The sequence below is a fragment of the Cellulomonas sp. P4_D11 genome (genome assembly GCF_056401915.1).
On record NZ_JBFUIK010000015.1, the window covers coordinates 54,496 to 106,392 of the forward strand.

General features: G+C 73.0%; 54 protein-coding genes (1 of these 54 only partly in view). 32 read left to right on the top strand and 22 right to left on the bottom strand.

Annotated features, from left to right (window positions below):
- The 6 genes from cydB to AC1DT4_RS11380 form a co-directional block, all read left to right on the top strand.
- Window positions 1–911, top strand: partial view of a cytochrome d ubiquinol oxidase subunit II gene (cydB, locus tag AC1DT4_RS11355; RefSeq protein WP_477089893.1) — the 3' portion only. It extends 154 nt beyond the left edge of the window; the window shows 911 of its 1,065 coding nt (coding positions 155–1,065); its start codon lies beyond the left edge, outside the window; the stop codon is at window positions 909–911.
- Window positions 908–1,675 (top strand): glucose 1-dehydrogenase, encoded by a 768-nt coding sequence (locus tag AC1DT4_RS11360; RefSeq protein ID WP_477089894.1) that lies wholly within the window; start codon window positions 908–910, stop codon window positions 1,673–1,675. Before cydB ends, AC1DT4_RS11360 begins: the two co-directional genes overlap by 4 nt.
- A 10-nt stretch (window positions 1,676–1,685) precedes the next feature.
- On the top strand, window positions 1,686–3,236 hold the full coding sequence (locus tag AC1DT4_RS11365) for a GMC oxidoreductase (protein WP_477089895.1): 1,551 nt from the start codon (window positions 1,686–1,688) through the stop codon (window positions 3,234–3,236).
- Window positions 3,237–3,263: 27 nt separating this feature from the next.
- Window positions 3,264–5,132, top strand: a complete 1,869-nt coding sequence (locus tag AC1DT4_RS11370; protein ID WP_477089896.1) for a glycoside hydrolase family 15 protein — start codon at window positions 3,264–3,266, stop codon at window positions 5,130–5,132.
- Window positions 5,129–6,439, top strand: coding sequence for an NAD(P)/FAD-dependent oxidoreductase (locus AC1DT4_RS11375; protein ID WP_477089897.1), 1,311 nt, complete (start codon window positions 5,129–5,131; stop codon window positions 6,437–6,439). The genes AC1DT4_RS11370 and AC1DT4_RS11375 overlap by 4 nt, the downstream gene beginning before the upstream one ends.
- A 106-nt stretch (window positions 6,440–6,545) precedes the next feature.
- Window positions 6,546–7,037 (top strand): VOC family protein, encoded by a 492-nt coding sequence (locus AC1DT4_RS11380; protein WP_477089898.1) that lies wholly within the window; start codon window positions 6,546–6,548, stop codon window positions 7,035–7,037.
- Between the two features lie 24 nt (window positions 7,038–7,061).
- Here the strand turns inward: AC1DT4_RS11380 and AC1DT4_RS11385 are convergent, their stop codons facing one another.
- Both AC1DT4_RS11385 and AC1DT4_RS11390 read right to left on the bottom strand, forming a co-directional pair.
- Window positions 7,062–7,937 (bottom strand): LLM class F420-dependent oxidoreductase, encoded by an 876-nt coding sequence (locus tag AC1DT4_RS11385; RefSeq protein WP_477089899.1) that lies wholly within the window; start codon window positions 7,935–7,937, stop codon window positions 7,062–7,064.
- Window positions 7,938–8,011: 74 nt separating this feature from the next.
- A complete protein-coding gene (locus AC1DT4_RS11390; RefSeq protein ID WP_477089900.1) occupies window positions 8,012–8,866 on the bottom strand; it encodes a UbiA family prenyltransferase in 855 nt (284 codons plus the stop codon).
- Between the two features lie 104 nt (window positions 8,867–8,970).
- On the opposite strand from AC1DT4_RS11390, the gene AC1DT4_RS11395 reads away from it, so the two are divergent.
- The 3 genes from AC1DT4_RS11395 to AC1DT4_RS11405 are packed head-to-tail and all read left to right on the top strand — an operon-like array spanning window position 8,971 to window position 11,603.
- Window positions 8,971–10,044 carry a type III polyketide synthase gene (locus tag AC1DT4_RS11395; protein ID WP_477089901.1) on the top strand — a complete coding sequence of 358 codons (1,074 nt, stop codon included), beginning with the start codon at window positions 8,971–8,973 and terminating at the stop codon, window positions 10,042–10,044.
- Window positions 10,045–10,569, top strand: a complete 525-nt coding sequence (locus AC1DT4_RS11400) for an isoprenylcysteine carboxyl methyltransferase family protein (RefSeq protein ID WP_477089902.1) — start codon at window positions 10,045–10,047, stop codon at window positions 10,567–10,569.
- Window positions 10,566–11,603, top strand: a complete 1,038-nt coding sequence (locus AC1DT4_RS11405) for an NAD(P)/FAD-dependent oxidoreductase (protein WP_477089903.1) — start codon at window positions 10,566–10,568, stop codon at window positions 11,601–11,603. Before AC1DT4_RS11400 ends, AC1DT4_RS11405 begins: the two co-directional genes overlap by 4 nt.
- A 3-nt stretch (window positions 11,604–11,606) precedes the next feature.
- Here AC1DT4_RS11405 and AC1DT4_RS11410 read toward each other — a convergent pair whose 3' ends face one another.
- Window positions 11,607–12,314 carry an SDR family NAD(P)-dependent oxidoreductase gene (locus AC1DT4_RS11410; protein WP_477089904.1) on the bottom strand — a complete coding sequence of 236 codons (708 nt, stop codon included), beginning with the start codon at window positions 12,312–12,314 and terminating at the stop codon, window positions 11,607–11,609.
- A 122-nt stretch (window positions 12,315–12,436) separates the two neighbouring features.
- Between AC1DT4_RS11410 and AC1DT4_RS11415 the strand changes: the two genes are divergently transcribed.
- Complete coding sequence (locus AC1DT4_RS11415; RefSeq protein WP_477089905.1) at window positions 12,437–13,297, top strand: helix-turn-helix transcriptional regulator; 861 nt, start codon at window positions 12,437–12,439, stop codon at window positions 13,295–13,297.
- 18 nt (window positions 13,298–13,315) lie between these two features.
- On the opposite strand, the gene AC1DT4_RS11420 is transcribed toward AC1DT4_RS11415, so the two are convergent.
- Entirely contained in the window at window positions 13,316–13,783 is a 468-nt protein-coding gene (locus AC1DT4_RS11420; RefSeq protein WP_477089906.1) for an NUDIX hydrolase, read from the bottom strand.
- Between the two features lie 182 nt (window positions 13,784–13,965).
- On the opposite strand from AC1DT4_RS11420, the gene AC1DT4_RS11425 reads away from it, so the two are divergent.
- From AC1DT4_RS11425 to AC1DT4_RS11445, 5 genes are read left to right on the top strand one after another with little or no spacing between them, the layout of a single operon-like run.
- Complete coding sequence (locus tag AC1DT4_RS11425; protein WP_477089947.1) at window positions 13,966–14,418, top strand: S-ribosylhomocysteine lyase; 453 nt, start codon at window positions 13,966–13,968, stop codon at window positions 14,416–14,418.
- A complete protein-coding gene (mtnN, locus tag AC1DT4_RS11430) occupies window positions 14,415–15,134 on the top strand; it encodes a 5'-methylthioadenosine/S-adenosylhomocysteine nucleosidase (protein WP_477089907.1) in 720 nt (239 codons plus the stop codon). The genes AC1DT4_RS11425 and mtnN overlap by 4 nt, the downstream gene beginning before the upstream one ends.
- Before the next feature lie 28 nt (window positions 15,135–15,162).
- Complete coding sequence (locus AC1DT4_RS11435; protein WP_477089908.1) at window positions 15,163–16,689, top strand: MmgE/PrpD family protein; 1,527 nt, start codon at window positions 15,163–15,165, stop codon at window positions 16,687–16,689.
- Entirely contained in the window at window positions 16,689–17,582 is an 894-nt protein-coding gene (gene prpB / locus AC1DT4_RS11440; protein WP_477089909.1) for a methylisocitrate lyase, read from the top strand. The genes AC1DT4_RS11435 and prpB overlap by 1 nt, the downstream gene beginning before the upstream one ends.
- A gap of 41 nt (window positions 17,583–17,623) precedes the next feature.
- On the top strand, window positions 17,624–18,748 hold the full coding sequence (locus AC1DT4_RS11445; protein ID WP_477089910.1) for a bifunctional 2-methylcitrate synthase/citrate synthase: 1,125 nt from the start codon (window positions 17,624–17,626) through the stop codon (window positions 18,746–18,748).
- 52 nt (window positions 18,749–18,800) lie between these two features.
- On the opposite strand, the gene AC1DT4_RS11450 is transcribed toward AC1DT4_RS11445, so the two are convergent.
- The gene (locus AC1DT4_RS11450) at window positions 18,801–19,391 is read right to left on the bottom strand and encodes a carboxymuconolactone decarboxylase family protein (protein ID WP_477089911.1); all 591 of its coding nucleotides are present in this window, start codon (window positions 19,389–19,391) and stop codon (window positions 18,801–18,803) included.
- 126 nt (window positions 19,392–19,517) lie between these two features.
- Here AC1DT4_RS11450 and AC1DT4_RS11455 point away from each other — a divergent pair, with 126 nt between their 5' ends.
- Window positions 19,518–20,195, top strand: a complete 678-nt coding sequence (locus tag AC1DT4_RS11455) for a hypothetical protein (RefSeq protein ID WP_477089912.1) — start codon at window positions 19,518–19,520, stop codon at window positions 20,193–20,195.
- Here AC1DT4_RS11455 and AC1DT4_RS11460 read toward each other — a convergent pair.
- On the bottom strand, window positions 20,114–20,815 hold the full coding sequence (locus AC1DT4_RS11460) for a TetR/AcrR family transcriptional regulator (RefSeq protein WP_477089913.1): 702 nt from the start codon (window positions 20,813–20,815) through the stop codon (window positions 20,114–20,116). The genes AC1DT4_RS11455 and AC1DT4_RS11460 overlap by 82 nt on opposite strands.
- A 102-nt stretch (window positions 20,816–20,917) precedes the next feature.
- On the opposite strand from AC1DT4_RS11460, the gene AC1DT4_RS11465 reads away from it, so the two are divergent.
- Window positions 20,918–22,372 (top strand): FAD-dependent monooxygenase, encoded by a 1,455-nt coding sequence (locus AC1DT4_RS11465; RefSeq protein ID WP_477089914.1) that lies wholly within the window; start codon window positions 20,918–20,920, stop codon window positions 22,370–22,372.
- Between the two features lie 4 nt (window positions 22,373–22,376).
- Here the strand turns inward: AC1DT4_RS11465 and AC1DT4_RS11470 are convergent, their stop codons facing one another.
- Both AC1DT4_RS11470 and AC1DT4_RS11475 read right to left on the bottom strand, forming a co-directional pair.
- Entirely contained in the window at window positions 22,377–22,646 is a 270-nt protein-coding gene (locus AC1DT4_RS11470) for an acylphosphatase (protein ID WP_477089915.1), read from the bottom strand.
- Entirely contained in the window at window positions 22,643–22,996 is a 354-nt protein-coding gene (locus tag AC1DT4_RS11475; protein ID WP_477089916.1) for a cupin domain-containing protein, read from the bottom strand. Before AC1DT4_RS11475 ends, AC1DT4_RS11470 begins: the two co-directional genes overlap by 4 nt.
- 73 nt (window positions 22,997–23,069) lie before the next feature.
- Here AC1DT4_RS11475 and AC1DT4_RS11480 point away from each other — a divergent pair, with 73 nt between their 5' ends.
- Both AC1DT4_RS11480 and AC1DT4_RS11485 read left to right on the top strand, forming a co-directional pair.
- Window positions 23,070–23,798 (top strand): Clp protease N-terminal domain-containing protein, encoded by a 729-nt coding sequence (locus AC1DT4_RS11480; RefSeq protein WP_477089917.1) that lies wholly within the window; start codon window positions 23,070–23,072, stop codon window positions 23,796–23,798.
- A gap of 102 nt (window positions 23,799–23,900) precedes the next feature.
- A complete protein-coding gene (locus tag AC1DT4_RS11485; protein ID WP_477089918.1) occupies window positions 23,901–25,223 on the top strand; it encodes an NYN domain-containing protein in 1,323 nt (440 codons plus the stop codon).
- Window positions 25,224–25,268: 45 nt separating this feature from the next.
- Here the strand turns inward: AC1DT4_RS11485 and AC1DT4_RS11490 are convergent, their stop codons facing one another.
- Window positions 25,269–26,003: a GntR family transcriptional regulator gene (locus AC1DT4_RS11490; RefSeq protein ID WP_477089919.1), complete on the bottom strand. Its 735-nt coding sequence runs from the start codon at window positions 26,001–26,003 to the stop codon at window positions 25,269–25,271.
- Window positions 26,004–26,167: 164 nt separating this feature from the next.
- Here AC1DT4_RS11490 and AC1DT4_RS11495 point away from each other — a divergent pair, with 164 nt between their 5' ends.
- The 5 genes from AC1DT4_RS11495 to AC1DT4_RS11515 all read left to right on the top strand — a co-directional run bounded on the left by AC1DT4_RS11495 (window position 26,168) and on the right by AC1DT4_RS11515 (window position 31,035).
- Entirely contained in the window at window positions 26,168–27,028 is an 861-nt protein-coding gene (locus tag AC1DT4_RS11495; RefSeq protein ID WP_477089920.1) for a class II fructose-bisphosphate aldolase, read from the top strand.
- The gene (locus tag AC1DT4_RS11500; protein WP_477089921.1) at window positions 27,025–27,801 is read left to right on the top strand and encodes an HAD-IA family hydrolase; all 777 of its coding nucleotides are present in this window, start codon (window positions 27,025–27,027) and stop codon (window positions 27,799–27,801) included. Before AC1DT4_RS11495 ends, AC1DT4_RS11500 begins: the two co-directional genes overlap by 4 nt.
- Before the next feature lie 30 nt (window positions 27,802–27,831).
- Entirely contained in the window at window positions 27,832–28,452 is a 621-nt protein-coding gene (dhaL, locus tag AC1DT4_RS11505; RefSeq protein ID WP_477089922.1) for a dihydroxyacetone kinase subunit DhaL, read from the top strand.
- A gap of 73 nt (window positions 28,453–28,525) precedes the next feature.
- Window positions 28,526–29,521, top strand: coding sequence for a dihydroxyacetone kinase subunit DhaK (gene dhaK / locus AC1DT4_RS11510; RefSeq protein WP_477089923.1), 996 nt, complete (start codon window positions 28,526–28,528; stop codon window positions 29,519–29,521).
- A gap of 224 nt (window positions 29,522–29,745) precedes the next feature.
- On the top strand, window positions 29,746–31,035 hold the full coding sequence (locus tag AC1DT4_RS11515; RefSeq protein WP_477089924.1) for a glycoside hydrolase family 6 protein: 1,290 nt from the start codon (window positions 29,746–29,748) through the stop codon (window positions 31,033–31,035).
- A 205-nt stretch (window positions 31,036–31,240) separates the two neighbouring features.
- Here AC1DT4_RS11515 and AC1DT4_RS11520 read toward each other — a convergent pair whose 3' ends face one another.
- The 6 genes from AC1DT4_RS11520 to AC1DT4_RS11545 all read right to left on the bottom strand — a co-directional run bounded on the left by AC1DT4_RS11520 (window position 31,241) and on the right by AC1DT4_RS11545 (window position 37,959).
- Window positions 31,241–32,383 (bottom strand): PP2C family protein-serine/threonine phosphatase, encoded by a 1,143-nt coding sequence (locus AC1DT4_RS11520; protein WP_477089925.1) that lies wholly within the window; start codon window positions 32,381–32,383, stop codon window positions 31,241–31,243.
- Window positions 32,364–33,176, bottom strand: a complete 813-nt coding sequence (locus tag AC1DT4_RS11525) for an alpha/beta fold hydrolase (RefSeq protein ID WP_477089926.1) — start codon at window positions 33,174–33,176, stop codon at window positions 32,364–32,366. The genes AC1DT4_RS11520 and AC1DT4_RS11525 overlap by 20 nt, the downstream gene beginning before the upstream one ends.
- Window positions 33,177–33,282: 106 nt before the next feature.
- A complete protein-coding gene (locus tag AC1DT4_RS11530; RefSeq protein WP_477089927.1) occupies window positions 33,283–34,809 on the bottom strand; it encodes an HNH endonuclease signature motif containing protein in 1,527 nt (508 codons plus the stop codon).
- A gap of 289 nt (window positions 34,810–35,098) precedes the next feature.
- A complete protein-coding gene (locus AC1DT4_RS11535) occupies window positions 35,099–36,535 on the bottom strand; it encodes a flotillin family protein (protein WP_477089928.1) in 1,437 nt (478 codons plus the stop codon).
- An 8-nt stretch (window positions 36,536–36,543) separates the two neighbouring features.
- On the bottom strand, window positions 36,544–37,056 hold the full coding sequence (locus AC1DT4_RS11540) for a hypothetical protein (RefSeq protein ID WP_477089929.1): 513 nt from the start codon (window positions 37,054–37,056) through the stop codon (window positions 36,544–36,546).
- A 126-nt stretch (window positions 37,057–37,182) separates the two neighbouring features.
- Window positions 37,183–37,959, bottom strand: a complete 777-nt coding sequence (locus AC1DT4_RS11545; RefSeq protein ID WP_477089930.1) for a glycoside hydrolase family 16 protein — start codon at window positions 37,957–37,959, stop codon at window positions 37,183–37,185.
- A 42-nt stretch (window positions 37,960–38,001) separates the two neighbouring features.
- Here AC1DT4_RS11545 and AC1DT4_RS11550 point away from each other — a divergent pair, with 42 nt between their 5' ends.
- Window positions 38,002–38,568 carry a DUF998 domain-containing protein gene (locus tag AC1DT4_RS11550; RefSeq protein WP_477089931.1) on the top strand — a complete coding sequence of 189 codons (567 nt, stop codon included), beginning with the start codon at window positions 38,002–38,004 and terminating at the stop codon, window positions 38,566–38,568.
- A 96-nt stretch (window positions 38,569–38,664) separates the two neighbouring features.
- Here the strand turns inward: AC1DT4_RS11550 and AC1DT4_RS11555 are convergent, their stop codons facing one another.
- Window positions 38,665–39,117 carry an SRPBCC family protein gene (locus tag AC1DT4_RS11555; protein WP_477089932.1) on the bottom strand — a complete coding sequence of 151 codons (453 nt, stop codon included), beginning with the start codon at window positions 39,115–39,117 and terminating at the stop codon, window positions 38,665–38,667.
- Complete coding sequence (locus AC1DT4_RS11560) at window positions 39,110–39,460, bottom strand: ArsR/SmtB family transcription factor (protein WP_477089933.1); 351 nt, start codon at window positions 39,458–39,460, stop codon at window positions 39,110–39,112. Before AC1DT4_RS11560 ends, AC1DT4_RS11555 begins: the two co-directional genes overlap by 8 nt.
- A 157-nt stretch (window positions 39,461–39,617) precedes the next feature.
- On the opposite strand from AC1DT4_RS11560, the gene AC1DT4_RS11565 reads away from it, so the two are divergent.
- Complete coding sequence (locus AC1DT4_RS11565; RefSeq protein ID WP_477089934.1) at window positions 39,618–40,043, top strand: DoxX family protein; 426 nt, start codon at window positions 39,618–39,620, stop codon at window positions 40,041–40,043.
- Here AC1DT4_RS11565 and AC1DT4_RS11570 read toward each other — a convergent pair.
- Both AC1DT4_RS11570 and rlmC read right to left on the bottom strand, forming a co-directional pair.
- Window positions 40,040–41,173: a flavin-containing monooxygenase gene (locus AC1DT4_RS11570; protein WP_477089935.1), complete on the bottom strand. Its 1,134-nt coding sequence runs from the start codon at window positions 41,171–41,173 to the stop codon at window positions 40,040–40,042. The two genes, AC1DT4_RS11565 and AC1DT4_RS11570, sit on opposite strands and share 4 nt — an antisense overlap.
- Window positions 41,174–41,373: 200 nt before the next feature.
- Window positions 41,374–42,498 (bottom strand): 23S rRNA (uracil(747)-C(5))-methyltransferase RlmC, encoded by a 1,125-nt coding sequence (gene rlmC, locus AC1DT4_RS11575; protein WP_477089936.1) that lies wholly within the window; start codon window positions 42,496–42,498, stop codon window positions 41,374–41,376.
- Window positions 42,499–42,977: 479 nt separating this feature from the next.
- On the opposite strand from rlmC, the gene AC1DT4_RS11580 reads away from it, so the two are divergent.
- Genes AC1DT4_RS11580 through AC1DT4_RS11590 form a run of 3 tightly spaced genes read left to right on the top strand, consistent with a single transcriptional unit; the run spans window position 42,978 to window position 45,773 of the window.
- Window positions 42,978–44,093 carry an ABC transporter substrate-binding protein gene (locus AC1DT4_RS11580; protein WP_477089937.1) on the top strand — a complete coding sequence of 372 codons (1,116 nt, stop codon included), beginning with the start codon at window positions 42,978–42,980 and terminating at the stop codon, window positions 44,091–44,093.
- Window positions 44,094–44,152: 59 nt separating this feature from the next.
- The gene (locus tag AC1DT4_RS11585) at window positions 44,153–44,878 is read left to right on the top strand and encodes an ABC transporter ATP-binding protein (RefSeq protein WP_477065332.1); all 726 of its coding nucleotides are present in this window, start codon (window positions 44,153–44,155) and stop codon (window positions 44,876–44,878) included.
- Window positions 44,868–45,773, top strand: coding sequence for an ABC transporter permease (locus AC1DT4_RS11590; protein ID WP_477089938.1), 906 nt, complete (start codon window positions 44,868–44,870; stop codon window positions 45,771–45,773). The genes AC1DT4_RS11585 and AC1DT4_RS11590 overlap by 11 nt, the downstream gene beginning before the upstream one ends.
- Here the strand turns inward: AC1DT4_RS11590 and AC1DT4_RS11595 are convergent.
- Window positions 45,770–46,282, bottom strand: a complete 513-nt coding sequence (locus tag AC1DT4_RS11595; protein ID WP_477089939.1) for a mycothiol transferase — start codon at window positions 46,280–46,282, stop codon at window positions 45,770–45,772. The two genes, AC1DT4_RS11590 and AC1DT4_RS11595, sit on opposite strands and share 4 nt — an antisense overlap.
- Before the next feature lie 87 nt (window positions 46,283–46,369).
- On the opposite strand from AC1DT4_RS11595, the gene AC1DT4_RS11600 reads away from it, so the two are divergent.
- Entirely contained in the window at window positions 46,370–47,128 is a 759-nt protein-coding gene (locus tag AC1DT4_RS11600; protein WP_477089940.1) for an NAD-dependent epimerase/dehydratase family protein, read from the top strand.
- Window positions 47,125–47,424: a DUF1905 domain-containing protein gene (locus AC1DT4_RS11605; protein WP_477089941.1), complete on the top strand. Its 300-nt coding sequence runs from the start codon at window positions 47,125–47,127 to the stop codon at window positions 47,422–47,424. Before AC1DT4_RS11600 ends, AC1DT4_RS11605 begins: the two co-directional genes overlap by 4 nt.
- Here the strand turns inward: AC1DT4_RS11605 and AC1DT4_RS11610 are convergent.
- Window positions 47,421–49,559: an alpha/beta fold hydrolase gene (locus AC1DT4_RS11610; RefSeq protein WP_477089942.1), complete on the bottom strand. Its 2,139-nt coding sequence runs from the start codon at window positions 49,557–49,559 to the stop codon at window positions 47,421–47,423. The two genes, AC1DT4_RS11605 and AC1DT4_RS11610, sit on opposite strands and share 4 nt — an antisense overlap.
- A gap of 32 nt (window positions 49,560–49,591) precedes the next feature.
- Window positions 49,592–50,677, bottom strand: coding sequence for a class I SAM-dependent methyltransferase (locus tag AC1DT4_RS11615; protein ID WP_477089943.1), 1,086 nt, complete (start codon window positions 50,675–50,677; stop codon window positions 49,592–49,594).
- 110 nt (window positions 50,678–50,787) lie between these two features.
- Here AC1DT4_RS11615 and AC1DT4_RS11620 point away from each other — a divergent pair.
- Window positions 50,788–51,897, top strand: a 1,110-nt coding sequence (locus tag AC1DT4_RS11620) for an AAA family ATPase (RefSeq protein WP_477089944.1), incomplete at its 3' end; no start/stop codon positions are given.

Sequence of the window (51,897 nt, forward strand, 5' to 3'; positions counted from 1 at the left end):
TCTGGGACGGCAACGAGGTGTGGCTGATCGTCGGCGCGGCGGGGATCTTCGCCGCCTTCCCGGGCTGGTACGCCACCTGGTTCTCCGCGATGTACCTGCCCTTGGTGCTGCTCCTCGTCGCGCTCATCGCCCGCGGGGTCTCGTTCGAGTTCCGCGGGCGCATGGACGCGACGCGGTGGCGGCAGACGTGGTCGTGGAGCCTGACCCTCGGCAGCCTGCTGTGCCCGCTGCTCCTCGGCGTCGCGCTCGGCAACCTGCTGGCCGGCCTGCCGGTCGACTCCACCGAGGAGTTCACGGGCTCGGTCGCCGACACGGTGACGGGCTACGGCCTGCTCGTCGGGCTCACCCTCACCGCGCTCTGCATCCTGCACGGGGCCACGTTCCTCGCCATGCGGACCACCCAGGACGTGCGCGCCCGGGCGCAGCGCGCCGCGAGCGTCGCGCTCGTGCCGGCGGTCCTGCTCCTCCTCGCCTTCGCCGTCGCCACCCCCGCCGTGTCCGGTGCCCCCGCGGTCCGCGGCGTCGTGCCGCCGGTGCTCGCCGTCGTCGCGGTCCTGGCCGCCGCCCTGCTCGTGCGGGCGCACCGGGACGGCTGGGCCTTCACGGCCACGGCGGTCGCGATCGCCCTGACCGTGGTGACCCTGTTCGCCAACCTCTACCCGAACGTCCTGGTGTCCAGCACGTCCGCCACCGACAGCCTGACGGTGACCAGCGTGGCCTCCGGCGAGTACGCGCTCAAGGTCATGACGATCGTGGCCCTGGTGCTGGTGCCGCTGATCCTGCTCTACCAGGGCTGGTCGTACTTCGTCTTCCGCCGCCGGATCGTAGGCCCGCCGACGACGGAACCATCTGAACCACCGGACCCCACCACGGGTCCGTCCGCACCCCTCGACGAAGGAGCACTCAGATGAGCCTGCACGGGAAAGTAGCGGTGGTCACGGGCGGCAACAGCGGCATCGGCAAGGCCGTCGTGCTCGCCCTCGCCGAAGCCGGCGCGAACATCGTCATCGACTACGTCACGCACCCGGAGGCCACCGAGGAGCTGGAGAAGCAGGTGCACGCCCTGGGCGACCAGGCGATCGGGGTCGACGCCGACGTCAGCAAGGTGGCCGACCTCGAGATGCTGGTGGCGCGCACCGTCGAGGCGTTCGGGCACCTCGACATCATGGTGAACAACGCGGGCATCGAGACGCGCACGTCGGTGCTCGACACCACCGAGGAGCAGTACCAGCGCGTGATGGACATCAACCTCAAGAGCGCGTTCTTCGGCACGCAGATCGCCGCCAAGCAGATGATCAAGCAGGGCACCGGTGGCCGGATCATCAACATGACCTCGGTGCACGAGGACTGGCCGATGCCGGGCAACACGGCCTACTGCCTGTCCAAGGGCGGCATGCGGATGCTCACGCGGACCGCCGGCGTGGAGCTCGGACCGCAGGGCGTCCAGGTGGTCGGCGTGGGACCGGGCGCCGTCGCGACGCCGATCAACACCGCCACCATGAACGACCCGGAGAAGATGAAGACGCTCGACGCCGCGATCCCGCTGGGCCGGATGGCCGAGCCCTCGGAGATCGCCAGCCTCGTCGCGTTCCTCGCCGGCGACGGCGCGTCCTACCTCACCGCGACGACGGTCTTCGCCGACGGCGGCATCATGCACAGCAGCCCGGGTCTGTGAGGCGGACGAGATGACCGAGCACTACGACGTCGTCATCATCGGGTCGGGCGCGGGCGGCGGGACCCTCGCCCACCGGCTGGCCCCGTCGGGGAAGACGATCCTCCTCCTCGAGCGGGGCGACTGGCTCCCGCGCGAGCCCCAGAACTGGGACGCGACGGAGACCTTCGTCAAGAACCGGTACGTCTCCCAGGACACCTGGTACGACCATCAGGGGAAGGCCTTCCAGCCGCAGGTGCACTACAACGTGGGCGGCGCGACGAAGTTCTACGGAGCAGCGCTGTACCGGCTGCGCGAGAAGGACTTCGGCGAGCTCCAGCACCACGGCGGGATCTCGCCCGCCTGGCCCGTCGCCTACGACGAGTTCGAGCCGTACTACACCCAGGCCGAGGAGCTCTACCAGGTGCACGGTGCACGCGGTGAGGACCCCACCGAGCCGCCGTCGAGCGGCCCGTACCCGTTCCCGCCGGTGTCGCACGAACCTCGCATCCAGAAGCTCTTCGACGACATGACGGCGATCGGCCTGCACCCGTTCCACTCCCCCTCGGGCATCATGCTGAACGAGGCGAACCCGGCGTACAGCCCGTGCATCCGTTCCGCGACGTGCGACGGCTTCGCGTGCCTGCTGCACGCCAAGTCCGACGCCGAGGTCATCGCGGTGCGGCCCGCGGTGGAGCACTCGAACGTGACGCTGGTCCGCAACGCGGAGGTGCGCCGGCTCGAGACCGACGACTCCGGGCGGACGGTGACGTCGGTCGTCGCGGACGTCGAGGGCGTCGAGCAGAGGTTCTCCGGCGACGTCGTCGTGGTCTCGGCGGGCGCCGCCAACTCGGCGAAGCTGTTGCTGGCGAGCGCCAACGACCGACACCCGAGCGGTCTGGCCAACGGGTCCGACCACGTCGGCCGGCACTACATGTTCCACAACAGCAGGGCGTTCCTGGCGATCTCGATCGAGCGCAACGACACCCGGTTCCAGAAGACGCTCGGCGTCAACGACTACTACTTCGGCGACGAGAGCTTCGCGTTCCCGATGGGCAACGTGCAGATGGTGGGCAAGTCGTCCGCGCCGATGTACCGCGGCGAGAAGTCCATCGCCAAGCTCGCGCCGCTGTTCGCGCTCGAGGAGGTCGCGGAGCACGCGGTCGACTTCTGGCTGTCGGCCGAGGACCTGCCCGACCCCGACAACCGCGTGACCCTGGGCAACCACGGCGACATCGTGCTGTCGTACACCCCGAACAACCGGCAGCCGCTCGACGAGCTGTACAGCCGGGTCAAGCACCACCTGGGGCACCTCGGGATGCACCCGCACCACCTGGTTCCCCGCGACCTGTACATGAAGAACGACATCCCCGTCGCCGGCTGCGCGCACCAGGCGGGCACCGTCCGGTTCGGCGACGACCCGGCGACGTCGGTCCTCGACCGCAACTGCCGCACGCACGAGGTGGACAACCTGTACGTCGTCGACACGAGCTTCTTCCCCAGCATCGGCGCGGTGAACCCGGCTCTCACGGCCATGGCGAACGCGCTGCGGGTGGGTGACCACCTGCTGGCGCGCCTCGGCTGAACACACCCACCCGACCAGGAGGAACCCATGGACTCGAACAGCCCCGACTCGCCCTTCCCGCCGATCGCCCAGTACGCCTTCCTCTCCGACTGCCACACCGGGGCGCTCGTGGCGCCGGACGGGTCGATCGACTGGCTGTGCGCACCGCGGTTCGACAGCCAGAGCGTGTTCGGCAGCCTGCTCGACCGCGGCGCCGGGTACTTCCGGTTCGCGCCGTACGGGATCAACGTGCCGACGTCCCGCGCGTACGACCCCGGCACCAACGTGCTCGTCACCACGTGGCACACGCCGTCGGGGTGGGTCGAGATCCGCGACGCGCTCACCATGGGCCGGCGCGACGCGCCCGACGAGACGACGCCCCACACGCGTCCGCCCGCCGACGACGACGCCGAGCACGTGCTGGTGCGGACCGCCACCTGCCTCGAGGGCTCCGTGCGGATCGAGCTCGTGTGCGACCCGGCGTTCGACTACGGCCGGAACCGGGAATCGTGGTCGCTCGCCGCCCCGGGTGCCCACACGGCGGACATCACCGGGTCGGGGCTGTCGATGCGCCTGAACACCGACCTCGCGCTCGGCGTCGAGGGTGACTCGCTGCGCGGTCGGCACGAGCTCACGGCGGGCGAGACGGTGTTCTGCTCGCTGTCCTGGGCGGCCGACCTCGACGGTCCGACCGACGCGCAGGACGCCGTCGCGCGCATCGCGGCGACGCGGGACTTCTGGCGCCGCTGGCTGGGCCGGGCCCTGATGCCCGACCACCGCCTCCGGCCTTACGTCGAGCGCTCCGCCCTGGTGATCAAGGGCCTCACCTACATGCCGACCGGGGCCACGGTCGCCGCGCTCACCACGTCGCTGCCCGAGACTCCCGGGGGCGAGCGCAACTGGGACTACCGGTACACCTGGATGCGCGACTCGACGTTCACCCTGCAGGCGCTGCACTACCTGCGGCTGGACTGGGAGGCCGACGAGTTCATGCAGTTCGTCGCCGACGTCGAGCCCGACGAGGACGGCGCGCTGCAGATCATGTACGGCATCGACGGCCGGCGCGACCTCACCGAGACCACCCGCGACGAGCTCACCGGCTACCAGGGCGCGCGCCCCGTCCGCCTCGGCAACGGCGCCTTCGACCAGAAGCAGAACGACGTGTACGGGTCGGTGCTGGACTCGATCCTGCTGCACACGCGGCGCAGCGAACGCCTGCCCGCCCGGCTCTGGCCCATCGTCAAGGCGCAGGCCGAGTGTGCCGCCGCGATCTGGCAGCAGCCCGACCAGGGCATCTGGGAGGCCCGCGGCAAGCCGCAGCACTACGTCTCGTCGAAGATCATGTGCTGGGTCGCCATGGACCGCGCCGCCCAGCTGGCGGGCATCCGCGGGGAGCCGGAGCTCGAGGCCAGCTGGGCCGCCACCGCCGAGCAGATCAAGGCCGACATCCTCGAGCACGGCGTCAGCGAGCGCGGCGTCCTGCGGCAGCACTACGAGACCGACGCGCTCGACGCCTCGACGCTGCTCGCCGCGCACTTCGGGCTGCTGCCGGGCACCGACAAGCGGCTGCACGCGAGCGTCCTCGCCATCGCCGACGAGCTCTCCGAGAACGGGTTCGTCCTCCGCTACAAGACCGACGAGACCGACGACGGGATGTCCGGCAAGGAGGGCACCTTCGTCATCTGCTCGTTCTGGCTGGTCTCCGCCCTCATGGTCGTCGGGGAGAGGCAGCGCGCTCTCGACCTCATGGAGCGCCTGCTCCGGATCGCGTCCCCGTTCGGCCTGTACGCCGAGGAGTTCGAGGTGGACGCCGCGCGGCACCTGGGCAACATCCCGCAGGCGTTCTCGCACCTCGCCCTGATCGAGGCCGCCGCCCGGATCATCCTCGCCGAGCGCGTCCAGGAGATGTCGCTGTGACCGATGTGCTGGTGCTCGGCGGGGGCCTGGCGGGCGTCGCCGCCGCTCAGACCCTCGGCGAGGCCGGCGTGCACGTCACCCTGGTCGACCGCGCCGACTACCACCAGTTCCAGCCGCTGCTCTACCAGGTGGCCACGTCGCAGCTGCCGGCCGAGGACATCGCACGGCCCCTGCGGACCATCTTCGCCGACGCCCCGTCGGTCGACGTGGTCGTCCAGGGCGTCGCGGAAGCCTCGCTGGCGGACCGCACCCTCGTCCTCGACGACGGCCGCTCGCTGTCCGCGGACCACCTCGTGATCGCCGCCGGCGGGCGGCCGAACTTCTTCGGCATCCCCGGCGCCGGCGAGCACGCGTTCCCGCTCTACTCGGTGGCCGACGCCGAGCGCCTCCGCCGGCACCACCGCGCGCTCGTGGTCGAGGAGAGCGCCCACGCCAGCGGACTGCACGCGCGTGACGTCGTCGTGGTCGGCGGGGGGCCCACCGGGGTCGAGGTCTCGGGCGCGCTCGCCGAGCTGATCGCGGCCCTCAAGGCGCACGGCCGGCTGCCCGACGACGTCCGGGTGCACCTGGTCGACCGCGGGGACGCGGTGCTCGGCCAGTTCTCCTCGCGCGCGCAGGGCTACGCCCACCGCCACCTCACGGAGGCCGGGGTCGAGCTCCGGCTGGGGACGGGGGTCGCCGCCGTGCACGCCGACCGGGTCGAGCTGGACGACGGGACGACCCTGCCGACGGCGACGGTCATCTGGGCCGGCGGCGAGTCCGCCTCGCTCATCGCGCAGGCCGCGGGCGAGAGCACCGGCCGCGGGGGGCGGATCGACGTCCGGCCGGACCTCGGCGTCGAGGGGTTCCCCGGGGTGTGGGCCGTCGGCGACGTGGCGAACATCCCCTCGGGGCCCAAGGACGGGGCACCGACGCTCCCCCAGCTCGGCTCCGTCGCTCAGCAGTCCGGGCGCTGGGCCGCGCAGAACATCCTGCGCTCCGAGCAGGGTGACCCGCTCGCGCCGTTCCACTACAAGGACAAGGGCATCATGGCGATGATCGGGCGCAACGCCGCGGTCGCCGAGGTGGGCGCCCACCGCCACGAGGTCGACGGGCCCCTCGCCTTCGCCGCCTGGCTCGGCGTCCACGCGATGCTGCTCAGCGGCGTGCACAGCCGCACCGACGCCTTCCTCAGCTGGGCGTGGGACTACTTCGACCGCGACCACGCCGCCACGGTCGAGTCGCACGACACGCCCCGGCGGATCGCGTGGGGCGACGACTCCGACGACGTCCCGCACATCGACCTGACCAGACCCGCGACGGACTGAGCGGGACCTTCTCGCACCGCCTGTGTCGAGATCCACGACGCGGCTCCGACCACCTCGTGAAGGACGCGAGGCACCGGGCCCGCGTCACCGCACCGGAGGTACCGAGATGCAGACCATCAGCCCGTTCCTGTGGTTCGACGACCAGGCCGAGCAGGCCGCCGAGCGCTACGTGTCGATCTTCCCGAACTCCCGCATCACCGCGGTCGCCCGCTACGGCGAGGGCGCGCCGCAGCCGGCCGGCACGGCGATGACCGTGAGCTTCGTCCTCGACGGTCTCGAGCTCCAGGCGCTCAACGGCGGCCCGCTCTACTCCTTCACCGACGCCTTCTCGCTGCAGGTGTCGGTGCCCGACCAGGAGGAGACCGACCGGGTCTGGGAGGCGCTCGTCGCCGACGGCGGCGAGCCGGGCGCGTGCGGCTGGCTCAAGGACCGGTGGGGCCTGTCCTGGCAGGTGATCCCGACCGCCCTGCCGGAGCTGCTGAGCGATCCCGACCCCGCACGCGCGAACCGCGCCCTGAACGCGATGTTCACCATGAGCAAGATCGACGTCGCTGCGCTGCGGTCGGCGGCGGACGACGTCAGCGTCTCGCCGGCGTAGCCGCCCCCGGGTGCGGGACCCGCGTCAGCCGAGGTCGGCCACGGCCGGCACGGCGGGCGCGACGTGGTCCCGCACCCACGCGGAGAGGCTGGTGGCCGGCGGGCGCAGGATCACGGTCTCGACGCCCAGGCCCGCGTACGGCGTCATCTGGTCGACGAAGGTGGCGACGTCGCCGGTGAGCAGCGAGTCGCCGCCGTGCAGCAGGGTCACGCGGATCTCCGCCGGGTCCCGGCCGAGGTCCTCGCAGTGGCCCCGCAGGACGTCGAGCTTGTGGGCGACCTGGTCGGGCGTCGTCGCGAAGAGGTTGCACGCGTCGCCGTACTGGGCGACCAGCCGCAGCGTCTTGCGCTCGCCGCCGCCCCCGATCAGGATCTCGGGCCGCGTCAGCGGCAGGGGCGAGCAGAGGGTCCGCGCCAGCTGGTAGTGCGTGCCCTCGTACGGTCCGTCGTCCGCGGGGTCCCACATCTGGCGGACGATCTGCAGCGTCTCCTCGAGCCGCTCGAACCGCTCGCCCAGCGGCGGGTACGGCACGCCCATCGCGAGGTGCTCCTCCTCGTACCAGGCAGCGCCGAGGCCGAGGGTCGCGCGGCCGCCGCTGAGCACGTCGAGCGTCGCGCCGATCTTGGCCAGCAGGCCCGGGTGCCGGTACGTGACGCCGGTGACCAGCACGCCGAGCTGCACGGTCGAGGTGACGCCCGCCAGGTAGCCCAGCGTGGTGTAGGCCTCGAGCATCGGGTCGTCGGCCGGGAAGCCCGCCGCGACCATCTGGAAGTAGTGGTCCATGACCGACACCCAGGCGACCCCGGCCTCCTCGGCCGCCGACGCCGTGTCGGCCAGCTCCTGGCGCAGGGCGGAGGGCTCGACCGAGTCGAACCGCATGAGGTGGACGCCAACGCGCACGGGGGGCTCCTTCGACGGGTGCTGTTGCTCTGCACCCTGCCCCTTCGAGCGCGCTCGAAGTCAAGCCGGGCGGGCTAGTGGACCACCCAGTCCGACAGGATCAGGAGCACGACGTCCACGGCCGCGACCGCGATCGCGAAGGTGAACGGCAGCCGGCTGCGGCCCCCGCTCAGCGCCAGGACCGTGCCGACGATCGTCAGCCCGACGGCGAGCACGAGCACCCCGGCCGCGGCCGCCCGCGGGGGGCCTGCGGGGGCGAGGACGAGCACCACCGTGGCGGCGACCAGCGCGAACGCCGTCCCGATGCTCGTCGCCGGACCGCCCACCCGGTGCGGGAGGCCACTGACCCCGGTCGCGCGGTCGTCCTGCAGGTCGGGCACCACGTTGGCGCCGTGCGCGCCGATGCCGAGCAGCGCACCGGCCACCATCGCCCACCACGCCGCGACCGGCGCCCCGGGCAGGGCGAGGGCGATCGCCAGGGGCAGGAAGCCGAACGAGAACGCATAAGGGGCCCACGACCACACGGTGCTCTTGAGCCGCAGGTTGTAGGCCCAGGCGGAGGCGACGGTCGCCAGGTGCACCAGCCCGGCGCGCCAGCCCAGGGCGAAGGACAGGACGACGCAGGCCGCGGCGGCGACGAGTGCCGCGGTGCGGACCGTGGACACCTCCAGGCGACCTGTGCCGACGGGCTTGTCGACCCGGCCGACGGCCGCGTCGCGGGCGGCGTCGATCCAGTCGTTGGACCACCCGACGGACAGCTGGCCGGCCAGGATCGCGGCGCCGACGAGGACGGTCGTGCGCGCCGGCGCGCCCGCACCCGCGGCCATCGCGACGGAGAACGCGGTCACGGCGACGGTCGGGCCCGGGTGGCAGGCCAGGGCCAGGTCGACGGCGCGGGTGCGCCGCGGGTGCTCGGTCAGCTGGCTCACCTCCGCGGGGATCGCGTCATCGTCGCAGGTCCGGCGCCCGTCACCCGGGGTGAAGGAGGCCGCAAGCCGCGACGGACCGCGCAGCCGCATGGCACGATGCCCGAATGGTGCGCATCGCCTCGATCGCCCCGGTCCTGCCCGGGCACGTGCATGCCCAGAACGAGATCACGGCGGCGATCGCTCCCCTGCTCACGTCCGACCCGCGACGGCGCACGACGATCGACCGGATCCACGCCTCGACAGGGATCGCGACGCGGCACCTGGCCCTGCCCCTCGACGAGTACGCGGGCCTCACCACCTTCACGGCCGCCAACGACGCCTTCGTCCGCGAGGGCACCCCGCTGGCGGCCGAGGCGTGCCGCCGGGCCCTGGCCGCGGCCGGGCTCACGGCGTCCGACGTCGACTTCCTGCTCTTCACGTCGATCACGGGCATCGCGACCCCGTCGCTCGACGCGCTCCTGGTCGAGCGCCTCGGACTGCGCCCGGACGTCAAGCGCATCCCGGTGTTCGGCCTGGGCTGCGTCGGCGGCGCCGCGGGGATCGCCCGCGTGCGCGACTACCTGCAGGGCCATCCCGGCGACGTCGCCCTCCTGGTCTCGGTCGAGCTGTGCTCGCTCACCCTGCAGCACGGCGACGCCTCCATGGCCAACATCGTGTCGAGCGGGCTGTTCGGCGACGGCGCGGCGGCCGTCGTCATGGTGGGCGACGACCGCGCGGCACAGGTCCCGGGCGGGGTCGACGTCGTCGACACCGCGAGCGCCCTGTACCCCGACACGAGCGACGCCCTCGGCTGGGACATCGGCGGCAGCGGCTTCCGGATCGTTCTCGCGGCGAGCCTCGCGGACATCGTCGAACGGCACCTCGGGGCCGGCGTCGTCGACCTGCTCGCCGCGCACGGCCTCAAGGTCGCCGACGTCGAGACGTGGGTGGCGCACACGGGCGGCCCGAAGATCCTGCAGGCCGCGGCGCGCACGCTCGACCTGCCGGACGAGGCGTTCGCGGCGAGCTGGCGGTCGCTGGCCCGGGTCGGGAACCTCAGCTCGTCGGGCGTGCTGCACGTGCTGGCGGACGAGCTGGCGGCGGGCGGCCAGATCCCCGGCTCGGCCGGCGTGCTGTTCGCCATCGGCCCCGGCGTGTGCACCGAGACCGTCCTGCTGCGCTGGCCCGAGGAGCCGTAGGTGATCCCGTACGACTGGCTGATCGTCGTCGTCGCGCTCGAGCGCCTGGCCGAGCTCGTCGTGTCGCAACGGCACGTGACCTGGGCGTTCGCGCACGGCGGCATCGAGACCGGCCGACGGCACTATCCCCCGATGGTCGCTCTGCACACCGGCCTGCTGGTCGCGTGCGTGGTCGAGGTGCACGTGGCCGACCGGCCCTTCCTGCCGGCGCTCGGGTGGACCGCGCTGGCCTTCGTCGTCGCCGCGAACGCGCTGCGGTGGTGGTGCATCGCGACGCTCGGCAACCAGTGGAGCACCCGCGTGATCGTGGTCCCCGGCGCGGCCCTGGTCCGCCGCGGCCCGTACCGCTGGCTCAGCCACCCGAACTACGTCGCGGTCGCCGTCGAGGGCGCCGCGCTCCCCCTGGTGCACACGGCCTGGGTCACCGCGCTGGCGTTCACCGTGCTCAACGCCGTGCTGCTGCTGGGCTTCCGCATCCCCACCGAGGAGCGCGCTCTGCGGTCCGTGGACCCCGCAGCCGCATGACGCCCGATGCCGACCTCCTGGTGATCGGCGGCGGGCCGGTCGGGCTCGCGGTCGCCATCGAAGGTCGGCTGGCGGGGCTGTCCGTGATCGTCGTCGAGCCCCGCTCCACGCCCGTGGACAAGGCGTGCGGCGAGGGCCTCATGCCGGGCGCGGTCGCCGCCCTCGCCCGGCTCGGCGTGCACCCGGAGGGGCACGTGCTCAGTGGCATCCGCTACCTGCGCGGTCCGCGGGTGGCGGACCACCTCTTCGCGACGAGCCCGGGGCTCGGTGTGCGCCGGACCGTCCTGCACGCGGCCCTGGCGGAGCGCGCGGCGGAGCTCGGCGCCGTCGTCGTGCCGGGCCGCGGCGGCGCCGTCGAGCAGGACGCCGACGCGGTCTGGTGCGCCGGCATCCGCGGCCGCTGGCTGTTCGCGTGCGACGGCCTGCACTCCACCATCCGACGCCAGGCCGACCTGACCGTCGACCGCCGCGGGACCGGTCGGCGGTTCGGGGTCCGCAAGCACTTCCGGGTGGCGCCCTGGACCGACCTGGTGGAGGTGCACTGGGGCCGGTCCGTCGAGGCCTACGTGACACCCGTCGCTCAGGATGTGGTCGGGGTCGCGCTGCTCGGGCCGGCGCACCACGACTACGAGGGCACGCTGGCCTCGTTCGCGGCCCTGCGCCACCACCTCGGCGACGCCGAGACGCTGGGGCCCGCCCGGGGGGCCGGGCCGCTGCACCAGCAGTCCCGCCGCCGGACCGCCGGCCGGGTCCGGCTGGTGGGCGACGCGTCCGGCTACGTCGACGCGCTCACCGGGGAGGGCGTGCGCGTCGGGCTGGCGCAGGCGCACGCAGCGATCAGCACGCTCGACGAGGACGTGGCCCGCTCCAACGCCGCGTACGAGAAGGCGTGGACGGCGGCCACCCGCGACTACCGGGTGCTCACCAGCGGGCTGCTGGCCGCCGCGAGCTCACCCCTGCGGCGCGGCATCGTGCCGCTGGCCGCCGGGGCGCCGCGCCTGTACGGGACGATCGTGGAGCGCCTCGCGCGCTGAGACTCACCAGGGCACGGCGCCCGACCGGTCGGTGAACGTGCCGGTGGGCGCGCCCGGCTCGAGCGTGGCGGCCGCGACCACCGCGTCGGTCCCCTCCTGCACGGTCTGCGTGCCGCGGAACCCGTTGAGCGCGGTGCCCGTGTAGCCGGGGTCGACGGCGTTGACCTGGTAGCCGGGCAACGACTTCGCGTACTGCGAGGTGATCATGTTGAGCGCGGTCTTCGACGAGGGGTACACCAGCCCGTGCAGGGTCGACTCCAACCGGGCGGGGTCGGTGGTGATGCCGAGCGACCCCATGCCGCTGGACACCATGACGATCCGGGGCTGCGCGGAGCGGTCGAGCAGCGGCAGGAACGCGTGCGTGGTGCGGACGGGTCCGAGCACGTTGACGCCGTAGACGCGCAGGAAGTCGGTGGCGGTCGTCTCGCGCGGCGCGAGCATGCCGCCGCTGATGCCGGCGTTGTTCACGAGCACGTCGAGGCGTCCGCTGTGCTCGTCGACCGTGCGGGCGGCGGCCTCGACCGACGCGTCGTCGGTGACGTCGAGCTGGACGGCGCGGACGTCGCCCGCGATGTCGTCGGCGAGCCGGGCGCCCAGGTCGACGTCCCGCGCGCCGAGCCAGACGGTCCAGCCGAGCTCCGCCAGCCGGCGGACGGTCTGCGTGCCGAGTCCTTGGGTGGCCCCCGTGACGAGGGCGATCGTGGTGGTCATGCCCCTACGGTCGCCCCGACCGGCGCGTCCATCCAGTGCCGGCGCACCCTAGGACCGGCGGTACCCGGCTGAGGCCCGGCTGCGGCCCGCCCTCGGCCCTGACCGTGGGGCATCCTGGACCGATGGACCGCTCCGAGCTCGCGCAGGTGCTCCGGCGCGCCCGCACCGCGCTCTCGCCGCAGGACGTCGGGCTGCCCGCTGGCTCGCGTCGGCGGGTGCCCGGCCTGCGTCGCGAGGAGGTCGCGCAGCTGGCGGGCGTGAGCGTCGACTACGTGGTGCGCCTCGAGCAGGGCCGCGGTCCGCACCCGTCGCCGCAGGTTCTCACGGCTCTGGCGCGCGCCCTGCGGATGGACGACGACGCCCGCGCGGAGCTGTTCCACCTGGCCGGCAACGCGCCGCCGCTGCCCGGCCGGGTCGACGAGCACGTCCGGCCGAGCGTGCAGCGACTGCTCGACCGGCTGGACGACCTGCCGACGATGGTGCTGAGCGCCCGCGGCGACATCCTCGCGTGGAACCCCCTCGCGTCGGCGCTGCTGGGCGACTGGTCGCAGATCCCGCGGCGCCAGCGCAACATCATCTGGCAGCGGTTCCTGGGCACGCCCGACCCGCGGCGCAGCCGGGTGGCGATGGGCGACGAGGAGCGTGAGGCGACCGCGGCGCAGTCCGTCGCGAGCCTGCGGGCGACCGCCGCCCGCTACCCGCAGGACCCGTCGGTCCGGGAGCTGGTCGGCGAGCTGCGCCGGCGCAGCGAGCGGTTCGACGAGCTCTGGCGGGCCGGTGGCTCGTCGACCAGCTGGCCCTTCCACCGCAAGACCATCGAGCACCCGAGCCTCGGGCTGCTCACGCTCGACTGCGACTCCCTGCACGTGCCGGACAGCGACCAGACGGTGATCGTCTACTCGGCCGAGCCGGGTACCCCCGACGCCGACGCGCTGGCGCTGCTCCGGGTGCTCGGCACGCAGTCGATGACCACGGTCGGCTGACTCGGGGCACAGGCTGACTCAAGCCACGAAGACGGCCGGACCCTCGGGTGCCAGCGCCCGGGCGATCCGCGCGTGCATCTCCTCCGACATCGGCGGCAGCGCGTCGAGGGCGAACCAGCCGGCCTCGGTGTTCTCGCCGTCGTCGGGAAACGGCTCGCCGGAGACGTACCGGAACCGGAACGTGAGATCCAGGTACTGGGCGCGGTCGCCGTTCGCGTAGACCATCGGCGGCAGCACGTGCACCCACACCAGGCGCTCCGGGACGGCGACGACGGACGCCTCCTCCAGCACCTCGCGCGCTCCGGCGACGGCCGGCTCCTCGCCCGGGTCGACGATCCCGGTCACGGGCGTCCACTCGCCGTTGTCCGCGCGCCGGACCAGGAGGAGCTCGTCTCCGCGGAGCACGACGGCGGTCACGCCCGGCAGCCACAGGAGGTCGTGGCCGACGTTCGCGCGCAGGCCTAAGACGTACTCGGGGATCGCCACGCGCTCAGGCCTCGCCGTCGAGCTGGGTCCGGGCGGGTGCTCGGACGACCGTGCCGTTCATGGGTCTCCTCCCGACCAGACGGTCCGGCGACCGTATCGCGGGTGCACCACGCCACCTCGCCGGCAGGGGACAATGGGCGCGTCGCCGATCGAGAAGGACCTGTGCCGTGAACCAGCCCCGCATGAACGTCGAGTCGTTCAACCTCGACCACCGGACCGTCGCCGCGCCCTACGTGCGCCTGGCCGACACCAAGCACCTGCCCGCCGGAGACGTCATCCAGAAGTACGACGTCCGGTTCACGCAGCCGAACGTCGCGCACCTCGAGATGCCGACCGTGCACTCGCTCGAGCACCTGTTCGCCGAGCACTCGCGCAACCACTCGGACCGCGTGATCGACTTCTCCCCGATGGGCTGCCAGACCGGGTTCTACCTGATCCTGCAGGGCGAGTGGGACTACGACGACGTGCTCACGCTCGTGGAGGACACCCTCACGGACATCACCACGGCGACCGAGGTGCCGGCCGCGAACGAGGTGCAGTGCGGCTGGGGCGCCAACCACACGCTCGCGGGTGCGCAGGACGCGGCTCGCACGTTCCTGGGCGCGCGCGACGAGTGGGAGCACGTGACCGCGTGATCGCCGTCGACGCGGTCATCGTCACCGCGATGCCCGACGAGTCCGCGGCGTTCCTGGCGCGGGCCGACGTCGTCGGCGACCCCACCCAGATGGGCCACGCCGTGCACCGGCTGCTCACCATCTGCGGCCGGCAGGTGCTGCTCGTGGAGTGCGGCATCGGGCTGGTGAACTCCGCGACGGCCGCGGCCGTGGCCATCCAGGGCACGCACCCGCGCGCGGTGATCAGCGCCGGCAGCGCGGGCGGGGTGGGGCTCGACGTACGCGTCGGCGACGTCGTCGTCGGCTCCGAGTACGTCTACTCCGGCGCCGACGCCCGCGCCTTCGGGTACGAGCTGGGCCAGGTCCCGGGCATGCCCGAGGTGTACGAGGCCGAGCAGATCCTGCACGACGCCGCGGCCACCGCGGGCGTCGACCTGCGGGTGCTGTCGGGCACGGTGCTGTCCGGCGACGCGTTCATCGACGCCACCCGGATCGACCGGATCCGTGCGGCGTTCCCCACCGCGATGGCCACCGACATGGAGTCGGCCGCGCTGGCCCACACCGCCCACCTCTACGGGGTGCCGTTCCTCTCCGTCCGGGGCATCTCGGACCTCTGCGGTCCCGTGGCCGGCGCCGACTTCCTCACGCACGTGGACGACGCCGCGGACCGGTCCGCCGCCGTCGTCATCGAGGTCCTGCGACGGCTCGCCGTCGGGGACATGGCCCACGCCCGCTGACCGTCAGAACTCACAAGGAAGTGATCCGATGACCGTGAACCACCCTGTCCGCGTGCACCCGAGCGCCGACCGCCTGGCCCGTGCCGACCAGCTGGCCTGGGCCATCGCCGAGGTCGCCGCCGACCCCGTCGAGGTGCCGGACGCGGTGGTCGACATGATCATCAACCGGGTCATCGACAACGCGGCGGTGACGGTCGCCTCGCTCACCCGCACCCCGCCGTCGGCGGCCCGGGCCCAGGCGCTGGCGCACCCGTACGCCGGCGCCAGGCACGGCGCGACCGTGTCCGGCGTCGCGCCCACCACGCGGGTCAGCCCCGAGTGGGCGGCGTGGGCCAACGGTGTCGCGGTGCGTGAGCTGGACTACCACGACACGTTCCTCGCGGCCGACTACTCCCACCCCGGCGACAACATCCCGCCGATCGTCGCGGTCGCGCAGCACGTGGGCAGCGACGGAGCCGCCCTCGTCCGCGCCATCGCCACGGGCTACGAGATCCAGGTGGACCTGGTCCGGGCGATCAGCCTGCACAAGCACAAGATCGACCACGTCGCCCACCTCGGCCCGTCGGTGGCCGCCGGCCTGGGCACGCTGCTCGACCTGTCGCCCGAGGTGATCTTCCACGCCGTCGGCCAGGCGCTGCACACGACGACGGCCACGCGGCAGTCGCGCAAGGGCGAGATCTCGTCGTGGAAGGCCTACGCCCCGGCGTTCGCCGGCAAGGTCGCCATCGAGGCGGTCGACCGGGCGATGCGCGGCGAGACGTCGCCGACCCCGATCTACGAGGGCGAGGACGGCGTCATCGCGTGGATGCTGGACGGACCGGACGCCGCGTACGACGTCCCGCTGCCCGCGCCCGGCGAGGCCAAGACGGCGATCCTCGACACGTACACCAAGGAGCACTCGGCGGAGTACCAGTCGCAGGCGCTCATCGACCTGGCCCGGCGCCTGCACGGCGAGCGTCCGGACCTCACGGACCCCGCGAACGTCGAGTCGATCGTCATCCACACGTCGCACCACACGCACTACGTCATCGGCTCGGGCGCCAACGACCCGCAGAAGTACGACCCGACCGCGTCGCGCGAGACGCTCGACCACTCGATCCCGTACATCTTCACGGTCGCGCTGCAGGACGGCGCCTGGCACCACGTCGACTCGTACGCGCCGGACCGCGCGGGCCGCGCCGACACCATCGCGCTGTGGCTCAAGGTCACGACGACCGAAGACCCCTCCTGGACGGCCCGGTACCACTCGACCGACCCCGCCGAGAAGGCGTTCGGCGGCCGCGTCGTCATCACGACGACGACCGGCGAGGTGGTCGAGGCCGAGATCGCCGTGGCGGACGCCCACCCGCTGGGCGCCCGCCCGTTCGCCCGCGAGCAGTACGTCGCCAAGTTCCGCACGCTGGCTGTCGGCGTGCTCGACGAGGCGGAGATCGAACGGTTCCTCGACGTCGCCCAGCGCCTCCCGCACCTGGCCGCCGACGAGCTCGCCGGTCTCACCGTCGTCGCCCCTGCAGGCCTGCTGGACACCGTGAGCACCCCGGAAGGACTCTTCTGATGCTGTACGCGACCACCACGGCGGCGGACAAGCGTGTCGCCCTGCGCGAGCGCCTTGCGTCGGGCCGTCTCCTGCGCCTCCCCGGCGCGTTCAACCCGCTCTCGGCCCGGCTGATCGAGGCCAAGGGCTTCGACGGCGTATACATCTCGGGCGCCGTGCTGTCCGCGGACCTCGGCCTGCCGGACATCGGGCTCACGACGGCCACCGAGGTCACCCTGCGCGCGGGGCAGATCGCGCGGATGACCGGACTGCCCGCGATCGTCGACGCCGACACCGGCTTCGGCGAGCCCATGAACGTCGCGCGGACCATCCAGGGCCTCGAGGACGCCGGCCTGGCCGGCTGCCACATCGAGGACCAGGTCAACCCGAAGCGCTGCGGTCACCTGGACGGCAAGGCCGTGGTCGACGAGGACACGGCCCTCAAGCGCATCAAGGCCGCCGTCGACGGGCGTCGCGACCCGAACTTCCTCGTGATGGCTCGCACCGACATCCGCGCGGTCGACGGGCTCGCCGCCGCGATCGACCGCGCGAAGGCGCTGGTCGACGCCGGCGCCGACGCGATCTTCCCCGAGGCGCTGACCAGCCCCGAGGAGTTCGCCGCCGTCCGCGCGGCCGTCGACGTGCCCCTGCTGGCCAACATGACGGAGTTCGGCAAGGGCGAGCTGCTCACCGCGCAGCAGCTCGAGGACATCGGCATCAACATCGTCATCTACCCGGTGACGCTGCTGCGCCTGGCGATGGGCGCCGCGATGCGCGGCCTCGACGAGATCCTCGCCGAGGGCACGCAGGCCGGGCTGCTGGGCCAGATGCAGACCCGGGCCGAGCTCTACGAGCTGCTCGACTACGAGTCGTACGGCAAGTTCGACGCGAACGTGTTCAACTTCAAGCTCTGACCAGCAGCAACGTCCCGTCAACGACGATGGAGGCACACCGCATGACCGAGTCCGACGTCCAGATCCACAAGGGTCTGGCAGGGGTGGTCGTCGACACCACCGAGATCTCCTCCGTGGACGCGGCGAGCAACTCGCTGCTCTACCGCGGCTACCCCGTCCAGCAGCTCGCGGCCACGCGCTCGTTCGAGGAGGTCGCCTACCTGCTCTGGCACGGGGAGCTGCCCACCGAGGACCAGCTCGCCGCGCTGCAGGGGGCCGAGCGGCTCCAGCGCGGGCTCGACGACGCGGTCGTCGCCGCGATCACGGCCCTGCCGCTGACCTGCCACCCCATGGACGTCGTCCGGACCGCGGTGAGCGTGCTCGGTGCGCACGACCCGACCGCCGAGGACTCGTCGCGCGACGCCAACCTGGCCAAGTCCGTGCGCCTGCTCGCCCAGCTGCCGGGCATCGTCGCCCTCGACCAGCGCCGGCGGCGCGGCGAGGCGCCGATCGAGCCCCGCCAGGACCTCGGGTTCGCGGAGAACTTCCTCTGGGTCACCTTCGGCGAGATCCCGGACCCGGTCGTCGCGCACGCGTTCGAGGTGTCGATGGTGCTCTACGCCGAGCACTCGTTCAACGCCTCGACGTTCACCGCCCGGGTCATCGCGTCCACGCTGTCGGACCTGCACTCGGCCGTCACCGGGGCCGTCGGCGCGCTCAAGGGGCCGCTGCACGGCGGGGCCAACGAGGCCGTCATGGAGACGTTCGCGGAGATCGGCACCGCCGACCGCGCGGCGGCCTGGCTCGACGACGCGCTGGCGAACAAGCGCAAGATCATGGGCTTCGGGCACCGCGTCTACAAGCACGGGGACTCCCGCGTGCCGACGATGCGTGAGTCGCTGGTGACGCTGGTCGAGCACTACGACCGCCCGGACATGCTCGACCTGTACGACGCCCTCGAGCAGGCGATGACCGAGCGCAAGAACATCCTGCCGAACCTCGACTACCCGACCGGCCCCGCGTACCACCTCATGGGCTTCGACACCCCGACGTTCACGCCGCTGTTCGTCGCGAGCCGGATCACGGGCTGGACGGCGCACATCATGGAGCAGCTGGGCGCGAACTCCCTGATCCGGCCGCTGAGCCAGTACGTGGGGCCGGCACGACGGGACGTGCCGGAGCGGTGAGCGTCGTCGCGGCCCCGGGCGGCGCAGCCCGCTGAGCCGGTGGGGCGCTCGCTCACGCCGAGGCGATCGGCCGCCCGACGGTCAGCGCGTCCCGCATCGGCCCGTCCAGACCGGTGTACTTCGCGTCCGGCTCGGCCCCCACCGCCTCGAGGACGGTGCTGAAGAAGCACCGGGCGGCGGCGGCCAGCACCACGTCGAGCACCTCGTCGTCGGCGAACCCCAGCGCGCGCAGCTCGTCGAGGTCCTCGGGTCGCAGGTCAGCCGCCCCCGCGGCGACCTTGTCCGCCAGCCGGGCGACCGCGTGGTCGACCTCGGTCAGCTCGTCGGATCCCGCGCCCTGGGCCAGCGCGCGGACCGCGTCCGGGCTCATGTGCGACCTCGCCAGCGCGTCGCCGTGCGCGAGCGCGCAGTAGCTGGAGCGCAGGCGCAACGCCGCGGCCGTCGTCGCGACCTCGTAGCGCCGCGGGTCCATCCCCTTGATCGCCCCGTTCAGCCCCTGCCATGCCCGCAGCACCGCGGGCCGACTGGCGAGCACCCGCGTGTAGTTGGCGACGTGGCCCAGCGTCGCGCGGTCCTTCTCGAACGCGGCGGCCACCTCGCCGGTGGGGTCGTCGTCCTCGCTCGCCTCACGGATCCAGCTCATGCGTCCTCCCGGTGCGTCCCGACGATCATGACGCCCGGCGGAACGGACGTCGAGGCACCTGCTCGTGCGTGGCCGCCGGGCGCAGGTGGGTGTGCTCGAGCGGGCCGCAGGGGCAGAGTGGTCGTCATGCCCGACGCCGTCGCCGCTGCCGCGAACAACGCCGCGTGGTGCGACCTCGTCTGCCGCGCGAGGGGACTGCCGACGGCGCTCCGCGTGGGGCTCTGGTCGACGCCCTACCGCTCCCCCGAGGCGTACCCGGACGCCGTCACGCTGCGGCCGGGCGTCCAGGCCGCCGAGGTGCTCGCCGCCGTCGAGGACTCGGCCGGCGCCTCCGTCAAGGACTCGTTCGCCGACCTCGACCTCGCCCCGCACGGCTACGCCGTGCTGTTCGAGGCCGAGTGGCTGACCCGCCCGGCCGGCTCGCCCCTGGTCCCGAGCCTGCCGTGGCGGACGATCGACGCCACGACGCTCCCCCGCTGGCTCGCCGCGCACGGGTCGTCCGCGATCCTCCCCGCCGCGCTCGACGACCCGCAGGTGAGGCTGCTGCTGGCGGAGGACGCGGGATTGCCGATCGCGGTCGCCGCGCTGAACCGCTCGGGCAGCGGCGCCGACGCCGTCGTCGGCGTCTCGAACGTCGTCGCGCTGCGCGTCGAGCCCGAGGTGGTCTGGTCGGACCTGACGATGATCGCCCGGCGCGAGCTCGGCCCGCTGCCGCTCGTGGGCTACGAGTCCGGGACGGACGTCGTCGCGCCGATCACCGTCGGCTTCGAGCCCGTGGGCCGGCTGCGCGTCTGGCTGCGCTGACGATCCCGCTCCCAGAGCGAGCGCTCGGCCATGGCGCCCAGCCGTTCGGCGACGGCTCCCTCGCCCAGGCCGCGGCCCGTGTAGAGCTGGTCGAAGGTCTCGAAGCTGCTGATCACCCAGAGGATGTCCGTCGCCTCGTCGACGGTGACGTCCGGCCGCAGGTGGCCCTCCTCCGAGAGCCGCTCGGCCAGCCGGCGCTGGCCCTCGGCACGCCCGCGCTCGACCACCTCGAACGCCCGCCGCACAGCCTCGGGCTCGAGCGACCACATCGAGTAGATGGTCCGGGACACGTCGCGCTCGGCGGCGTACACCGCCGCGGCGGCGACGAGCGCCTGCCGCACGGCCTCGCGGGCGTCCGGCAGGGCCACCGCGTCGACGATGCGCTGGAACCCCGTCCGCTCGAGCAGGTCCTGGCCGAGCGCCTCGAACAGCTCCGCCTTGGAGCCGAACACGAGGTAGACGGTCGATCGCGCCACGCCGGCCTCCTGAGCGACCCGCTCGATGGTGAGCGCCTCGCTCGGGGCCGCGCGCAGCCGGTCTCGCATCGCGTCGAGGATTCGGCGGCGGGTCTCGTCGGCCGCCAGTGCCCGCGCCTGCTGGGTGTACTTCCGCGTCGTCACGACGGACATCCTACTTTCACTTGACAACAAGTCCGACAAAAGACACTCTGTCTTGTGAAAGACACGCCGTCCGATGAAATTCCTCACAGGAAGAGCACGACCATGACCCTCACGACCACCCTTCACACCACGTCCGCTCCGACCGTCGTCGTGGTCGGCGCCGGCCCCGCCGGGCTCACGACCGCGATCGCCTTGGCCCGGCACGGCGTCCGCACGCTCGTCGTCGAGCGCCGGACCGCCCTGTCCCCGTTCCCCCGCGCCACCGGCGTCAACCTGCGCACGATGGAGCTGATGCGCGCCTGGGGCCTGGAGGACGCCGTGCGCGCGGGCGCCATCGACGTCAGCGTGACCGGCTGGATGGGCCGCTCGCTCGCGTCGGCCGACGGCGTCGAGACCCCGATGGGCTTCCCGTCGCCCGAGGTCTCGGCCGCGCTCAGCCCGACGACGCCGGTCATCGCGCCGCAGGACCACCTCGAGCCCGTGCTGCTGGAGCACCTGCTCTCACTGCCCGGCACCGAGGTCCGGATGGGCACCGAGCTCGTGGCGCTCGACCAGGACGCCACGGGCGTCACGGTCACGCTGTGCCGCGACGGCGAGACGTCGACCGTGCGCGCTGCGTACGTCGTCGGCGCGGACGGCGCCCACAGCGCGGTCCGCCGCTGCACGGGCATCCCGATGGAGGGCCCGGGCGACCTGGGCGCCTACCTGGCGGTGCTGTTCCGCGGGCCTGTCGCGGACGTCGTCGGCCAGCGGCGCCACGGGCTCTACATGGTGGCCCGGCCCGGACCGCCGTGGGTCTTCCTGCCGACCGACCACGTCGACCGGTGGGTGTTCTCGATGACCTGGGACCCCACGACGGAGACGCGCGACGACTATCCGCGCGAGCGGCTCGTCGAGCTCATCCGGGAGGGCGCCGGCGCCCCGGACCTCGACCCCGAGATCGTGTGGACCGGCGACTTCACGTTCACGGCGCAGCTCGCGACCCGGTACCGCGAGGGTCGGGCGTTCCTGGTCGGTGACGCCGCGCACCGCATGACCCCGCGCGGCGCGGCCGGGATGAACACGGCGATCCACGACGGCTACGACCTCGGCTGGAAGCTCGGGTGGGTGCTCCGCGGCTGGGCGCCCGAGTCGCTGCTCGACACCTACGAGGCCGAGCGCCGGCCCGTCGGGCTGCGCAACGTGGAGCGCTCGGCCGTGGCCTCCGCGCAGCGCGACGTCTCCGAGGACTACCTCGACGACCTGGCGGACCGGATCACGCACGCGTGGCTCCCGGACGGTCGGACCTCGACGCTCGACCTGCTGGGCGACGGGCTCACGGTCCTCGCCGGACCGGACGCGCGCGTCTGGCAGGGCCCGTGGAACGGCATCCCCGTCGAGGTCCACCGCGTCGACCCGGCCGTCGCGGACGCGCTGCGCCTCGGGGACGACGGTGCCGTCGTCGTCCGGCCGGACGGCCGAACGGTCGCCCGGTGGACGTCGTCGTCGAACGCGTCGTTCCTGTCCGCGGCGGTCGGCGCGGCGGTGCGCGGGCCGGCGACGGCCGAGGCGGCGTGAGCTGCTACGGCTCGATCTCGAACCCGGTGAGCCCCTCGGGCTCCTCGCTCGTGACGTCGACGCCGGACACGCCGGCACCGCCCGGTCCCGTGCGGCACCAGGCCTCGAGGGCGTCGACCGCAGCGTCGGCGCCCTCGAGCACGGCCTCCACCGTCCCGTCGGAGCGGTTGCGCACCCAGCCGTGCACCCCGAGCCGCCGCGCCTCGCGGGACAGCGACCAGCGGTAGCCGACGCCCTGCACCGACCCGTGGACCACGACGCGGTGGCGGATCATCGGGGCCTGTCCGCGGTGCTGTGCTCCGCGTTGCTGTACTCCGCGTTGCTGTACTCCGCCGGGCCGAAGACGACGAGGACGTGCAGGTCCTCCTCGACGTCGACGAAGCGGTGCGGCTCGAGCGCCGGGACGAACGCGACCGCACCGGGACCGACCTCGACCGTCAGGTCCGGGGTCCACAGCCGCGCCCGCCCCCGCAGGACGACGTAGATCTCGTCCTCGGTGTGCGGCTGCTGCGGGTCGGCGTCGGCCGCGCGGAGCACGTAGGTGCCGACACTCAGCGCGGGGACGCGGAGGTGCTCGGTGTACGCGGTCTCGCCGGGCAGGCCGGCGCCCTGGAGGAGGTGCACCGCACCAGTCTGCCTCGCGGAGGCGCGTCAACTCCGGGTTGACGCGCGCGGATCGTCAACCTACGGTTGACGCATGACGACGACCCGCCTCCAGAACCCCGTCCGGCTCGACGACCTCATCGAGGCCATCACCACCACCCAGCCGACGGTCCTCGACCAGCTCACCACCGCCGTGCTCACCGCGCAGGCCCTCGGCGACGTCGCCGACCACCTCATCGGCCACTTCGTCGACCAGGCCCGGCGGTCGGGCGCCTCGTGGACCGAGATCGGCGCGAGCATGGGCGTCACCAAGCAGGCCGCGCAGAAGCGGTTCGTGCCCAAGGACCCCGGCACACCGTCCGAGCCGTCCGCCGCCCAGGGCTTCGCCCGCTACACCGACGCCGCCCGCGCCGTCGTCGTGGGGGCGCAGAACGCGGCGCACGCCGCCGGCAACACCGAGATCACGCCCGCACACCTGACGCTGGCCCTGCTCGACGCACCGGACGAGGTCGGGGCGCGCGCGGTCGCGGCGCAGGTCACGTCGCTCGTCGACGCCCGCCGCACGCTCACGGCCGTCCTCGCGCCCGCCGTCTCCCCCGTCCCCGCGCTCATCCCGTTCGACGCGGGCGCCAAGAAGGCGCTCGAGCTGACGTTCCGGGAGGCCGTGCGGCTCGACGACGAGAGCGTCGACACCGGACACCTCCTGCTCGCCCTGCTCGAGGCCGACGACGGGACCGGACCGGTCGCGGCCCTCGGCCTCGACAAGGCTGCCGCCGAGGCGTTCGTCGTGTCCGAGCGCGCCGAGGCCGACGCCGTCGGCTGAGCTGCCCCGCGCGGCCCTCGTCCGTCGGCGCTGAGCCCATGACGGCGCCGCCCGGCGCGCGTCCTGGTACGCGTCCGTCCCGTCAGCAGGGAAGATGCTCAGGTGACTTCCTCGAGCGTGACCTCTGCCGACCGGACGGACGCGGGCCGCCGCTTTCGGACCGCCCTGTTCGTCGACTTCGACAACGTCTACATCGGCCTGCAGCGTTTGGACCCCGTCGCCGCCGAGGCGTTCGCGACGAACCCCGCCCACTGGCTGAGCGAGCTGGAGTCCGGCACCGACTCCGAGGGCGACTTCACCCGACGCTTCCTGATCCGCGCCTGCTACCTGAACCCGTCCCGGTTCTCGCAGTTCCGGCCCAACTTCACGCGCGCCGGCTTCCAGGTGGTCGACTGCCCGTCGCTGACCCAGCAGGGCAAGAGCAGCGCCGACATCAACCTGGTCCTGGACGCCGTCGACGCCCTCGCCGCGCCGACCCAGTACGAGGAGTTCGTCATCGTGTCGGCCGACGCCGACTTCACGCCCCTGGCCCTGCGCTGCCGCGCCGCCGACCGCCGGGTCACGATCATCACCGCCAGCCCGGCGGCGAGCGCGTACCGCTCGGTCGCGGACACCGTGGTGACCGCCGACGAGCTGGCCGACCTGGTGACGCAGACGGCGTCGACCCTGGCCGTCGAGAGCTCCGTGTCCGAGGCGCAGGTGCCGTCCGAGGCGCCGGCCGCCGACCCTGCACCGACAAACGTCCTCAAGCAGCCCGCACGGGCGAAGAAGCCGCCCGAGCTCCCGGCGGCGAGCGCCGCCGTGAGCAAGGCGGTCCTCCAGCGCGTCCGGACGGCGGACCGGCCCGTTCCCCTCGGAACGATCGTGCAGGTGGCACAGAAGGCGGACCCCACCCTGCCGGAGACCAAGTGGGCAGGCACCGGTGGGATCCTGCAGTGGCTGGCGCGGACCCTTCCGGAGCTGGGGACGTCGTCTCGCCCGCCGGGTTTCGTCTGGGACCCCAAGCGCTTCGGCGAGGCAGACCTGCCTGGGGCGGTCACGGACACGGCACCGAGCGCGCTCCAGCGCCAGGTGGTGACGGTGACCGACACGCCCGGCCTGAGCCAGTCCAACTATCGCGTGCTTCTGACGGCCCTCGCCGCCGACCTCGCGAAGCACCCCTTCGATCGCGCCGGGACGTCGAAGCGTGTGCGCGACGCGTGCCAGAAGGCCGGCGCCAAGGTCGGTCGGTCCACCGTGAACTTCGTCATCGGCGGCATCATCTTCGCCGGCCTCGAGCTCACGCCGACCACCGGCGCCGGCGACCTCGCCCTGGCGTGGACCGAGAACGTGGTCGGCCTGTGCCGCGGCGCCCGGATGCAGCTCAGCCCCGGCGACGTCGCGGCGATCGGCGCGTGGGTGGGCGGCGGCCTCCTGGAGGACTGAGGACGACGCCCGCGGCAGCGAGGACGCGCCGCGGGCCGTGCTGGCTCAGCGGTCGTAGTCGAAGCGCAGCCGCATGCGGTCCCCGCGGAACACGATCGACGAGTACTCGAACGGCCGCGCCAGGGCGTCGAAGATCACGTCCTGCAGCTGCAGGGCCGGCTCGCCGCGCCGCATGCCCAGGTGCTTGGCGTCGGCGGTGCTCACCGCGACGGCCTCGAGGTCCTCGCGCACGTGCTTCATCGGCAGCCCGTAGTGCTCCTCGAGCACCACACAGAGCTGGTTGGCGACCACGTCGTGCCCATCGAGCCCCGGCGCGAGCCGGGCCGGGACGTAGGACCGGTGCAGGCTGATGGGCTCGCCCTGCACGGAGCGCACGCGGACGATCACGTACGTCTCGTCGCCCTCGCCGAGCGCCAGCCGCTCGCGGACGCCCTGCGACGGCGTCTCCAGCGCGAGCGACACGAGCCGCGTGGACGTCTCGTACCCGAGGCCCTCGAGCTGCTCGCGCACGCCCCGGTAGGCGGGCGAGATCGCGTTGATCTTGGGCGTCGCGACGTAGGTCCCCTTGCCAGGCACGCGGAGCAGCAGGCCGTCGGCGACGAGCTTGGTGAGCACCCCTCGGACCGTCATGCGGCTGAGCCCGAACATGCGGTTGAGCTCGTTCTCGGACGGGATGCGCTGCCCCGGCGCCCACTCGCCGCTGGCGATCCGGGCGTGCAGGATCTGCTCGAGCTGCGCGTAGAGCGGCACCGCCGACTCCCGCTCCAGGACATCCGTCATGGGCACAGAATTCCACGGATCTCGCTCGCCTGGTCGTGCATGAGTAGACCTGTCTAGACTGCGGACAGATCGGGACGATGCGGTCCCGGTCGATCGGATGGCCCGTCCCGCTACCGCGCGGCGAAGTCCCGGTCACGCAGGGCCTCTCCCCCGGAGGGCTGGACATGATCTCGTCGACGCTCGCGATGACGCGGACCGCTCGCGAGCACGGCTACGCGGTCCCGGCGGTCAACATCCTCGACGACCTGAGCCTGCGCGCGGTGATCGCGGCCGCGGTCGCCGCGAGCTCGCCGATGATCATCCAGATCTCCGTCAAGACCGTCCGTTCGATCGGCACGGACCTGATCACGACGATGTTCCGGTCAGCGGCGGCCGACGTCCCGGTGCCCGTGGCCCTGCACCTCGACCACTGCCCCGACCGCGCCGTGATCTCGGACGTCGTCCGGGCCGGGTGGTCGTCGGTGCTCTTCGACGCCTCGAACCGCGACCTCGAGACCGCCGAGCGCGAGACGGCCGAGGTGGTCGCCGAGGCGCACGCGGCGGGCGTCGACGTCGAGTCGGAGATCGAGAACATCATCGGCGTCGAGGACGGCGTCGGCTCGGACGTCTCCCTGCACTCCTACGACGTCCCCACGCTCGCGGCCGTCGCGGAACGCACCGGCGTCGACCTCCTGGCCCCCCAGCTGGGCACCGCGCACGGCGAGTACAAGGCCCAGCCGGTGCTGCTGCCCGAGCGGGTCCGCGAGCTCGCCGCACTCACCGACAAGTCGATCGTGCTGCACGGCGGCACGGGCCTGTCCGCCGACGACTTCGCGGCCTTCATCGCCGCCGGCGTCTCCAAGATCAACATCTCGACGGGGGTCAAGGTCGCGTACATGCGGTCGGCCGAGAAGCACCTCGCGGAGGCGCGCGCCAAGGACAAGTGGGACCCGCCGTCGATGTTCCGGGACATCTCCGACGCCGTGCAGGCCGCGATCACGCTGCACATCGAGGAGTTCGGCGCGGCCGGGAAGGCCGGATCATGAGCCCAGCGCTGGTGTTCGACTGCGACGGCGTGCTCGCCGACACCGAGCGCGACGGCCACCTGCCCGCGTTCAACCAGACGTTCGCCGACGCCGGCCTCCCGATCCACTGGAGCGAGGCGGAGTACGGGCAGCTCCTCGCGATCGGCGGCGGCAAGGAACGGCTGGCGACCGTGTTCACGCCGCTGTTCGTCGAGACCGCGCACCTGCCCACCGACCCGGAGGAGCAGAAGGAGCTCATCGCGCAGTGGCACAAGGCCAAGACCGCGCACTACACGGCGATGGTGGCCGACGGGGTCATGCCGGGACGGCCGGGCATCGCGCGGATCGTGGCCTCGGCGAACGCGGCCGGCTGGCGGCTGGCCGTCGCGTCGACGTCCGCCGAAGCGTCGGTGCGCGCGGTGCTGGAGCACGCCGTCGGCGCCGACCTGGCCGCGCAGTTCGCGGTGTTCGCCGGCGACGTCGTTCCCGCGAAGAAGCCGGCGCCGGACATCTACCTGCTCGCGCTGCGCGAGATGGGCCTCGGACCCGCCGACGTCGTCGTCGTCGAGGACAGCGCCAACGGCCTGCGGGCCGCGCTCGGCGCCGGCCTGCGCACGGTCGTCACGGTGAGCAGCTACACGGCCGACGAGGACTTCACGGGGGCGTCGCTCGTCGTGAGCTCGCTGGGCGACCTGCCCGACACGCCCGCCGACGTCCTGGCCAACCCGCACGGCCTGTCCATCGACGGGCAGGTCGAGCTGTCTCACATCGCGCACCTGCTGCAGACCCCCTAGCCCCCGCCCCCCGAGAGAGAGTCCCCCGCCGTGTCCGATGCCCGCGTCGAGTCCGTCGTCCGCACCATCGCCCAGACCTGCATCGAGAACGAGAAGTACTTCGGCGACCTGGACTCCGTCGTCGGTGACGGGGACTTCGGGTTCTCGCTCGCCCGCGGGTTCGAGAACGTCGACGCCCAGTGGGACACGTTCGACCGCACCGACACGGGGACCTTTCTGCAGAAGGTCGCCCTCGTGATGACCGGTCGGATCGGCGGGACGTCCGGACCGATCTGGGGCACCGCGTTCCTGCGCGCGGCCGGGCAGGTCAAGGGCAAGCAGGAGGTCACGGGCGACGACGTCGTCCTCATGCTGCGGGCTGCGATCGAGGGCATCAAGGCGCGCGGCGGCGCCGACCTGGGCGAGAAGACGCTCCTCGACGCCCTCGCGCCCATGACCGACACGATCGAGAAGGAGCTCGCCGCGGGCTCGTCGGCACCCGACGTCGCCCGCGCCGCCGCCGTGACGGCACGCGACGCCGCCGAGGCGACGAAGCCGATGCAGGCCCGCCGCGGCCGCGCGTCGTACACCGGCGAGCGCAGCATCGGGTCGGTCGACCCGGGTGCCGTCGCCGTCGCGGTGCTGGCGGAACGGATCGCCGACACCTGGTGACCCACACACGTCCGCGCCTCGGGGGCGACGCGGCGGCACGTCCGGAAATCACGACGATGTGGAGGAACGACTGATGAAGAAGTTCGTCAACGACCCGAAGAACTTCGTCCCCGAGATGCTCAAGGGCATCGCGCTGGCCAACCCCGACACCCTGCGGTACGTCCCCGAGTACAACCTGATCATGCGGGCCGACGCCCCGAGCCACGACAAGGTCTCGATCATCCAGGGGTCCGGGTCCGGCCACGAGCCGGCGCACGTGATGGTGGTCGGCAAGGGGATGCTCGACGGGGCGTGTCCCGGGGACGTGTTCGCCGCGCCGCCCATGGAGTACGTGCTGGAGACAGCGAAGCTGCTGGCCTCGGACAAGGGCGTGCTGCTGCTGGTCAACAACTACACGGGCGACAAGATGGCGTTCGAGATGGCCGCCGAGCTGGCCGAGGCCGAGGGCCTCAACGTCAGGACGCTGTTCATCAACGACGACGTCGCGGTCAAGGACTCGACCTGGACGGTCGGCCGTCGTGGCGTCGCGGGCAACTTCTTCGTCATGAAGGCCGTCGGAGCCGCATCCGAGGCGGGGGCCTCGCTCGAGGAGCTCGTCCGCATAGGCGAGAAGGTCAACTCCGTCACGCGGACCATGGGCATCGCGCTCACGCCGTGCACGCCGCCCGCCAAGGGCTCCCCGCTCTTCGAGCTGGCCGACGACGAGATGGAGGTCGGGGTCGGGATCCATGGCGAGCCCGGTCGTCGTCGCGCCAAGCTGGTGAGTGCCGACGAGATCATCGACGAGCTGCTCGGCGCGGTCGTCCCCGACCTGCCGTACTCGTCGGGCGACGAGGTCGCGCTCATGATCAACGGCCTGGGCGGCACCCCGATCAGCGAGCTGTACCTGCTCTACGGGCTGGCGCACGAGAAGCTCGCCGCGCAGGGCATCACCGTCGGCCGCAGCTACGTCGGCGAGTACTGCACGTCGCTCGACATGGCCGGAGCGTCGCTGACGCTGGTGAAGCTCGACGACGAGATCAAGGAGCTGCTGCTGGCCCCCGCGGAGATCGCCAACCGCGTGTTCTGAGCGACGTGAGGTCCTGAGCGCCGGGCGTTCTGATCGAGCCCACTCCCGAGCGCCACGCGCGGTGGCCCGCTGCACCCGCCGCGCGTGGCCGTCGTTCCTTGACCGGTACACCTTTTCCTTACCGGTACACCTTGTGCTCGCGCGTCCGGATTGTCATGCTTCCCGTGACGGCTCGCGCCGTCGGTTTTCGCGAACGGTCATCCGACAACGACGTAGGAGACTCCGTGTCCAGACCCCTGCCCCGCACCCGCTCGATGCTGCTCGCTGCCGCCAGTGTGGTAGCGCTCTCACTCGCTGTCGCGGCCCCGGCCGCGGCCCACGACGGCCGCGGCCACCACGCACCACCGCCGGCCACGCGCCTCTTCACTCCCCCGCCGGACAAGGGGGCCGTCAAGCAGATCGCCCAGCTGGTGAAGCAGCATCAGTGGGCCGACGCCACCGCGCTCACCAAGATGGCCGCCACACCGCAGGCCGTCTGGTTCACGTCCGGGACGCCGAAGGACGTCAAGAAGGCCGTCCAGAAGACGATGCTCCAGGCCAGGGTCACGCACACCATCCCGGTGCTCGTCGCGTACGACCTGCCGTTCCGCGACTGCGCGCAGTACTCGGCGGGCGGCGCGGCCGACACGGCGTCGTACCTGGCGTGGATCGACGCGTTCGCGGCGGGCATCGGCAGCGGTCAGGCAATCGTCCTGCTCGAGCCCGACGGGCTCGGCATCATCCCCTGGTACACGTCGATCAACGGCGCGCAGGAGTGGTGCCAGCCGGCCGAGCTGAACCCGGCCACCGCCGCATCCGACCGGTTCACGCAGGTCAACGGCGCGGTCGACCGGCTCACCGCCCTGCCGAACACCTCGGTGTACCTGGACGGCACGCACTCCGGCTGGCTGGGCGTCGGCGACATCTCCGACCGCCTGCACAAGGCCGGCGTCGAGAAGGCCGACGGGTTCTTCCTCAACGTGTCCAACTACGAGCTGTCCGAGCGCCAGGTGAAGTTCGGCTCCTGGATCTCGCAGTGCCTCTGGTACGGCACCAACACCGCCGAGGGCGGCTGGCGCGTCGGCCACTTCGACTACTGCGCCTCCCAGTACTACCCGGCCAACCCCGCGGACTTCTCCACGTGGGCACTGACGGACCAGTGGTACACGGACAACGTCACGCTCGCCGCGAACCCGCCCAGCGGGCCCGACGTCCTCGCGCACGCCGTCATCGACACCAGCCGCAACGGTCAGGGTCCGTGGACCGCGCCCGCCGGCAGCCCCGCCGGCGACCCGCAGGTCTGGTGCAACCCGCCGGGCCGAGGCCTCGGTCTCAAGCCGACGCTGACCACCGGCAGCCCGTACGTCGACGCCTACCTCTGGGTGAAGATCCCCGGCGAGTCCGACGGCCAGTGCACGCGTTGGGACCCGGCAGGCGGCATCGACCCGGTGCGCGGCTACGCCGACCCCGCGGCCGGTGACTGGTTCCCGGAGATGGCGCTGGAGCTGGTGCACAACGCGAACCCCGGGCTCTGACGCTCGTCGCGTTCTGACAGACGTCCGGTGGGGGCTGGGAGGCTCCCACCGGACGTTGGTCGACCTCCCTGCACCATTCCTCAGCGGATGCCCGACCACACGGCGGGCGCGACCGGGCACCGCGTCACCGGCTTCGCGGGTCCAGCCACATCGGGCGTGCAGGCGACGACGACATGACGAGCGAGCTCGCCGTCACGTCACCGGGCTACCCGCTCGTGGTCGCCGGTCGTGGCGGTGACCACGACATGACGAGCACGCACACGTCGTCGCGTTCGACGTCGGCGTGCGTGAGCAGCTCGTCGACCAGGGAGCCCACCGAGCCCGGCGGCTCGAGCAGTGCGGCGGTGGCCTCGGCGAGGGCGTCAAGCCCGGCTCGCAGCGACCGGTTGCGTCGCTCGACCAGGCCGTCCGTGTAGAGCACGAGGCGATCGCGCGGGTCGAGGGTGACCTCGGCCTCGACCCGGCCGGAACCGAGCCCGAGCGGCATCGACCGACCGTCCCAGAGGAGCTCGTGCGCGCCGGTCGCACCGAGCCGCAGCGGGGGCAGATGGCCCGCGCACGCGTACCGGACCCGACCGGTGTCCAGCTCCACCTCGGCGTAGGCGAGGGTCGCCATGAAGCCGACGCCCGCCTGCTCCACGAACCGGTCGAGCCGAGCCAGCAGGGCCGCAGGCCCGACACCGGGACCGGCCACCGCGCGGACCGCGCTGCGCAGCTGGCCCATCGCGGTCGCGGCGTGCAGCCCGCGGCCGACGACGTCGCCGACCACGATCGCGAGCACGTCGTCGTCGGTCAGGAACGCGTCGTACCAGTCGCCGCCGACCTCGAGCGCCTGCACGCCGGGCCGGTACTCGTGGGTCACGGTGAACCGGTCGTCGGCCGGCAGGTTGGTGGTGAGCAGCGCCAGCTGGAGCTCGCGCGCCACCGACGCCTCTCGCGCGGCGGCGCTGTCCGCAGCGGTCCGGGCCGCGAGCAGCTCGCGCTCGTAGCGGGAACGTTCGAGAGCGCCGGAGAGTGCGACATCCACGATGCGGTCGCCACCGTCGGTGATCCGGGTGCGAGCCGACATGAGGACGGGGAGGCGCCCGCCGGGCCCGCGCAGCTCGACCGCGACCTCGTCGACCCTGCCCTGCATGTGCAGCAGCGGGGACAGGTGGGTCTCCCAGTAGATCCGGCCGCCGACGGAGAGCAGCTCGCTCAGACGCGTCGACCCCAGCACGTCGTCGGGCTCACGACCGACCCACTCCAGGAACATCCGGTTGGCGTCGGTGATCGTGCCGTCGCCGTCGAGCCGCAGCAGGGCGACCGGCGCGACGTCCCAGGCGTCGCTACGACCCGACGGCGGCATGCGACAGGTAGGACGCGATGGCGGCGACGACCTGGTCGGGCGCGCTCAGGTTCGGGCAGTGCCCGACGGCGTCGAGCACGACGAGCTCGCTGCCCGCCAGGTGCTCGTGCACGTACCGCCCGACCTCGGGCGGCGCGATGACGTCCTCGCGGCACTGCAGCACGAGGGCGGGCGTCGTGACGGCGGCCAGGTCCGCGCGGTTGTCCGACAGGAACGTCGCCCGCGCGAACCGCTTGGCGATCTCCGGGTCGGTCCGGCAGAACGAGTTGGTCAGCTCGTCGCCCAGCTCGGGCCGGTCGGCGTTGCCCATGATGACCGGGGCGATGAACGCCGACCAGCCGAGGTAGTTGTCGTCCATCGTCTCGAGCAGCTCGTCGATCTCGACCGCGCTGAACCCGCCGCGGTAGTCGTCGTCATCGACGTAGCGCGGGCTCGGCCCGACGAGCACGAGCCGGTTGAACAGGTCGGGGCGGCGGGTGGCCGCGAGCGCGCCGATCATCGCGCTGACCGAGTGTCCGACGAACACCACTGGACCGAGGGCGAGCTCCTCGAGGATCTGCACGACGTCGTCCGCGTAGCCGTCGAGAGAGTCGTAGCGCTGCGGGTCGTAGGCGGAGAGGTCCGACCCGCCGGCGCCGACGTGATCGAACAGGACGACGCGGTGCGTCGACTCGAACGCGGGCGCGACGAACCGCCACATGCTCTGGTCGCACCCGAACCCGTGCGCGAACACCATCGCGGGCGCGCCGGGGTCGCCGGTGAGCACGACGTTGTTCCTGGCCGTCACGGTCATGGGTCGACAGTAGGCCGCGCGAGGACCGCCGTCGGACAACACCCGGGCTCGCGACCCGTCGACTACGACGCGTATGCAGCCGACCGAGCGACAGCCGAGCGAGGGTTCAGAAGGGTGGGTCTCCCCAGTCGCGGGGCGGTGGGGGTGCGGGCGGCAGGGGCCGGTGCTCGTGGGACGACGAGGCCGCCAGGACGGGCTGCGGATCTCGGTCGTACGTCAGGCCGAGCGGGCTGGTCCAGCTGGAGACGCCGGAGGTGCGGTCGTAGCTGACCTTCCAGTGGCCCTCGGTCTTGGCCCGGTGATGATGTCGGCACAAGCAGTGGAGATTCGCCTCGCAGGTCTGCGAGGCGCCGGGTCGGCTGTGGTCGTACGGCTCACGGTGGTCCAGGTCGCAGCGGACGGCCGGCTGACGGCAACCCGGGAAGGTGCACGTCTGGTCGCGCGCCTGCACCAGCCTGGTGAGGTCGGCGCCGGGCCGGTAGGCGGTGGTCCCGACCTCGCACATCTGCCCGGCCGGATCGGTCAGCACTCGCCGCCACGTGCCGTCCTGCGCGATCTCCCGGGCCATCGACGCGGGGATCGGGCCGAACGAGCCGAGGTAGCCGGGTGCGTCGTCCAGGCCGAGCAAGGTGGTCGCCGCGACGGTGAGCTGGACCGCGACCCGCTGACCGCCTCGCGTCGGCAACGGCATGCCGTCGGGGGTCGTCTGCCGGTCGAGGATGCCCAGGAAGATGTCCGCGAACGCGTCGGCTCGTCGCTGGTCCGCCGTCCGGTCGTCGCTGCCGACCCGCGTGGTCCCCGCGAGCGCGTCCACCGTGGTGAAGACGGCCAGCGCCTGGTCGGCGGGCAGGTACGCCCCCACCCACGCCATCGCGTCGCGGACGGGGGTCAGCTCCACCCGCCGGTCGGAGCGCTCCTTGGCGACGCGGCGCTTGGCCGCGGCCGCGTCCGCCCCGATCACGGCGGCCCGCACGTGCCGCGCCAGCTGCGGGGCGGTCATCCCGCCGGCCGCGACGACCGCGTCCGCCACCACGTCGCGTGCGGACGCCCGGCCCGCGACAGCGACCTCCTCGAGGATCACGTCGACCTTGCGAGCCCCGATCAGACCGCCTGACCACGCGTTCGCGAGCGCAGGGTACTTGTCCGCCTGCTCCGCCCGGACGATCAAACGCTCGGCTGCGGGTCGCGTGCACACCAGCGCGCTGGCCAGCTCGTCGCCGCCCAGGCGGAGGGTGTCCGGCCCGCTCCGGAGAGCCAGCTCCCGCACCAACGCCGCCTGCTCGGCCTGCGCCGCCGCAATCGCCTGCTCCCAGCCCACGATCGCGTTGACCAGGTGCGCCCCAGGCATATCGGCCGGCTCCACCGATTCGAGGACGCCCGCCAGCGCCGACACCGGCAGCCGCGGCTCGACCGGGAACGCGGGCAGCATGGGCGCGGCCTCACGCGGTGCCAACGAGCCGTCCACGAACGGATCGAGGATCCTGACCCGGAACTCGGGAAGCGGATCGGGCACGTACGGCTCCGGCCAGTCCGGCGCCTCCGAGATCGGGGACGGATCCCAGGGCTCGACCGTGTCGACCCATGACGGCCACGGGAGCTCGAGCTCGGTGTCGGGCTTACACACTGCCGTCACGTCGATCTCCTTCCCGCGCCGCCATCTCGACCGTTCGTACAAGTGTACGAACACGTTCGGACATCGGCCTCTCAGCGGAGCGACGCCGTGGACGGTCTCACGACGGTCGGGGCTGTGGGCGGCTCGACGCTCGACAGCAAGCAGCAGGCTGAGCGGCCGGCCCGGGCCGCGATGTACCGACAGCCATGAGAGAGACGACTGACTCGTCGGCGATCGCGACCGGTGGCCCGGCCGGCGCCCGGAACAGGCCGGCGCCGGCACCCCGGGGATGCCGACGCCGCCCGATCCGTCAGTGAGTGGTCGACGACACCCCGTTGGTCGCTGCGCCGTTGGTCGTCGGCTCGTGCGGGGCCGGCACGACGACCGTCGACGAGTCCGTGAGCTGCCCGATGATCTGCGTCAGGTCCAGCCCGGTCGTGGACTTGATCAGCTCCTGCAGCTGCAGGAAGTTGCCGGCGACGGCCTTGGGGAGCGCGGACGCGCCGTCGGTCGACACGACGGTGAGGGTGTCGATGTTGCCCATGGGCGCGGCGAGCTGCTTGGCGATCTCCGGCAGGGTGTCGAGCAGGCGGTCGAACACGGCGGCCTGGTTGAACTCCTTGTAGGCCTCGGCGCGCTGCTGCAGTGCCTCGGCCTCGGCCTTGCCGCGGGCGAGCACGGCGGCGGCCTCGGCCTCGCCCTCGAGCTTGGTGGCGGTCGCCTGCGCCGAGCGGAGCGCCAGCTCACCGGCGCCGCGCAGCTCGTTCTCGGCCTTGGCGGCCTCGGCGGCCTTGACCGCGGTGACCCGCTGCGCCTCGGCGTGCTGCTCGAGCCGGTAGCGCTCGGCGTCGGCGGGGCGCCGGACGGTCGTGTCGAGCTGGCGCTCGGTCAGCGCGGCCTGGCGCTGGGCGACGAGCTCCTCCTGCGCGAGGATCTCCTGCTGGCGCGCCGCGGCCTCGAGCGGACCGGCGGACGCGGACAGGGCCTTTGCGCGGTCGGTCTCGGCGAGGATCTCGGCCTGCCGCAGGTCGAGCGAGCGCTGGTAGTTGGCCACCTGCGTCTCGGCGTCGATCCGCTTCTCCTCGGACAGCCGCCGCGCCTCGGCCTCGGCGATCTCGGCCTCGCGGCGGATCGCTGCGGCGGACGCACGGCCCATGTCGAGGATGTAGGTGCCGCCGCCGTGGTCGGTGACCTCCTGGATGGTGAACGCGTCGAGGCTCAGGCCCTGCGCGCTCAGCGAGCCCGTGACCGACTCCAGCACCTGCTGCGAGAACGACTCGCGGTCGCGGATGACCTGCTCGACCGTGAGGTTGCCGACGATCGCCCGCAGCGCGCCGGAGAGCTGGTTCGTCGTGAAGTTGTCGATCTCCTCCTGCTGGCTGCCGAACCGCTGGGCCGCCGCACGGATGGAGACGTCCTCGTTGTGCACCTTGACGATCGCGACGCCCGACACCGTGAGCGCGATGCCCTGCGACGACGGTGCCCCGTTGACCTCGACCGTGATGCGGCGCGACGACATGTCGAGCACCGACAGCTGCTGGACGAACGGCAGCACGAACACGCCGCCGCCGGTGACGACCTTCTGCCCGGACAGGTCGCCGGACCGCTTGCCCTTGCGACCCGTGACGATGAAGGCCTCGTTGGGCTTGGCCACGCGGTACCGCTTGGCGATCGCGATGGCGACGATCAGGACGACGAGGACCAGCCCGGCCACGGCGAGGACGGGCAACCAGCTGTCAGGCAGCACAAGAGCTCCTAGAGAGTGACGGACGACGACGAGCTGACCTTGACGACGCCAGGGCCGAGGTTGGCGACGACGGTGACGCCGGACCCGGTGGGCACGGGCTCGTCGGCGCGCGCCGCGAGAGCCGTGCTCTGCCCGGCGACGACCAGCGAGATCTGCCCGAGGCCGCCCGCCGGGATGGACGTGGTGACCGTGGCGGTCTGGCCGACGTAGTCGCCGCTGGTGATCTGGTGGGCGGTAGGCCCGTTGCTCAGCGCGCGGGTCCCGGCTCCGGCGCCGGCGCCCACGAGGGCACCCGCCACGACTCCCCCGAGCGACGCCACGAGCACGCTCACGTCCGTCGTCGACAGCAGGAGGCCGCCGACGATGCCGAACGTGGCCAGGAACGAGAGCACGACCGTCGACGACAGGTAGCCGCCGGTGAAGTCGATGCTGTCGAGCGCCGGGTCGAGGAAGTCACCGACCGTGACGGTGAGGACCAGGAGCAGCAGCGCGACCCCGGCGATCACCCAGAAGATCAGCACGCGTCGAGGTCCTCACGGTCGGCAGGGAATGTCGGAGGCTCGGTTATACCGTGCGGCGGACCGCCCGCGCGGCGGAAATCCGACGTTGTGGACGACGGGTCCCCGGAACCATCCGAACGGCGGCGGTCAGGCGCGGGCGTATCCCCGCAGGCTGTCGACGACGAGCTCCGGGACCTCGTCGTCGTCGCCGCCGACGGACCGCCCCGGGAAGTCGAAGACGGCCAGCATGACCTGCATCGGGTAGGTCGGCGGACGCGGGCAGGTGCGTACCACGACGCCGTCGACGAGGAGCTGCGCGCGCTCGGCCGTCCAGTCGAGCGCGTAGCTGTGGAACACCGACACGTCGATCGGCAGCCGGACCGCGGCCCAATCCTCGACCACGTCGGGGTCCCGGAACGGGTGCAGGCCGACGCCGACAGCGGCGGACCCCGGACGGACGGCGTCGCCGAACACCTCCATCACGCAGATCTCGGCCGACCGCGACGGTTCGTCCTCGAGCCCGACCAGCCAGCACGCGACCATCGACCGCGGCGTCACCACGGCTCGAGCCCGCAGCTCGATGAGCCCGCTCGACGGCGTCCAGCCCCGGAACGGCTCCTGCTCCTCGCGCACCACGAGCCCGTCGCGGTACGGCTGCTGCCCGCGGGTGCCGCCCACCGGCCCGGACCAGTTGCCGGACTGGATGCCGGACACCCTCGTCGGCGGCAGGTGGTCGCCCTCGCACCAGACGCCCTGCGACGGCGGGATCCGCAGCACCAGGCAGGAGTCGCGCACCTCGTAGGACGCCCGCGTCCGCTCCCGGGAGCTCCAGGCCGGCAGGTAGTGCGGCAGCCAGACGGCAGGATCGAGGTCGGGGCCGTCGAAGTCGTCCTCGAAGACCAGTCCGTCGGGGTGGTCGGTCACGAACCCAGTCTCCGACAGCACCGAGCAGAAGGCAGCCCCTCCATGGACGTCCCCCGCTGGGCGCTCGCGTCCGCGATCGCCGCACCCGTCGCCATGATCGGCGGGTGGACCCTCGCGGCCGCGCAGCAGCCGTCGTTCGACGCGGTGCAGGAGACCATCAGCGCGCTCGCGGCCTCGACCGCGACCGACCCCTGGATCATGACCGCCGGCCTCGCGATCACCGGCGTGGCGCACATGGTCACCGCCGCCGGCCTGCGACCCGTCCCCCGGGTCGCCCGCGGGCTGCACGCGCTCGGCGGGGCCGCCACGCTCGCTGTCGCGGCCCTGCCCGTCGACGCCTACCCGAAGGCCCACGGCATCGCCGCGGGGATCGGGTTCGGCGCCCTCGCCCTGTGGCCGGCGTTCTCGCGACGCCGCGGCGCGACCGGCATCCTGCGGCCGGCGGTCGGCGTCGGCGCGTCCGTCGTGCTGGTCGGGCTGCTCGGCGCCTTCGTCGTCGAGCTGCAGGGCGACGGCGACGCGACGGGGCTCACCGAGCGTGCCGTCGCCGGCGCGCAGGCCCTGTGGCCCCTGGTCGTCGTCGTGGCCCTGCGCCGCCGGCAGCGCTGACGGGTCCGACGACGCCGGACGCCGGCGCCCACGCGGGGCGCCGGCGTCCGCCGGGATCGAGCCACCTAGGGCTGCACGCGCGGCGCTGCCTGCACCTCAGGCGAGCCGGTCCGTCAGGACGTCGAACGCCGAGTCCCACCCGTCGTAGACGTCCTCGTCGCCGGGCCGGCCGCCGATGCCGTCGACGTGGAACACCATGCGCGTGCGCTGGCCGAGGTCCTCGAGCGTCACGGTGATCACGGGCGCGAGCGACTCCGGGTCGTCCGGGTTCGCCCACGTGAACACCAGGCGCGACGGCTCCTCGACCTCGCGGTACGTCCCCGCGGTCGGGTAGGAGGACCCGTCGGGCGCGACCATCGTGTACGCGTAGCTGCCGCCGGGGCGGACGTCGAGCCGCACCGAGTCTCGCGGCGTCTCGAGCCCGCGCGGGTGCCACCAGGCGGCGGCCTCGTCCGGGTCGGTCCACGCGCGCCAGATCGCCGCGCGCGGCGCGTCGAAGATGCGCGTGATGGTGAAGGTCTTCTCCAGGGTCGGGTTCGTCTCAGTCATGATCTGCCTCTCCTCGGGTCGGTCGGATCTGTCGCAGTCGCTCGTCCAGCAGGTCGAAGCGCTCCTCCCAGTGCCGACGGTGACCGTCGACCCAGGTGGCGACCTCGTCCAACGGCTCCGTGCGCAGCGCACAGGTGCGCCACTGGGCCGTCACCGTGCGCTCGATGAGCCCGGCCTCCTCGAGCACCCGCAGGTGCTGCGAGACGGCGGACCGGCTCATGGCGAACGGTGCGGCCACCTCACCGGCGGTCGTCGGACCCTGCGAGAGCTGCGTGAGGATCGCCCGTCGGGTCGGGTCCGCGAGCGCGGCGAACACCACGCTGAGGCTGTCCCGTGCGGGCATGTGAGCAACTCCTTAATTAAGCGACACCTTCAACGTAGGCCGATCAATCTCTGTCGTCAACCCGCCAGCAGAGCAGGCCCGGACGACGCCGGGCTATCCACTGCGCTACCGGCTGCTCCGCTGAGCGGGGGGCAGCGACGCATGACACGCTGACCCGATGCCGCTGACCGACCGCCAGAGTCCCTCGATCGCCCGCACCGTCGGCCGGATCGCGCTCGGCGCGGGTCTGCTGTTCGCCGGCACCAGCCACCTCACCTGGAGCCGCACCGAGTTCCGCGCGCAGGTCCCGCCGTGGATCCCCGTCGGCGCGGACGCGGTCGTGGTCGGCTCCGGAGTGGTGGAGCTGGCGCTCGGCGGCGCGCTGGTCGCCCTGCCCAAGCAGCGCGTCACCGTCGGCTGGCTGGCCGCCGCGTTCTTCGTCGTGATCTTCCCCGGCAACATCTCGCAGCTGGTCACGCGGACCGACGCGTTCGGCCTCGACTCGGACCGGGCGCGCGCGATCCGGCTGCTGTTCCAGCCGCTGCTGGTCCTGTGGGCGCTCTGGTCCACCGGCGCCTGGCGGGCCTGGCGCAGGCGCCCTTAAGCCCGCCCGCGCGCGATCGCCCGGGCGATACGACCGGCATCGATCCGGAGCTCTCGGAACATCCCGCTGATCGGGTTGGTGTAGCCGGTGAAGTACAGCCCCGGCGCCGACGGGTGCGGCCCGTGGGTCCTCGGGAGCCCGCGGCCGTCCAGGACCCCCAGGTCGCCGACCAGCGGCTCGAGCCCGCGGCGGTACCCGGTCGCGGCCAGCACGACGTCGGGCGTGATCCGGGACCCGTCGGCGAGCACGACCTCCGCACCGTCCACCGACTCGACGGCCGCGACCGGCTCCACCGTGCCCGCCTGGACGGCGGCCAGCAGCCCGACGTCCTGCACGGGCACCGAGCCCTCCATCACGCGCGAGTAGAGGCCGGTGGTGGGCCGCGGCAGACCGTACTGCGACAGGTCGGGGACCTCGACGCGCGCGACGCCGCGGGCGATCACGTCGACCACGGGCACGGGCAGGTGCCGGACCAGGATCCCGGTGCCCTGGGCCGGCCAGCCGAAGTTCGACCGGCGGACGATGTGCGGCGGCGTCCGGACCGCGAGCCGCACGCGCGACGCGCCACCCTCGACCAGGTCGACCGCGATCTCGGCGCCCGTGTTGCCGACGCCGACGACGAGCACGTCCCGGCCGCGGTACGGCGTCGCCGTCCGGTACGTCGAGGCGTGCAGGACCTCGCCCGGGAAGCCCTCGACGCCCGGCCACGCCGGCGGCACGGGCGTGTGGTTGTAGCCGGTCGCGACGACCACCTCGGACGCCGCGATGGCCTCGCCGTCGGCGGTGATCACCGACCAGCCGCCGTCGGCCCCCCGCTCGATCCGGGCGACCTCGACGCCCGTGCGGACCTGCAGCCGGTGGTGCACGGCGTACATGTCGAGGTAGTGCACGACGTCCTGGCGCGCGACCCAGCGGCCGTAGCGACGCGGGAACGGCATGCCCGGCAGGCCGGAGAGGCGGCGCGTGGTGTGCAGGTGCAGGCGCTCGTAGTGCCGACGCCACGAGGCGCCGACGGCGTCCGAGCGCTCCAGCACGAGCGCCGGCACCCCGCGTCGGCCGAGCGAGGCGGCGACGGCGAGGCCCGCGGGGCCTCCGCCGACGACGATGACGGGGAGGCTGCCACTGTGCATGACACCTTCCTACCTCCTGGACGCGTGTCCAACCAAGGGCCGTCCGGGTGTCTGTGCCAGCGACAGTCCCGACGGACAGCCTGAACCGGCGCCCGCACGGGCGGCCTCCGCCACCCCGCCCGGCGCGCTCATGCTCGGCTGCGGTGTCGCCCTCCTCGTCTCGCCACCGACGAAGTGATCGCCCCGCTGGACGCGACCCGCTAGGCCCGCTCGAGCAGCGTGAGCACCTCGTAGTGCGTGGTCTGCGGGAACATGTCGAGCACCTGGGCGCGACGCGGGCGCAGCGACGGCATCGCGGCGAGGTCGCGGGCGAGCGACGCGGCGTTGCAGCTGGAGTAGACGACCTGCCGGACGTCGGACGCCTCGAGCCACCGGCTGAGCTCCTCCCCGATCCCCCGGCGCGGGGGGTTGACGATGACGAGCTCGGGGGCGGTCGGCGCGCCCCGCGCGAAGGCGGTCGCGTCGCCGGCCGCGAACCGGACGCGGGAGAGCCCGGCCTCCGCTGCGCTGAGCGTGGCGCTGGCGATCGCCTCGGTGCTGGTCTCGATGCCGACCACGTCGCGACCGGGGTCGGCGCAGTGCAGTGCGAACCCGCCGACCCCGCAGTAGAGGTCCCAGACGGAGGCAGGCGCCAGCTCCTCGACCCAGGCGGTCGCCTGCCGGTAGAGGGCGGCGGCGATCTCGGTGTTCGTCTGGAAGAAGCTCTGCGGCCGCAGGTGCAGGTCGACGCCGTTGAGCCGCATCCGCAGCGTCTCGTCGGCGGTGAGCAGGATCTCGCGGTCGCCCTCGAGCACCGCCTTGTGGTCGGGCAGCAGGTTGACGGAGACCACCCGGAGCGCCGGGAGCGCGGCGAGCAGCCACGGCAGGTGCTTGCGGATCCGCGCGACCGGCTCCTGCGACCGCAGCACGAACCGGAGCATGAGCTCGCCGTCGGGTGACGCCGTGACCAGCAGGTTCTTCAGCTCACCGGAGCGGGCCGGGACGTCGTACGGCGTGAGGTGCGCGCGGGTGACGAACGCGGCGAGCACGGGGAACGTCGCCGCGAGCTGGTCGGGGTAGAGGCCGCAGCCCTCCAGGTCGACCCCGCGCCCCTCGGCGTCGAGGATGCCGAGCGTCGGCTGCGCGACCGTGCCGCCGACGACCATCTTCGCCTTGTTCCGATAGCCCGACTCGCCCCCGCTGACGGGCGGCAGCCACTGGAGGTCGGCCCGCTCGCCCAGCAGGTGCTGGCAGTGCCGCTCCTTGTCCGCGACCTGCTCGCCGTGCGGGCGCCCCATCCACGTGCACGACCGGCAGCGGTAGGCGTCGAAGTAGGGGCACCGCATGGGCGCGACTCTACGTCGCGGTCCCCCGCGCCCCGTGCGGACCGCACCACCTCGTGAAAGGGCCGCGCGGCGTGCACCGGCCGGAGGCGGCACTGACGCTCGGCGGCTGAACAGCTGCCCAAATCCTGAGTAACCTGATCAACATACGAGACGAGGGTGTCCGGAACCGTCGGCAGCCGTCATCCTCGTCCCTATGCACACCGCCCGCCGCCCCGTCACGACGTGTTGTCCCGTCGTCACGGCCGCCGCGCGCCCCTGCTGTCTGCGGACCGTCTGAACCCAGCTCCGCCCCGTCCCCCGGCAGAGCGATCGACGCCCCGCCGCGCCTGACGGAGTCTCGACGCACCGCCACCCCCGTCCCCCACGGAGGTCACGCCTCATGGCGTCCACCCTTGCCCTTGCCCGCGTGTCGTCCGAGCGATGTCGCTGAGCCTGACCGCTCACCGACCCGCTCGCCCTCGACACCCCAAGGACCTGCCATGACTGCCCGGACCACGCGCCGCGTCGCCCTCGCACTGACCGCCCTGCTCACCGCCTCGCTGGCCGCCTGCTCGTCGGGTGCCGCCGCGGGCACCGACGACGCCGCCACCGACGCCACCACGCCGAGCGCCGACGCCCCGCTGGCGGAGGCCCCCGAGCTGCGGCTCGGCTACTTCGCCAACCTCACGCACGCCAACGCGCTCGTCGGCGTCGACGACGGCACCTACCAGAAGGCGCTCGGCGACACGAAGCTGACCACCCAGATCTTCAACGCCGGCCCCGCGGCCGTCGAGGGCCTGTTCGGCGGCGCGATCGACGCGTCGTTCGTCGGCCCCAACCCGGCCATCAACGCGTACGCGCAGTCGAACGGCGACGCGATCCGCATCGTCAGCGGCGCCACGTCGGGCGGCGCGCAGCTGGTCGTGCGCGACGGCATCGACTCGGCCGACGACCTCAAGGGCACGACGCTGGCCACCCCGCAGCTGGGCAACACGCAGGACGTCGCCCTGCGCGCGTGGCTGGACGAGCAGGGCCTCAAGACGTCCCTGACCGGCGGCGAGAGCGACGTGACCATCGCCCCGCAGGAGAACTCGCAGACGCTCGACGCGTTCAAGGCCGGGCAGCTGGACGGCGCCTGGCTCCCGGAGCCATGGGCGTCGCGCCTGGTGGTCGACGCCGGTGCGCACGTGCTCGTCGACGAGAAGGACCTGTGGCCGGACGGCGACTTCGTCACCACGCACCTCATCGTCTCGACCGACTTCCTCTCGAAGTACCCCGGCACGGTGAAGAAGCTCATCGAGGCGGAGTACGAGACGAACGAGTGGATCTCGGCCAACCCGGAGGAGGCCAAGACCCTGGCCAACTCGGCGATCGAGAAGCTCAGCGGCAAGCCGCTCTCCCAGGACGTCCTCGACCGGGCCTGGGGCAACCTGCGCCTCACGCTCGACCCGATCGCGTCGAGCCTGCAGACGTCGGCCGACAACGGCGTCGCGGCGGGCGTCTCCAAGGAGACCGACCTGCACGGGATCTACGACCTGACGCTGCTGAACCAGGTCCTCGCGGAGAACGGCAAGGACCCGGTCGACGACGCGGGCCTGGGGGTGTCGAGCAAGTGACGACCTCGACCGCGACGGCGACCCCGGTGACCGACTCCGGGGCCGCCGTCGCGGCGCGCCTGACGGACGTCACGCAGCACTTCGGCGAGGCGTCCCGGCCGCCGGTCCTGGAGCACATCGACCTCACCGTCCACCGCGGGGAGTTCGTGAGCCTGCTGGGCGCGTCCGGCTGCGGGAAGTCGACGCTGCTCTCCCTCGTCGCCGGCCTCGACAAGCCCGTGTCCGGGACCGTCGAGGTCACGGGCGGGCGGCCTGCGCTGATGTTCCAGGAGCCGGCGCTGTACCCGTGGCTCACGGCAGGCGCCAACATCGAGCTGGCCCTGCGGCTGCGCGGGATCGGCCGCACCGAGCGCCGCGAGGAGGCCCAGCGGCTGCTCGCGCTGGTCCGGCTCGAGGGTGCGGGCCCCAAGCGGGTGCACGAGCTGTCCGGCGGCATGCGGCAGCGCGTGGCGCTGGCCCGGGCCCTCGCGCAGGAGGGCGACCTCCTGCTCATGGACGAGCCGTTCGCGGCGCTCGACGCGATCACGCGCGACGTCCTGCACGAGGAGCTCATGCGCATCTGGGCCGAGACCGGCCGCGCCGTCATCTTCGTCACCCACAACGTCCGCGAGGCGGTCCGGCTGGGCCAGCGGGTCGTCCTGCTCTCCTCGCGGCCCGGCCGCGTGGTGCGGGAGTGGACCGTGGACCTGCCGCAGCCGCGGCGCATCGAGGACCCGGGGGTGTCGCGCCTGAGCGCCGAGATCACCGAGCACCTGCGTGAGGAGATCGCCCGCCATGGCCACTGAGACAGCGGCGCCCGTCCGCCCGAGCGAGCGCGACCTCGCCGCCGGCCTGGACGCACTCGAGACGCCGATCGCGGCCGCGCGCCGGTCCCCCTGGCAGGAGGCGTGGCGCGCGATCTGGCCGGTGCTCGGCGCCCTCGCCGTGCTGGTCATCGCCTGGCAGGTGGCCTACGTCCTCGAGCTCAAGCCCCCGTACGCCCTGCCCAGTCCCGCCGCCGTCTGGCAGACCCTGCTCGGGTCGATCGAGGACGGCTCCGCCTGGCGGGCGGTGAGCCTCAGCCTGCAGCGAGCCGCCGTCGGGTTCCTCATGTCCGTGGTCGTAGGCGTGGCCATCGGGGTCGTGCTCGCGGCCTCGCCCCTGCTCCGACGCGCGTTCGGCCCGATCATCACCGGCCTGCAGTCGCTGCCGTCGGTCGCCTGGGTGCCCGCCGCGATCATCTGGTTCCAGTTCAGCAACGCGACGATGTACGCGGTGATCCTGCTCGGCGCCGTGCCCTCGATCGTCAACGGCCTGCTCGCCGGCACGGACCAGGTGCCTCCGCTGTACCTGCGCGTCGGCCAGGTGCTCGGCGCCCGCGGGTGGACCCGGATCCGGTACGTGCTGCTGCCCGCGGCGCTGCCCGGCTTCCTCGGCGGGCTCAAGCAGGGCTGGGCGTTCGCGTGGCGCTCGCTCATGGCCGCCGAGCTCATCACCTACTCGCCGCAGCTGGGCACCGGCCTCGGTCAGCTGCTCGACATCGGCCGGCAGACCAGTGACATGTCGCTCGTCATCGCGGCGATCAGCCTGATCTTCCTGGTCGGCATCCTCATCGAGCTGCTCGTCTTCGCGCCGCTCGAGCGCCACGTGCTGCACTCCCGCGGGCTGACCGGCACGGTGTCGTCGAAGAACGGCCGCTAGGAGCTCGCCCGCTCCAGCAGCCCGCGGACGTACGACGCCTGCCCGGCGTGCTGCAGGCTGTCGCCGACCACGCTGACCAGCCGAACGCCCAGCGTCACGGGCGGGTCCCAGCGCTCGTCGACGACCACGTCGAGGTCGGTCTCCGTCAGGCGCGCGAGGTACGCGGCCGACTGCTCGGCAACCGCCGCGTAGTACCCGAGCAGGAGCTCGCCCGACGCCCGGACCTGGCCGACCTCCTCGGAGCTCTGCCCGTACCCGCTGGCGGAGCGGGCGAACGGCAGGTCGAAGCGGTCCGCCCAGCCCTGCGCGGTCCAGACCTGCTCGACGCCCGCGACGTCGGCGATCTGCGCGTCCTCGCCGCGCCCGGCGTGCCAGGCGAGCCACGCGATGGAGTTGGCCCGCGGGTCGGGGCGGAACGCGAGCTCGTCGACGGACAGCCCGTCGACGGCGCGGCGCAGCACGTCGCCCACGCGGGAGAAGGACTCGGTCAGCAGCTGGGAGACGTCCACGAGCAGGACGCTACGTCGGCGCACGCGGGCGCGCGCGATGGGGAAGGATGGCGCCCGGCGCAGGGGCCTGACGCGGAGGGATCGACGATGAGCGGCACGGTGGTGGTCACCGGGGCTGCCGGGCGGATCGGCCGGTACCTCCGGCACGCGGACGGCGGGCTCGCGGCGCGCGGCTGGGCGCCGGTGCTGGTGGACGTCGCCGACCCCGGCGAGCCGTTCACCCCCGTCGACGTCGCCGACGAGGACGCCCTCGACGCCCTCACCGCGGTCATGGCCGGCGCGGACGCCGTGGTGCACCTGGCGGGGATCCCGCACGAGGACACCTGGAAGTCCATCCGCCGGACCAACATCGACGGCACCTACCGGGTGCTGGAGGCGGCCCGACGCGCCGGCGTCGGACGCGTGGTCCTGGCGAGCTCCTGCCACGCCGTCGGCTTCTACCCGGCCGACCAGGTCGCGCGCACCGACCGGCCGACCCGCCCCGACACGTTCTACGGGGTCTCCAAGGTCGCCGACGAGGCGCTGGCCAGCCTGTACGCCGACCGGCACGGGCTCGGATGCGTCTCGCTGCGGATCGGCCAGTGCGACGACCGTCCGCGCAGCGCCTTCGACCTCGGGATCTGGCTCAGCCCCGGCGACGCCGTCCGGCTGGTCGACGCCGCCCTGCGGGGACCCGTCGTCGGGCACGTCGTCGCCTACGGCATCTCCGCGAACACCCGCGGCTGGTGGGACCTGACCAGCGCGCGCGCCCTCGGCTACGAGCCCCAGGACGACGCCGAGCGCTTCGCCGACGACGTCACGCCCTACGACGGCCCGCGCCTGCTCGGTGCCGACATGACGTCATGACGGGCTACGCCTTCGAGGCGCCGCTGTGGCTCTGGGAGGCCCGGCGCACCGACGCGTGGACCTTCGTCAGCCTGCCGACGGCGGTGGCCGACGAGGTGCTCGACCTGGTGGGTGACCGCGCCCGCGGGTTCGGCTCCGTGCGGGTCGAGGTGACGGTCGGTGGCACCGTCTGGCGGACGTCGATCTTCCCGTCCTCCGACACCTACGTCCTCCCGGTCAAGAAGGCGGTGCGCCGCGCCGAGTCGCTGGAGGTCGGCGACCCGGTGCAGGTGACCCTGACACTCGTGGACTTCTAGACCAGGTCCGCCAGCATCGCCGCCGCCCGCGCCGCACCGTCGGTCTGCACCGGCCGGTACCGCACGTCCCGCCCGGCCTCCTTGAGGATCGCCTCCGCGAGCCCGTCGGGGTCCAGCGCGTCCTCGTACGCCAGGTGGCGGCCGGCCTCGTAGCGGTCGAGCCGCTTGCGCACGTGCAGGTTCTGCTCGAAGTGGTGGCGCAGGGGAACGTAGACGAACGGCTTGTTCAGCGCGGTGAGCTCCATGGTCGTCGTCAGCCCGCCCTGCACCACGGCCACGTCGCAGGCCGCGAGGTGCCGGAACAGGTCGGGCACGTAGCCGAGCACCGTGGACCCCTCGTACGCCGGCAGCGAGGCGGGATCGATGCGCGGACCCGTGACGAACGCGAACCGGATCTCGGGCGCCGCCTCGCGCACGAGCGGCACGACGTCCATGACGCGCCGCAGCAGCGACGTCCCGACGCCCGACCCCCCGACCGTCACCAGGCAGAGCTTCTCCCCCGGCCCGACGCCCAGCTCGGCGCGCAACCGCTCCGTGCCCTCGAGCTGCCCGGGGTCGAACCCGGTGACGTAGCCGGCGAAGTCGAAGTTCTCCTCGGTCCAGGTGCGGATGCTGGGCAGGCCGGGGCCGAAGTCGTCCTCGACGATGTCGTCGGGGTCGCCGACGAACACCGACCGGTCCCGCACGCGCGCGAACCGTGCGCGCTGCTCGATCATCTCGGCGTTGTAGTCGGCGGTCAGCGCGGCCTCGCGGGCACCGCCGTCGGCCATCGGCAACCACCCGACGAAGTCGGTCATCCACGCGAACGCGAACCGCTTGAGCTCGGGGTTCTCGTGCAGGAAGTAGTCGACGTCCCACGCCTCGTCGCCGATCACCAGGTCGTAGTCGCCGTCGACGACGACCTCGTCGAACACCATGAAGTTGTGCACCAGGATCTCGTCCATCCGGCGGATCGCCTGGAACGCGTGCAGGTCGTGCTCGCCGGCCTCGTGCTCGATGTGCCCGGACTCGTTGCGCAACCAGGCGGACGCCGGGTGGACGCGCTCGCCGTGCTGCGCGAGCACGCGCGTCACGGGGTTCTGGGCGAGCCAGTCGATCTGCAGCTCCGGCCGGCGCGCGCGCAGCTCGGCCGCGATGCTGACGTCGCGCTGGGCGTGCCCGAGGCCGATGGGCGACGAGAGGTAGAGCGCGCGCGGCGCCCGGCTCGCGGCCCGCCGCCACGTCGGCCTGAGCCGGGTCGGGTGGAGCCGGTCCACGAACTGCGCGATGAGGTGGTTGACCTTCACCGGGTCGCGCGCCGACGGGCCGTGACCCGCGTGCTCGAGCAGGACCAGGTCGCCGCGCGTGAGCTCGGCCAGCTTCTCGCCGAACGCCTGCGGCCGGATGCGGTCGTCGGTGCCGTGCACCACGACCACCGGGCACGTGACCTGCCGGGCCAGCGGCGCGATGGGCTCGCAGATGGCTCCGTCGCAGCCCATGCGGCCGGCGGTCGTGTCCGCGAGCACCTGCGGCGTGATCTCGTGCGCCCAGCCGATGCAGTCCTCGATCTGCTTGGTCGAGTGCGGCTCGGAGAACATCTTGTGGAAGAAGAACGCCGTGAAGTCGTCGTACCCGCCGCCCAGCCAGTAGTGCTTGTTGTACTTGGCCCAGCCGTGGGTGTCGTCCAGCGGCTCGTCCCACGGCACGTGGTCGCGGCCCGGCGTGGCCACGTCCAGGCCGCACGACGGGGCGATCGCCATCAGCCCGGTGACCCGTTCGGGGTGCTTGGCGGCGACGTGCACCGCCCAGGACGCCCCGCACGACTCGGTGACCAGCACCGCGGCACGGGTCTCCGTGGCGTCGAGCACCGCGACGATGTCGTCCGCGTACTCGACGTCCGTGTAGGCGGCCGCACCCTCAGGCCGCCCGGAGCGGCCGCTCCCCCGACCGTCGAACGTGATGACCCGGTAGTGCCGCGCGAGGAAGCCGAGCTGGGCCTTCCAGAACAGCGACGGCACGATCGACCAGGTGGGGACCAGCACCACCGTCGGCGCGTGGTCCTGGCCGTACACCTCGTAGGCGAGCTCGACCCCGTCCCGCACCACGACGCCGACGTCGTCGGGATCGGCGGACCTGCTCGGGCGACGCTGGGTCACCCGAGCAGTGTCCGCCTGCGGGGTGCCCTGCGTCACGGGCGCACCTCGAACACGTTGTTGAACGGTGTGCTCGCGGCGGTGCGGAAGCCGGTGAACCCGGCGGCCGTGGAGACGTCGCGGATCTTGGCCGGGCCGGCCTGCGTGCCGAGCGCGAGCCCGACGTCCTGGCTGAGCGACGCGGGCGTGCAGAGCAGCGTGGAGAAGCCGTAGTACGTCCGGCCGACGGTGTTGAGGTTGTCCTCGACGCGGTCGCCCGCCATGGGCTCGACCACCATCCACGTGCCGTCGTCGGCGATCGCGCTGCGCACGTGCCGGGCCGCGCCCACCGGGTCGCCCATGTCGTGCAGGGCGTCGAAGACCGCGATCAGGTCGTAGCCGGTGCCGGTGAACTCCGTCGCCGACGCCACCTCGAACGTGACCCTGTCGGAGACGCCCGCCGCGGCAGCCCGCTCGCGCGCCACCGCGATCGACTCGGCGTGGTAGTCCGAGCCGACGAACGTCGAGCTCGGGAACGCCCTGGCCAGCAGGATCGTCGACGCGCCGTGCCCGCAGCCGACGTCGGCCACGCGCGCGCCCGCTTCGAGCTTCGCCTGCACGCCGTCGAGCGCGGGGATCCACTCGGTGAGCAGGTGCCCGTTGTACATCGTGCGGAAGAACCGCTCGCAGCCGTGGTGCACGTCGCCGTTGTGCGCGTGCCAGCCGAGCCCGTCGCCGTCCTTCGCGATCGAGAAGATCTCCTCGGAGTCCCGGACGGTGCCGTACGCGAGCTGGAAGAACCCGGGCAGGTACGCCGGGCTGCTCTCGTCGGTCAGCGCGGCGGCGTGCTCGGCCGGCAGGGTGTAGCGGCGCGCCTCGGCGTCGTACTCGACGTAGCCGCCGGCCGCCTGGTTGTTGAGCCACTCGCGGGCGTACGGCTCGCTCGTGCCGGTCTGCTCGGCCAGCTCGGCCGGCGTGATCGGGCGGCCGTCGGCCATCGCGCGGTAGTAGCCCAGCTTGTCGCCCATCACGACGAGCGCGGTGTTGAGGGTCGCGCCGACCTCGTCGACGGCGCGGAACACGAACGACATGAGCTTGTCGGGGTCGATGGTCCGCTCGGTGAACGGCAGGGTCTGGGTCATGGTGATGCTCTCCTCGTGCGCTATGTCGGATCTGTCCCTGCCGACAGTGGCCGGGGTGGGCACCCCCTCGGATCAGGGGACCCCCCTGGTGCGCTCCCTAGACTCGGTCCGTGCTGGTCGGCCGCGAGCGCGAACGCCAGGTCATCGGGAAGCTGGTGGCCGGCGCGCGCGTGGGAGAGAGCGGCACGCTGGTGCTCACCGGCGAGGCGGGGATCGGCAAGAGCGCGCTCCTCGAGGACGCCGCCGCGGCCGTGTCCGCCGCGGGGATGCGCGTGCTGCGGGCCGCGGGGATCGACGCCGAGCGGGAGGTGCCGTTCGGCGGCCTGCTCCAGCTGCTGCGCCCCGTGCTCGACCAGCTCGATGCCATCCCGGCGCCGCAGGCGGAGGCGCTGGGGTCGGCGCTCGCGCTGGTGCCGGGTTCGGGCGGCGAGCGGTTCGCGGTGGGCGCCGCGGTGCTGAGCCTGCTGAGCCGCGTCGCCGAGGACGGCCCGGTGGCGGTCCTCGTCGACGACGCGCACCTGCTCGACCCGCCGTCGGCGCAGGCGCTGTGCTTCGCGGCCCGACGCCTGACCGCCGACCCGGTCGTCGTCCTGCTCGCGGTCCGCGACGAGGCGCCCTCGGTGGTCGGCTCGGCGGGCCTCCCGGAGCTTCCGCTCGTCGGGCTGGCCGAGGCCGACGCGGCGTCGCTCGCCGGCTCGGTCGGCCACCGGCTCTCCGACGAGGCCCGCGGCCGGCTGCTCGCCGCGACCGGCGGCAACCCGCTCGCTCTCCTCGAGCTCACGGACGAGGGCGTCGACGCCGTCCCGCCCGGTGCGCCCATCCCGGTGCCGGCCTCGCTGGCCAGGACGTTCGCGCGCCGGGCGGACCCGCTCTCCCCGTCGGCCCGCACGGCCCTGCTGGTCGCGGCCGCCGGCGGGGGTGACCTCGCCGCGATCACCGGCGCGTGCGCGCTGCTCGACGTCTCCGTGGCCGACCTCGACGAGGCCGCGCACGCGCAGCTGCTCACCGTCGGGCCCGACCGTGTGACGTTCCGGCACGACCTGGTCCGCTCCGGGATCTACGCCGAGGGCAGCCCGGCCACACTCCGCGCCGTCCACGCGGCGCTCGCGCAGGCGGTCCCCGCGGACGACGTCGACCGCCGCGCGTGGCACCTCGGCGAGGCGACGGCCACCCCGGACGCCGGCGTCGCGACCGTGCTCGACGACGCCGCGACCCCCGCC

Coding starts and splice junctions, on each gene's coding strand:
- AC1DT4_RS11360 (WP_477089894.1), top strand. CDS start 908: ATGAGCCTGCACGGGAAAGTAGCGGTGGTCACGGGCGGCAACAGCGGC.
- AC1DT4_RS11365 (WP_477089895.1), top strand. CDS start 1,686: ATGACCGAGCACTACGACGTCGTCATCATCGGGTCGGGCGCGGGCGGC.
- AC1DT4_RS11370 (WP_477089896.1), top strand. CDS start 3,264: ATGGACTCGAACAGCCCCGACTCGCCCTTCCCGCCGATCGCCCAGTAC.
- AC1DT4_RS11380 (WP_477089898.1), top strand. CDS start 6,546: ATGCAGACCATCAGCCCGTTCCTGTGGTTCGACGACCAGGCCGAGCAG.
- AC1DT4_RS11395 (WP_477089901.1), top strand. CDS start 8,971: ATGGTGCGCATCGCCTCGATCGCCCCGGTCCTGCCCGGGCACGTGCAT.
- AC1DT4_RS11405 (WP_477089903.1), top strand. CDS start 10,566: ATGACGCCCGATGCCGACCTCCTGGTGATCGGCGGCGGGCCGGTCGGG.
- AC1DT4_RS11410 (WP_477089904.1), bottom strand. CDS start 12,314: ATGACCACCACGATCGCCCTCGTCACGGGGGCCACCCAAGGACTCGGC.
- AC1DT4_RS11415 (WP_477089905.1), top strand. CDS start 12,437: ATGGACCGCTCCGAGCTCGCGCAGGTGCTCCGGCGCGCCCGCACCGCG.
- AC1DT4_RS11425 (WP_477089947.1), top strand. CDS start 13,966: ATGAACGTCGAGTCGTTCAACCTCGACCACCGGACCGTCGCCGCGCCC.
- AC1DT4_RS11435 (WP_477089908.1), top strand. CDS start 15,163: ATGACCGTGAACCACCCTGTCCGCGTGCACCCGAGCGCCGACCGCCTG.
- prpB (WP_477089909.1), top strand. CDS start 16,689: ATGCTGTACGCGACCACCACGGCGGCGGACAAGCGTGTCGCCCTGCGC.
- AC1DT4_RS11445 (WP_477089910.1), top strand. CDS start 17,624: ATGACCGAGTCCGACGTCCAGATCCACAAGGGTCTGGCAGGGGTGGTC.
- AC1DT4_RS11450 (WP_477089911.1), bottom strand. CDS start 19,391: ATGAGCTGGATCCGTGAGGCGAGCGAGGACGACGACCCCACCGGCGAG.
- AC1DT4_RS11455 (WP_477089912.1), top strand. CDS start 19,518: ATGCCCGACGCCGTCGCCGCTGCCGCGAACAACGCCGCGTGGTGCGAC.
- AC1DT4_RS11465 (WP_477089914.1), top strand. CDS start 20,918: ATGACCCTCACGACCACCCTTCACACCACGTCCGCTCCGACCGTCGTC.
- AC1DT4_RS11470 (WP_477089915.1), bottom strand. CDS start 22,646: ATGATCCGCCACCGCGTCGTGGTCCACGGGTCGGTGCAGGGCGTCGGC.
- AC1DT4_RS11480 (WP_477089917.1), top strand. CDS start 23,070: ATGACGACGACCCGCCTCCAGAACCCCGTCCGGCTCGACGACCTCATC.
- AC1DT4_RS11490 (WP_477089919.1), bottom strand. CDS start 26,003: ATGACGGATGTCCTGGAGCGGGAGTCGGCGGTGCCGCTCTACGCGCAG.
- AC1DT4_RS11495 (WP_477089920.1), top strand. CDS start 26,168: ATGATCTCGTCGACGCTCGCGATGACGCGGACCGCTCGCGAGCACGGC.
- AC1DT4_RS11500 (WP_477089921.1), top strand. CDS start 27,025: ATGAGCCCAGCGCTGGTGTTCGACTGCGACGGCGTGCTCGCCGACACC.
- dhaK (WP_477089923.1), top strand. CDS start 28,526: ATGAAGAAGTTCGTCAACGACCCGAAGAACTTCGTCCCCGAGATGCTC.
- AC1DT4_RS11520 (WP_477089925.1), bottom strand. CDS start 32,383: ATGCCGCCGTCGGGTCGTAGCGACGCCTGGGACGTCGCGCCGGTCGCC.
- AC1DT4_RS11525 (WP_477089926.1), bottom strand. CDS start 33,176: ATGACCGTGACGGCCAGGAACAACGTCGTGCTCACCGGCGACCCCGGC.
- AC1DT4_RS11550 (WP_477089931.1), top strand. CDS start 38,002: ATGGACGTCCCCCGCTGGGCGCTCGCGTCCGCGATCGCCGCACCCGTC.
- AC1DT4_RS11555 (WP_477089932.1), bottom strand. CDS start 39,117: ATGACTGAGACGAACCCGACCCTGGAGAAGACCTTCACCATCACGCGC.
- AC1DT4_RS11560 (WP_477089933.1), bottom strand. CDS start 39,460: ATGCCCGCACGGGACAGCCTCAGCGTGGTGTTCGCCGCGCTCGCGGAC.
- AC1DT4_RS11565 (WP_477089934.1), top strand. CDS start 39,618: ATGCCGCTGACCGACCGCCAGAGTCCCTCGATCGCCCGCACCGTCGGC.
- AC1DT4_RS11570 (WP_477089935.1), bottom strand. CDS start 41,173: ATGCACAGTGGCAGCCTCCCCGTCATCGTCGTCGGCGGAGGCCCCGCG.
- rlmC (WP_477089936.1), bottom strand. CDS start 42,498: ATGCGGTGCCCCTACTTCGACGCCTACCGCTGCCGGTCGTGCACGTGG.
- AC1DT4_RS11580 (WP_477089937.1), top strand. CDS start 42,978: ATGACTGCCCGGACCACGCGCCGCGTCGCCCTCGCACTGACCGCCCTG.
- AC1DT4_RS11590 (WP_477089938.1), top strand. CDS start 44,868: ATGGCCACTGAGACAGCGGCGCCCGTCCGCCCGAGCGAGCGCGACCTC.
- AC1DT4_RS11600 (WP_477089940.1), top strand. CDS start 46,370: ATGAGCGGCACGGTGGTGGTCACCGGGGCTGCCGGGCGGATCGGCCGG.
- AC1DT4_RS11605 (WP_477089941.1), top strand. CDS start 47,125: ATGACGGGCTACGCCTTCGAGGCGCCGCTGTGGCTCTGGGAGGCCCGG.
- AC1DT4_RS11615 (WP_477089943.1), bottom strand. CDS start 50,677: ATGACCCAGACCCTGCCGTTCACCGAGCGGACCATCGACCCCGACAAG.